Origin of the sequence: Variovorax sp. VNK109, from assembly GCF_049445855.1 — a bacterium.
Taxonomy (GTDB): Bacteria; Pseudomonadota; Gammaproteobacteria; order Burkholderiales; family Burkholderiaceae_C; genus JAGOCV01.
The window spans coordinates 112,157-167,223 of sequence record NZ_JBMSDV010000006.1 but is presented as its reverse complement, the minus strand read 5'-3'; the positions used below and the strand labels follow the sequence as shown (position 1 = coordinate 167,223).

Here is a 55,067-nt window from a genome sequence, read left to right as displayed (position 1 = left end):
TGCCGCCGCCCGACCAGCCCCTGGGCGTTGACATCGACCTCGTGTTGTCTGACAGCATGGTGGCGCCGCTGGAATCGCTGCCCAAGCCGAGGCCTCCTGCCGGGCAACCGCCGTCCAACAGCACCGATGCCAAGTCTGACGACAACAGCATCGACTTCGAACTGTTCGATCCGTCCGCGCCGTCCGCGCTGTCGCCTTCCACGGCCGACAAGGACAAGCCCAAGGGCTGATTGCGCAGGGCGATGGCGCTTGCGCGCCATCGCCGCCCGGGTCAACGGCGCACTTGCAGTGCGCCCGGGTTCACGATGTTGGTCGGCCGGCCTTCGATGAAGTTCACCACGTTGTCGAACGCCTGGCCGAAGTACATCTCGTAGCTGTCCTGTTCCACATAGCCGATGTGCGGCGTGCAGATGCAGTTCTCCAGTCTCAGCAGGGCATGACCCTGCAAGGTCGGTTCGCTCTCGAAGACGTCGATGGCCGCCATGCCCGGCCGGCCGCGGTTGAGCGCGGCGATCAATGCATCCTGCTCGATGAGTTCGGCACGCGATGTGTTGATCAGCAGGGAGGTCGGCTTCATGCGCGACAGGTCATCCAGCGTCACGATGCCGCGCGTTGCATCGTTCAGGCGCAGATGCAGGGAAATCACGTCGCATGCCATGAAGAACGATTCGCGGTCGGGCGCGACGAAGTGGCCGTCGGCCTGGGCCTTCTCCAGCGATGCGTCGCGACCCCACACGACCACCTGCATGCCGAAGGCGCGGCCATAGCCGGCGATCAGCTGGCCGATCTTTCCGTAGCCCCAGATTCCCAGTGTCTTGCCCTTGAGCACGGATCCGATGCCGAAGTTGGGTGGCATGGATGCGGACTTCAAACCGGATTGCTGCCAGGCACCATGCTTGAGGTTGCTGATGTACTGGGGCAAGCGGCGCATGGCCGCCATCAGGAGTGCCCAGGTCAGCTCGGCCGGCGCGACAGGTGAGCCGGAACCTTCAGCGACGGCGATGCCGCGTTCCGTGCAGGCGGCCACGTCGATGTGCGGGCCGGAGCGTCCGGTTTGCGAGATCAGTTTCAGGCGCGGCAGCTTTTCGATCAACTGGCGGCTGAGCTGCGTGCGCTCGCGGATCAGCACGATCACGTCGGCATCTTTCAGGCGTACCGACAGCTGGCCGATGCCCTTGACGGTGTTGGTGTAGACCTTGGCGGAGTAAGGCTCCAGTTTCGCCGCGCATGCGAGTTTGCGCACCGCGTCCTGATAGTCATCGAGGATCACAACGTTCATCCCGCCATTGTGCCTCGGGCGTCCGCTGGCCTTGAAGGCAGGCGCTTGCCAGACGATGGGAGCTTCCTGCAAAAGCCTCAGGCAATCGGTAGCATCACGGCTTTGCGACAACCGTCGCCCCTCAGGAGACTTACTTGACCATTTCGATGCACTCGGCCAGCGTGCCCATCTTCACCACCATGCTGGGCAACCTTTCGCACTTCATCGACAAGGCCACGGCCGACGCGCAGGCGCGCAAGTACGACACCAACGTCCTTGCGAACAGCCGCCTCGCACCGGACATGCTGCCCTTCACCCGGCAGGTGCTCATCGCCTGTGATGCGGCGAAGCTGTGCGTGGCGCGTATCGGAGGCATTGAGGCGCCGAAGTTCGAAGACACGGAAACCACGTTGCCGGAACTCAAGGCACGCATCCAGAAGACGCTGGATTTCCTGGCCACCGTGCAAGCGGCGCAACTGGATGGAACCGAAGCGCGGGACATCACGTTCGCCGTGGGCCGGGACCGCACCCGCACCATGACGGGCGAGGCGTACCTCAAGCATTGGGCCTTGCCCAACTTCTTCTTCCATGTCACGACGGCCTACGCCATCCTGCGTCACAACGGCGTGCCGCTGGGCAAGACGGATTATCTGGCGGGCAATACCGCCTCATAACGCGCCTGATTCACGCTGCCTGGCCCGATCTCAGTGCCGGGTGGATTGTGAGGCGGCTTCGATCGCTGCGAGGCGATCGAGTTCGGCGCAGACATCGGCCATGCGCCCGCTGATGACCATGCGGCCTGCGCAGGCACGCTGGGTTTGCGGCTCGACGACGCGCACCACACGCAACGGGCGGGACTTGATGACTGCCTGGCGTTGGCATGATGGCGCAGATACGGAAGCCTCTTGCGCAGCCGGCACACGCATGCGGGCGGACTGCGTGCGTGTCGATGGCAGGCGCGGCGCATGCGCGCGACCCGCAGCCCCTTGACCGGATACCGGCGCGAAGAAAGCCTGCAGCGGCGCAAAGAGACTGGAGAGGGTGAAAAGAGCGATTCCCATGTGAACTCCTGACGGCAGAGATTGAACACAGGCAGGATTGGAAACACAGGGCCGGGCAACAGGGTGATGGCTCCGCGCCATACGCCCGCCACCTGTTGCCGGGCCACGAATCTGGAGATGCCTACATCAGCATCGTGTTGCGGATGAGGCCCACGGCAAGGCCTTCGATCTCGAACGGTTCACCCGGCTCGACCACGATGGTCTGGTAGTCGGGATTCTCGGCATGCAGCTCGATCAGGTGCTTGTTGCGCTTGAAGCGCTTGACCGTGACTTCGTCACCCAGTCGTGCCACGACGATCTGCCCGTTCTTGGCTTCGCGTGTGGACTGCACGGCCAGCAGGTCACCGTCCATGATGCCGGCGTCGCGCATGGACATGCCGCGCACCTTGAGCAGGTAATCTGGCTTGCGCTGGAACAGGCTGCTTTCGACGTAATACGTCTGGTCCACATGTTCCTGCGCGAGAATGGGCGAGCCGGCGGCAACCCGCCCCACCAGAGGCAGGGCGAGTTGGGCCAGGCTTGGCAACGGCAGGGAGAACTGTTTGACCCGGGATTCGTTGATGGAGCGAAGCGTTTCGCTGCGCAGGCGGATGCCGCGCGAGGTGCCGCTGACGAGTTCGATCACGCCCTTGCGGGCGAGCGCCTGCAGGTGCTCTTCCGCTGCATTGGCCGACCGGAAGCCGAGTTCGGTCGCGATTTCGGCGCGGGTAGGTGGTGCACCGGTGCGCGCAATGGCACTCTGGATCAATTCCAGAATCTGTTGCTGACGGGCGGTGAGTTTGGGGCTCTCGATCATGGTGACTCCTTGCGGGCCTCTGCACCATGGCGCAGAAGGGTTTACTGTCGGAACATCCAGTAACTGTATTTTTAACCAGTTTTTGAAAGTTTGCAAGTCATGGGCAAGAAGATCGTCATCCTCGGCACAGGCGGCACCATCGCTGGCACGGCGAAATCGTCGGGCGATCACACGGGTTACACGGCGGCGCAGATCGGCGTCGATCAACTGGTGCAGGCGATCCCGTCCCTTGCCGGTATCGACCTTGTCACGGAACAGGTCGCGCAGCTGGACAGCAAGGACATGGGCTTCGAGGTGTGGCAGCGGCTGGCGCAGCGCACGGCGCACTGGCTTGCTGATGGCAACGTGCAGGGCATCGTCATCACCCATGGCACGGACACGGTGGAAGAGACCGCGTACTTCCTGCAGGCTGTGCTGCAGCCAGCCAAGCCGGTCGTGCTGACCTGTGCCATGCGGCCGGCGACCGCGCTCGCGCCCGACGGCCCGCAGAACGTGGTGGACTCGGTCACCGTGGCGCAGACGCCTGGCGCGCGTGGTGTCACGCTGGTTTGCGCCGGTGTGGTCCACGATGCAAGGGCAGTGCAGAAGGTGCACACCTACCGGCTCGATGCTTTCGTCTCGGGCGATGACGGCCCTGTCGGTTACGTCGAGCAGGGGGCGGTACGGTGCGTGCGCGACTGGCCGGCGGTCGAGTCGCCGAAAGCGGCGTTGCTCGACCAGCCTGCATCTTCATGGCCTCGCGTCGACGTGCTGCTCAACTACGCCGGTGCGGATGGCCGGCTGGTGCGTCTGCTGCGCCAGGACGGGGTGCAAGGCATCGTGGTGGCGGGTACCGGCAACGGCACGCTGCACCACGACCTGGAAGCTGCCTTGCATGATGCGGTGGAGGCGGGCATCCATGTCGTGCGTGCCACGCGTTGCGCCTTCGGGCGCGTGTTCGGCAGTGCCGGGCGGGAATTGCCGGATTCGCAAGGGCTTTCACCGGTGAAGGCGCGCGTGGCACTGATGCTGGCGCTGGGCGAGGCGGCGCGGCCTGCAGCGCGCTGACGGCAGGAGCCTCCGCCATGTTGTCGTCGGCCTGGGCTTATCCGGCACTCGAAGTCGTTCATCTGGTCGGCGTGGCCCTGGTACTGGGCAATCTGGTGCTTCTGGAGTTGCGCATCTTCGGCTTGGGCGCTGCCTTGCCGTTGCCAGCGTTGGGCAGGCTGAGTCTTTCGCTGGTCGGCACGGGCTTCGGCCTGGCGCTCCTGTCGGGCCTGGCCATGTTCGCCACGCAGCCTGCGGAACTTCTGGCCAATCGCGCATTCACGATCAAGATGTTGCTACTGGTACTCGCGGCGGGCAATGCAGCGTGGTTCCATGGGCGTGGATCGCTTGCCCGGCCCGACGGTCTGGCGCGCGTGCAGATGCTGTGTTCCAGCGTGATCTGGGTGGCTGTCATCACCTGCGGTCGCTGGATCGCCTATGTTTAGCCTGGAAAGGAGTCTTTTCAATGATGAACCGACGTCAACTCGTTCAAGGCATGGCCTCGCTGGGGACCGGCTCGATGCTGATGCCTGCGATGGCGCATCACGGCTGGAGCAGCTTCGACCAGGACCGGCCGATCTATCTCCAGGGCCGTGTGACCCGAGTGCAGTGGCGCAATCCGCATGCGGAGCTGGTCATCGAGGTGCCGGCCAATCTGGCGCTGCCCGCCGACCTGGCCCAGCGGGCGCTGCCTGCACAGAGCGCGCCCGTGGATGGCAAGGCATTGCTGGCAAAGACGGTGCTCCCGACGCGCAAGGACCGATCCTGGGAAGTGGAGTTGGCGCCGCTCACGCGGATGGAAGCGTGGAAGGTCGCCCCCATTGCCGTGGGCGCGCAGGTTTCGCTGGTGGGGTTCACCTTCGCGCAGGAAAAGGGTGACGCGATCGTGCGCGTCGAGTACCTGTTCGTCGGTGACAGGGCCTACGGCCTGAGGTCGAGCCCGGCTTGAGATATTCCGGCCTGGGATATCCGGCCGGCCGGGTCGTTCAGCGGGACAGGGCGGCGAGCGCGCGAGCGGTGATTTCGTCCACCGACCCCATGCCGCTGATGGCGCTGTACTTCGGTGCGCCGGCCGGGTCGGCCTTGGCCCAGCTCGAGTAGTAGTCCACCAGCGGGCGCGTCTGGGCGCTGTAAACGTCCAGTCGCTTGCGCACGGTTTCTTCCTTGTCGTCCTCGCGCTGGATCAGCGCTTCGCCGGTTTCGTCGTCCTTGCCTTCCACCTTCGGTGGGTTGAACTTGACGTGGTAGATGCGGCCGCTGGCCGGATGCGAGCGGCGGCCGCTCATGCGTTCGATGATGGCGTCGAACGGCACGTCGATCTCCAGCACGTGGTCGAGCTTCACGCCAGCGGCTTTCATCGCATCGGCTTGGGGAATCGTGCGGGGGAAACCGTCGAACAGGAAGCCGTTGGCGCAATCGGGCTGGGCAATGCGCTCCTTCACGAGGTTGATGATGAGGTCATCGCTCACCAGGCCGCCGGACTTCATCACCGCGTCTGCCTGCAGACCCAGCGGCGTGCCGGCCTTGACGGCGGCGCGCAGCATGTCGCCAGTGGAAATTTGCGGAATGCCGAACTTCTTGCAGATGAACGCCGCTTGCGTGCCCTTGCCCGCGCCGGGCGCGCCCAACAGGATGAGTCTCATGGTTGTCCTCGGATCGTAGAAATCAGTGGCAATGCTGGCGCGGGCTGCCCGTTCGTGACGGGGTATCTTCCGGCTTTGCGGTGACGGGTGCGCCGCATTGCTTCGTTGCGCCAAAGGATAGCATGCAAGGCCTTCGCGCCCGCTTACGCGGGGCCTGTTCTGCCCCGGAAAATGCCTAAAGCATGCTGAAAACGCGTCGCACGCGCTCCAGGTCCGCCGGGGTATCCACGCCCGGTCCTGGTGCTTCGGGACTCACATGAACTGCGATGCGATGCCCATGCCAGAGCACGCGCAGTTGTTCCAGCGCTTCGGTGACCTCCAGCGGCGACTGGGCCATCGCAGGAAATTGCCGGAGGAAGCCGGCCCGATAGCCGTAGATGCCGATATGCCGCAACGGCGCCGGCTCCGGAAGCCGGGTCCCGATGCCGCCGGAAAAGCCGTCACGCCACCAGGCGATGGGGGCGCGGCTGAAATACAGTGCAAGTTGCTGGGCATCCAGCACCACCTTCACGACGTTCGGGTTGGCGAACTCGGTGCTGGAGTCGAGCGCGTGCGCCGCCGTGCTCATGGCGGCCTGTGGCCGGTCGAGCAGCATCTGCGCAACGGCGTCGATGAGGCTCGGGGCAATGAGCGGCTCGTCGCCTTGCACGTTGACCACGCGGTCGTCCCCGTCCAGCCCGAGCTGGGCACAGGCCTCGGCAAGCCGGTCACTGCCGGAAGGGTGGTCGGCGCGGGTCAGGATGGCACGCACGCCGTGCGCTGAGCAGGCTTCCATGATCTGCGGGCTATCGGCCGCAACGATGACCTGCGAGGCGGACGACTCGAGCGCGCGTTGCGCAACACGCACGATCATCGGCAGTCCGGCGATGTCGGCCAGGGGTTTGTCCGGCAACCGGGTCGAGGCCAGGCGCGCAGGGATCAGCACGGTGAAGCTCACTGCTCCAGTTCCTCGTCGGTGAGCGTGCGGGCTTCGTTCTCCAGCAGGATGGGAATTCCGTCGCGCACCGGGTAGGCGAGCCGCGCGCTGCGCGAGACGAGTTCCTCGCGCTCGCGGTCGTACTTCAGCGGGCCCTTGGTGACCGGGCAGACCAGCAACTCAAGCAGTTTGGTGTCCATGCAGGGATGATAGCCGTGCATCCAGCGCGTGCCAGAACGCTTCGTCAACGGTGACCTCCAGCACAACGGCGAGTACCCGGGGATGGGCCGGCCAGATCTTGACGGCGTCTTTCTCCGTGCAGATCACGGTCCCTTCTGGCGGCTGCCAGCCGGAGAAGTCGTGGTGGTCATCCAGCGCCACCGTGTGCGATGCATGGATGCCGCGCGCAGCCAGCATGTCGAAGAAGGCCTGCGGTTGCGCGATGCCGGCGACGGCGGTCACGGGCTGGCCTGCGAGCGCGGAGAGGTCGGTCGTGTTGCCGTCAGCGTCGGCCGCGTGGCCGGCCAGTTGCCGCTTCAGTATGAAAGCATTGGGCGCGTCGACAGTGCCTGTGTGCAAGATGAAATCGACTGGTCTGGGCCACGGCTCGCGAAGCAGACCGGCCGGCAGCAGGAATCCGTTGCCGACGCCGCGCGCGTCGAACACGCAGATCTCGATGTCGCGTGACAGCGCCAGATGCTGGAGCCCGTCGTCGCTCACGATGACCGCCACTGCCGGGTGCCTTGCCAGCAGATGTTGCGCGGCTTCGGCCCGTCGCCGCCCCACCACCAGTGGAGCGCCAGTGGCGCGGTGGACGAGCAGGGGCTCATCGCCGACTTCGCTGGCCAGGCTGTCTGCGTGCACTTCGATCAAGTCCTGTCGCGTATCCCGCCGTCCGTAGCCCCGCGAGACGATGCCCACCGGTATGCCGCGTGCCTGCAGATGGCGCACCAGCGCAATTGTCACCGGCGTCTTTCCCGCGCCGCCCGCCACCACATTGCCGACGACGATGACGGGCACCGGCAGCGTGGTCGCGCGAAGGATGCCCGTGCGATACGCCGCGCGTCTCGTCGCAGCGAGAAGCCCGAAGAGCAGGGACAGGGGCCACAGCAGCCAGGCCAGCAGCCCCCGATGCAACCAGGCCCGCTGCAACGCTTGGCGCATGAATCCTTACTTGCCGCTGGTCGCGGACGACTGCGTGGCGAAGGTGATCTGGTTCAGACCCGCCCGGCGCGCCGCTTCCATCACAGTCACGACCGACTGGTGGGCAGCGGTAGCGTCGGCGCTGATGATGACCGTCGTGTCCTTGCCGGCCGTGGCGGCCAGGGCCAGTGCGGCGGCCACCGCATCGACATTGCGGCCGTTGACCACGGTCTTGTTGATCGAGTAGCGCCCGTCCGCGCCGACCGCGACGATGACTTCCTTGGGGTAGTCACGTTGCGCGTCAGCGTCGGCGACCGGCAGCTTGAGCTGCAGTTCCGTGAACTTGCTGTATGTGGTGGACAGCATCAGGAAAATCAGGATGACCAGCAGCACGTCGATGAACGGGATCAGGTTGATCTCCGGCTCTTCCTTGGCGCGGGGACGGAAGTTCATGGCAGGCGGCCTTACTTGCGCAACGAATTCAGGTGGCGGGCAAAGCGGTCGCCAGCCAGTTCGAGAGAGAGCAGGTACTCGTCCACCCGCGAACGGAAGTAGCGCCAGAAAATGAGTGCCGGTATGGCCACGATGAGGCCGAATGCGGTGTTGTACAGCGCGATGGAAATGCCGTGCGCCAGTTGCGCCGGGTTGCCACCGCCGCTGCTGCCGGTGGGGGCTTGCGAGCCGAAGATTTCGATCATCCCGATGACGGTGCCCAGCAGACCGAGCAGCGGCGCGGCGGATGCGATGGTGCCCAGCGCCGCAAGGTAGCGCTCGAGGCGGTGGGCCACGGCGCGGCCGGTGTTTTCCATGCTGGCGCGCAGTTCTTCCTCGCTGCAACGCGGGTTGGAGTTCAGCGTGCGGAAGCCGCTGGCGAGAACTTCACCCAGGGCCGAGTTCTGTTCGAGCTTCATCACCACATCGGCAGCAGGCACGCCCGCGCGTGAAACGCCGATGGCTTCATCGAGCAGCCGCGGTGGAGCGATCTTGGCGGTCTTGAGACTGACGAATCGTTCGATGATGAGGGCCAGGGCCACGATGGAGCAGGCAATCAAGGGCCAGATGGGCCAGCCTGCGGCTTGTATGATCGAAAACAAAGAACCCCCTTCGCCAAACGTACTGCTGCAGTTTCCGGTGTCGGAACCGGAGTTCCGGCGCGTTGCGCGCGGTGAGATTATGGCCTGAAGCCGTGACGCTTTTGAATGCTTCGCACACACGTGAGCCTGACCGGTCGCTGTCAGACTTGACCCACAAAAATTGTGGATAACTTTGTGAGCAACCTTGTGCCCAGCATGCTGCAAGCCGCATCAGCCAACACTTGTGACACATCGATGACATTTTGAGCAGAAAAAAATCCAATGAAATCAATGGCTTGCTTCGTAAATTCGTCATGTGGACGTGGTTTTGTCATGAATTGCCGCACCGCGCGGTCTTCTGTGGAGTAATCGCACCCCGGATGCCGCGCCAATGCTGACACCCCGTTCCGAAAACCCAGCAACGACGCCACGAATCTGGCAAGTTGGCGCGCTATGCCGCGCCGTTGCTGACGCGCTGGACGCCAGATTCAACCCGGTGAGCGTGCAGGGCGAGATCACCGGTTTCTCGCGTGCGGCCAGTGGCCATTGCTACTTTTCCCTCAAAGACGAATCGGGTCAGCTGCGTTGCGCGATGTTCCGCCGCGCGGCGAGCCTCATGGATGTTTCGCCGCGTGACGGCGAACTCGTCCAGGTGCGAGGGCGGCTGGCGGTGTACGAACCCCGCGGCGACCTGCAACTCATCGTGGAATCCATGAGCCGGGCCGGGCAGGGTGCGCTGTTCGAGCAGTTCCTGCGATTGAAGGCAAAACTCGATGAAGAAGGCCTGTTCGACGCGGCGCGCAAGCGACCCGTGCCGCTGGCACCCCGTTGCATCGGGATCGTCACCTCGCTGGGGGCGGCTGCGCTGCACGACGTCGTGACCGCCTTGCGTCGCCGGGCGCCGCATGTGCAGGTGGTCATCTCGCCCGCCCAAGTACAGGGGGCTGCAGCGCCTGCCGAATTGGTCCGCGCGCTGGGCAACCTGTATTCGCGCGTCGAGGCGGGCGGTCCGGGTGCCCCCGATGTCATCCTGCTCGTGCGCGGCGGCGGCTCCATCGAAGACCTCTGGGCGTTCAACGACGAACAGGTGGCGCGCGCGATCGTCCGCAGCCCGGTGCCGCTGATTTCAGGCGTGGGCCATGAAACGGACTTCACCATCGCCGACTTCTGCGCCGACCTCCGTGCGCCCACGCCGACTGCCGCGGCCGAACTCGCGGCGCAGCCGCGCGACGTGTGGCTGGGCGCGGTCGCCCTGATGGCGCAGCGCTTGTCGGACGCGACAGGGCGGGTGCTTGATGCGCAGGCCCAGCGGCTCGATCAGGCGACACGGCGGCTGGGCCGCCCCTCTTCGCTCATGGCCCGCGAACGCCTCCAGCTCACACACCGCGCCCAGCGCCTGCGCTACGGCGTTCTTGCGCAACTGGGCAACAAGCGCAACGCACTGCAACGCATGGAGCCTGCGTTGCCGGTTGCGCTGCACGATGCCGTGAGGCGCGCTGACGACAGGTTGTCACGGGCCCGTATCAAACTCGAACTGCTCGACCCGGCGCTGGTGTTGCGTCGTGGTTATGCGTGGCTGACCGACGAAACCGGCCACCCGCTGACCAGCGCAGGCCAGTTCCAGCCGGGCGGGCACGTGACCGCAACCCTCTCCGATGGCGAGGTTGCTTTGACCGTGCGCAAGCAGGACTGAACAAACTTCCTACAATCGATCCGTTTTACACACCACGAGGAAAAGACCATGGAACACACCCTTCCGCCGCTGCCGTACCCCATCGATTCGCTGGCACCTCACTACTCCAAGGAGACGCTCGAGTACCACCACGGCAAGCACCACAACGCTTACGTCGTGAACCTCAACAACCTGCAGAAGGGCACCGAGTTCGAGAGCATGACCCTCGAGGAAATCATCAAGAAGTCCTCCGGCGGCATCTACAACAACTCCGCACAGATCTGGAACCACACCTTCTTCTGGAACTGCATGAAGCCCGCCGGCGGCGGCGAGCCCACCGGCGCACTGGCCGAGGCCATCACCAAGAAATGGGGCAGCTATGCCGCCTTCAAGGAAGCATTCACCAAGTCGGCCGTGGGCAACTTCGGTTCCGGCTGGACCTGGCTCGTGAAGAAGCCGGACGGCAGCGTGGACATCGTCAATACCGGCGCAGCCGGCACGCCGCTGACCACCGACGACAAGGCGCTGCTGACGGTCGACGTGTGGGAACACGCTTACTACATCGACTACCGCAACCTCCGTCCGAAGTTCGTCGAGACCTTCCTGGACAAGCTGGTCAACTGGGAATTCGCCGCGAAGAATTTCGCCTGATTCTCCCGCCGCACGTCTGTGCAGCAACAAAAAAGCCGGCATGCGCCGGCTTTTTTGTTGGCAGCTGCGAGCGTCTTCAGCGGCGCGCAGCGAAGATGGGTCCGCCGAGTTTGAACCCGGCCTTCAGGCCTTTCCGTTCGAACCAGCCCTTGTTCATCTCGAGCACGTAGCGCACCGGCTTTTCCGAGCAGTGCGAGTCCAGGCTCTGGGGTTTCATGTCGACGAGATTGACGATGGTGCCGTCGTCGGCAATGAAGGCGGCAGTGAGGGGAATGAGCGTGTTCTTCATCCAGAAGCATTGCTGCGACGGTTGTTCGAACACGAAGAGCATGCCTTCGTTCGGGGGCATGTCCTTGCGATGCATCAGGCCGGTCATGCGCTGGTCGTTCGTTTGCGCGACCTGCGCGTCGATCAGGTGCATGCCGGCGGTGAGTCGGGTGCGCTGCAGGTTCATCTGCGGCGAGCCTTCGGTTGTTGCCTGGCTTTGCGCGAAGGAAATGCCTGCAGGCAGCGCTAGTGCCAAGCCTGCGGCAAGGATGAGACGTTGAAGAAGTTTCATGAGAAATGCCCGCGATGTGCGGGCATTCTGGCGAAATCCGGAGACTGACTGGAAAGTCAGGCCTTCAGGCGATCAAGCCTTGGGGGCTTCCTTCTTGTGGGCCTTTTTGGCGACCTTGGCTTTGGTCTTCTTTGCCTTCTTGTCGCCCTTCATGGCGGGCTTGTCTTCTTTCATGGCCGGGGCTGCGGCGACAGGCGTTGTGGCCGCAGGAGCAGCGGCAGGCGCCGCAGCAGCCGCGGGGGCTGCGGGCGCCACGGGCTTGGCGGCGGGGGCCGGTGCCTGTGCGAAAGCGGAGGCAGCGAACACGGTGGTGAGAATGGTGGCGAGCAGTCTGGTCATTTCCGATTTCCTTTGTAATGCCTGGGTTATGGAGATCGCTTTGTGCAGTTCATGCGAAAGCCCTTGCACAACGAGGCCGCAGACAGCGGCGTTGACAAGGTGAAACCCTGACATCCGAAATGCTGGCCTGAGGTGCTGCCGCTAGAATCAGCGCTGTTTTTGCTTGCTCACTGGAGACGTTCGTCCATGGCTTACCAGCACATCAAGGTGCCCGCCCAAGGTCAGAAGATCACTGTCAACGCGGACAATTCGCTGAACGTCCCTGACGAACCCATCATCCCCTACATCGAAGGCGACGGCGTTGGCATCGATGTCACACCGGTGATGATGAAGGTGGTCGATGCTGCGGTGGAGAAATCCTATGGCGGCAGGCGCCGCATCCAGTGGATGGAAGTTTTTGCCGGCGAGAAATCCACCCGCATTTACGGTGATGACGTCTGGCTGCCCGAAGAAACCGTGCAGGCGGCGAAGGACTACGTGGTCTCCATCAAGGGCCCGCTCACCACGCCGGTGGGTGGCGGCCGCCGGTCGCTCAACGTCACGTTGCGCCAGGAACTCGACCTGTATGTGTGCCTGCGTCCCGTGCAGTATTTCAAGGGCGTGCCGTCGCCCCTGATCGAGCCGGACAAGACCAACATGGTCATCTTCCGCGAGAACTCCGAAGACATCTACGCCGGCATCGAATACGAAGCCGGCAGCGAGAAGGCGAAGAAGCTCATCAAGTTCCTGATGGAAGAGCTGGGCTCCAACAAGATCCGCTTCCCCGCGACGTCGGCCATGGGCATCAAGCCGGTGTCCGTCGAAGGCACCGAGCGTCTCGTGCGCAAGGCCATCCAGTACGCCATCGACCACAACCGCCCGAGCGTGACCATCGTCCACAAGGGCAACATCATGAAGTTCACCGAGGGTGGATTCCGTGACTGGGCTTACGCCCTGGCGGCAAGGGAATTCGGTGCGGAGTCGATCGATGGGCTGACTTGGATGCGCGTCAAGAACCCGAACACGGGCAAGGACATCATCATCAAGGACAGCATCGCCGATGCCTTCCTGCAGCAGATCCTCATGCGTCCGGCCGAGTACAGCGTGGTCGCGACACTCAACCTGAACGGTGACTACATCTCCGACGCCGTCGCCGCGCAGGTGGGCGGCATGGGCATCGCGCCCGGCGCCAACATGTCGGACACCGTCGCCATGTTCGAGGCCACGCACGGCACGGCACCCAAGTACGCCGGGATGGACTACGTGAACCCGTGCTCGAGCATCCTGTCGGCCGAAATGATGCTGCGGCACATGGGCTGGAAGGAAGCGGCGGACCTGATCCTCCGCTCGCTCGAACTGGCCATCCAGTCGAAGAAGGTCACCTACGACTTCGCCCGCCTGATGGACGGTGCCACGCAAGTCAGTTGCTCCGGGTTCGGTCAGGTGATGGTCGACAACATGTGATCGACATACCATCATGTGATACGCCTCACCGCTATGCAACAATCGGGGGTTTCGCGCGCATGCGCACAGTTTCCGGTTTTCAAGAACGCGTCTTCAGGAGATTCCATGAGCACCCAGCAGCCCACCATCATCTACACACTGACAGACGAGGCGCCGTTGCTGGCCACGCGCTCGTTCCTGCCGATCATCCGCACCTTCATCGAGCCCGCTGGCGTGAAGGTCGAGACCAGCGACATCTCCGTTGCCGGCCGTATCCTGGGTAATTTCCCCGAAGCCCTCACCGAGCAGCAACGCGTGCCCGACACGTTGTCCGAACTCGGCAAGCTGACGCTCAAGCCCGAAGCCAACATCATCAAGCTGCCCAACATCAGCGCTTCGCAGAACCAGCTGGTGGGCGCCATCCGCGAGCTGCAGGGCAAGGGCTACAAGATCCCCGACTTTCCGGAGAATCCCCAGACGGATGAAGAGAAGGCGATCCGCGCGCGTTACAGCAAGACTTTGGGCTCGGCGGTGAACCCCGTGCTGCGCGAAGGCAACTCCGACCGCCGCGCTCCCAAGGCCGTGAAGGAATACGCACGCAAGAACCCGCACAGCATGGCTGAATGGAGCCCCGCGTCACGCACGCACGTCTCGCACATGTTCCATGGCGACTTCTATCATGGCGAGAAGTCGATGACGCTGGACAAGGCGCGCGACGTCCGCATGGAACTGGTCGGCAAGTCCGGCAAGACCACGGTGCTCAAGCCCAAGGTATCGCTGCTGGCCGGCGAGATCATCGACTCGATGTTCATGAGCAAGAAGGCGCTGCTGGCGTTCTACGAACAGCAGATTCAGGATGCCTATGACACCGGCGTGATGTTCTCGCTGCACGTGAAGGCCACGATGATGAAGGTGTCCCACCCCATCGTGTTCGGCCACTGCGTGCGCATGTTCTACAAGGAAGCCTTCGAGAAGCACGGCAAGCTGTTCGACGAACTGGGCGTGAACGTGAACAACGGCATGGCCAACCTCTACGACAAGATTTCCACGCTGCCGCAGAGCCAGCAGGACGAGATCAAGCGCGACCTGCATGCCTGCCACGAGAAGCGCCCCGCGCTGGCCATGGTCGATTCGGCCAAGGGCATCACCAACTTCCATTCGCCGAATGACGTGATCGTGGACGCATCCATGCCCGCGATGATCCGCAACGGCGGCAAGATGTACGGTGCCGACGGCCGGCTGAAGGAAGTGAAGGCCGTCATTCCCGAGTCCACCTTCGCCCGCATCTACCAGGAGATCATCAACTTCTGCAAGTGGCACGGCGCGTTCGACCCCAAGACCATGGGTACGGTGCCCAACGTCGGCCTGATGGCACAGCAGGCCGAGGAATACGGTTCGCACGACAAGACCTTCGAAGTCCCGGAAGACGGCGTCGCCAACATCGTGGACATCGCCACCGGCGAAGTGCTGCTGTCGCAGAACGTCGAGGCCGGAGACATCTGGCGCATGTGCCAGGTGAAGGACGCCGCCATCCGCGACTGGGTGAAGCTCGCCGTCACACGCGCCCGCAACTCCGGCATGCCCGCCGTGTTCTGGCTGGACCCGTACCGCCCGCACGAACTGGAAGTCATCAAGAAGGTCGAGACCTACCTGAAGGAACACGACACCAAGGGTCTGGACATCAAGATCATGAGCCAGGTGCGCGCGATGCGCTACACGCTCGAGCGTGTCATCCGTGGGCTGGACACCATCAGCGTCACCGGCAACATCCTGCGCGACTACCTGACCGACCTGTTCCCCATCATGGAACTGGGCACCTCGGCCAAGATGCTGTCCATTGTCCCGCTGATGGCGGGCGGCGGCATGTACGAAACCGGTGCCGGCGGTTCCGCGCCCAAGCACGTGCAGCAGCTGGTCGAAGAAAACCACCTGCGCTGGGATTCGCTGGGCGAGTTCCTCGCACTGGCTGTCAGCCTGGAAGAGCTGGGCATCAAGACCGGCAACGCCAAGGCCAAGATCCTGGCCAAAACGCTGGACGCTGCCACCGGCAAGCTGCTGGACAACAACAAGAGCCCGTCGCCCAAGACCGGCCAGTTGGACAACCGCGGCAGCCAGTTCTATCTGGCGATGTACTGGGCGCAGGAACTGGCCGCCCAGAAGGAAGACAAGGAACTGGCCGACCGCTATGCGCCGCTGGCCAAAACCCTGGCCGAGAAGGAGCAAGCCATCGTCGCGGAACTGACCGAAATCCAGGGCAAGCCGGTGGACATCGGCGGCTACTACCAGCCCGACCTCGCCAAGCTGGACGCCGTGATGCGTCCCAGCAAGACCTTCAACGACGCGCTTGCTGGCGTTCGCTGAATCCTGACCCGGTCACCGCGATAGCGGCTTGCCGGTTCAAGTAGAAGGGCCTCGTCCGGTATCCGGGCGAGGCCCTTTACATTTCTTTGCGCCGACTTTCCCACTATCGTGGATGCTGGAGCGACGGATTTCCGTGGCTGGTGCGTTGAAGAGGCATGCCGCAGGCCGACCTGGACCCCGACATCGAACTGTTGCCACGCGTGGCGCGAGGCGAGGGCGCGGCCGTGCGCGAGATGGTGGCGCGCAAGCTGCCTCGGCTGCTGGCGCTGGCGCAACGCATGCTCGGTGACCGGGGCGAAGCGGAGGACGTCGCGCAAGAGGCCTTTGTGCGGATCTGGCAACACGCAGCGAAGTGGGAGGCCGGGCAGGCGCGCTTTGATACGTGGCTGCATCGCGTGGCACTGAACCTTTGCTACGACAGGTTGCGCGGCAGGCGCGAGCACCCGTCCGACGAGCTGCCGGAAACCGAAGATCCGGCGCCGTTGCCGGACGGCCGTCTCGAAGCGCGGCAGGCAAAAGCCCGCATGGACGCGGCGCTGGCGGCATTGCCATCGCGCCAGCGCGAGGCGCTGGTGCTGCAGTACTACCAGGACCTGTCCAACAACGACACGGCGGCGCTGATGGGCATCAGCGTGGAGGCGCTGGAAAGCCTTCTGGTGCGCGCCCGCCGGAATCTGCGCGCCCAGCTCCAGCCCGGCGCGCAACAGGGAACAACCAAGGAGCATGCATGACGCACCTTCAGGACATGACCGATGAACGCTTCCGCACTCTGGCGGATGCCTATGGCGGTGATCTCAATCGCTGGCCGCTGGCGGAGCAGGCGGGCGCACGCTGGCTGCTCGCACAAAGTCCTGCCGCGCTTTCGCAGGTGCTGGCCGACGCCGCCGGACTCGACGCATTGCTTGCGCAGCACGAGGTCGACATGCCGGCACTGGCGCTGCGGGAACGCATCGTCGCGGGTGCTCCTGCGCCTGGCGCGGGACGCAGCGACGCGAGGCAGAACGCGGGACAAGACACCGGCGCCTGGGGACGTGCCGTGCTGTGGTGGTCCGGCTTCGGCGCTGCCGGTGTCGGACTGGCCGGCGCGGTGGCCGGTGCGTTCGCGGTGTCGTTTGCGTTGTCGTCCGCGGCGCCACAGGCACTGGACGGCTGGATGGACGGCGCGTCCGCTTTCAGCGCCGGGCAAACCTCTTCGGATTGGGGAGATGAATGATGTCGACACGAATCAAATGGCTGCTGGCCGTCTCGCTGGTGCTCAATGTGTTCCTGGTGGGCGGCATTGCCGGCGGCATGTACCGCTGGTGGTCGGCAGGCCCACAGACGGCTGCCGTGCAGCGCAGTCTCAGGCTTGCAGCCGAAGCCCTGCCGGCCGAGCGGCGCGACACCTTCCGCGACACGCTGCGGAACGCGCGTCGCGACATCCAGCCCACGGTGCGCGAAGCGCGCGAGAGCCGGCGCGAACTCGTCCGCCTCCTCGCCGCCCCGCAGTTCGACAGGCCTGCGGTGGAAGCGGCGCTCGGCCGGGCCCGGCAGGCCGATGCGGTCATCCGTGCCCGGGTGGAGCGCGAGGTGGTCGAATTCGCATCCACGCTGCCTGAGGATGAGCGCAACAAGTTCGTGCAGGGGCTGGTCCAGCGTGGTCCGCTGAGGCAACTGGCGCAACCCGGCAATCCGGCCCAGCAACCCGGGGAAGGTCCAGGCGCTGCCACGCCCGCAACACCTGCATCCCGTCCCTGAACCGGCTGCCCTGAACCTGAAGGAGGACATTCCATGGCCATGAACCCCCAAGCCCGTCCTGCCATAGCGCTCAACCGCTTCGGTCTCGGCGCGCGGCCGGACGATGCACCGCCCGCTGACGCGGCGCGCCACCTGCTCGGCCAGATGGAGCGCTACGAGCCGCGCCCCACCGCCTGGACTGACATGCCCGTCACCGCGTCGGTGTTTGCCGGCAACCTGGAAGCGCGGCAGAACATGCGCGACCAGGACGAGCAGGCCCGCCGTGACGCACAGCAGGCCATGCGCCGCGACGCACGCGACGATTACCAGAAAGCCGTGCAGGCGCGCGTGCAGAGTGCGCTCGTCACGCCCACACCGTTCGTCGAGCGCCTCGTGCATTTCTGGTCCAACCACTTCGCCGTGTCCGTGGAGAAGGCGCTGGTGACCAACCTGGCCGGCCCGCTCGAACTCGAAGCCATCCGGCCGAACGTGCTGGGGCGCTTCGAAGACATGTTGATGGCCGTGGAGCGCCATCCGGCCATGCTGATCTATCTGGACCAGGCGCGTTCCATCGGGCCCGGCAGCCCGGCTGGTGTTCGCGCCAATGCCAACCCGGACCGCCAGCGCGGCCTCAACGAAAACCTCGCACGCGAGATCATGGAACTGCACACGCTGGGCGTGCGCAGTGGCTACACGCAGGCGGACGTCACCGAGTTCGCACGTGCGCTCACCGGCTGGAGCGTCGGCGGCCTGAACCTGCCGCAGCGTGCGCAGGCGATGGCGCCGGGAACGCGTCGCCCGCCGGCCCGTCGCGAGACGATGCCGCCACCACCGCCCGCCGCCCCGGGTTCGTTCGCGTTCTATCCCGCGTTCCATGAGCCGGGCTCCCGCACGGTGATGGGCCGTCGCTACGACGGTGCGGGTGAAGCCCAGGGCGTCGCGATCCTGCGCGACCTCGCTGCATCGCCTGCCACGGCGAAGCACATCGCCACCAAGCTCGCACGGCATTTCGTCGCGGATGCACCGCCGCCCGCGCTGGTCGACCGTCTTGCGGATGTTTTCCTGCGCACGCGTGGCGATCTGCCGTCGCTGTACCGCGCGCTCATCGAATCACCCGAAGCGTGGGACGATGCCGCCGTCAAGTTCAAGACGCCGTGGGAATGGACGCTGTCCTCGCTGCGTGCCATGGGCCGGCAGTCGATGCAGGGCATCCAGGTGGCGCAGATCCTCACGCAACTCGGCCAGCCAGTGTGGCGGCCGGGTTCTCCTGCTGGCTACGACGACATCGCAGCCAGCTGGGCCGCGCCGGACGCACTGGTGCGCCGCGTGGAGTTGGCACAACGCCTGGCGGCGCGCGCGGGCGACAGCATCGACCCGCGCGCCATCGCACCGAAAGTCCTGCCCGGCACGCTCAGCGATGTCACGCGCCAGGCCATCGCCCGCTCCGAAAGCGGCGCCACCGGCCTCGCGCTGCTGCTCGTGTCCCCCGATTTCCTGAGGAGATAACCATGCAAGCCACCACTGCTTTCAACCGCCGTCATTTCCTCGGCACCACGCTCGCCGGCAGTGCCTGGCTGGCGGCGCCGCACGTCGTCTTCGCGCAGGCGCAGACCGAGCAACGCTTCGTTTTCATCATCCAGCGCGGCGCAGCGGATGGCCTGAACACGGTGGTGCCCTATGCCGACCCCGCGTATGCACGCCTTCGCGGTGCGCTCGCCATCGACCCGGCGACGGCGCAGAAGCTGGACGGCAGCTTCGCATTGCATCCGTCGCTGGTGGAGGTCGGTAAGCTCTATACCTCGGGGCAGGCGCTGTTCGTTCACGCCGTCGCCTCGCCCTACCGCGACCGCTCCCATTTCGATGGCCAGAACGTGCTCGAAACCGGTGGCACTGCGCCGTACCAGCTCAAGGACGGCTGGATGAACCGGCTGCTGCCCCTGCTGCCTCGCCAGCGGCGCGAGGCCATTGCCTTTGCGCCGACGGTTCCCATGGCCTTGCGTGGCAATGTGGAGGTGTCTTCCTACGCGCCGTCTTCGCTGCCGCAGGCACCCGACGACCTGCTGCTGCGCGTGGAGCAGCTGTATGCGGGCGACACCCAATTGCACGGCCTGTGGACGGCTGCGATGGACGCACGCAACATGGCGGGCGATCCGGCGGGCAAGGCGCGGCAGGACCCTGCCGCCCTGGGCAAGATGGCTGCCAGCTTCCTGGCGCGCGCCGACGGTCCCCGCATCGCCATGGTGGAGACCGGCGGCTGGGACACGCACACCGCGCAGAACGCCAGGCTTGCCACGCAGCTCAAGGGGCTGGACGCGCTCATTGCATCCCTGCGCGACGGCATGGGCCCGGCATGGAACAGCACGACCGTGCTCGTTGCCACCGAATTCGGGCGCACGGCGGCGGCCAATGGCACCGGCGGCACGGACCATGGCACGGCATCGGCGGCCATGCTGATCGGCGGCAACGTGAAGGGCGGGCGTGTGCTGGCCGACTGGCCGGGACTCGCCTCGCTCCATGAAGGACGCGACCTGCGGCCCACGCTGGGGCTGGACTCGCTGATCGCCGGCAGTCTGGCCGAAAGCTTCCGGCTCGATGCCCGGCGTGTTTCGGCAAGCCTGTTCCCCGGCCTGCCGCAAGGGCGACCGCTGTCGGGGTTGTCGAGAAGCTGAAAAGGGCGGCGGCGTCAGCCGGCCGGAAGCGGCTCGGGTGGCGGTGTGGCCTGAGGCGGCTGCGCAACGCCACCCGAAGGCATGTTGTCAGCGTGGATATTCTGCGCGAGCTGACCCTTGGGCCCATCGACGACGTCGAACGTCACACGTGCTCCCTGCTTCAGCGTCTTGAAGCCATCCATTGCTATGGCCGAAAAATGCGCAAAGATATCGGGCCCACCCCCGTCGGGCTCGATGAACCCGAATCCTTTGGCATCGTTGAACCACTTCACCGTTCCATTTGCCATGTGGACCTCCGAACTCTTTTTGTTTCCACGGCGCAGCCAGTTTGCTGAGCGGCTGTGCCTTTGTCAACAAACTGTCATCTCGGGGTTTGCGCCAATGGCGGGACGGAAAATGTCACACCTTGAATGTCGCGCAGACGCCACCAATTCACCATCATGCTGCGGTGCGAAAGGCGGCTCGATAGAATGAATTCCATGGCAACAAAACCCCCCTCCGCGCCGACCCGGCCTGCCACGCAGCAGCCCGGCGGCAGCGACGGCGACTCCGTCGTCCTGGAGAGACGGACGCAGAAGGTTCAGCCACCCCAGATGTACCAGGTGGTGATGCTCAACGACGATTACACCCCGATGGAGTTCGTGGTCGTCGTGATTCAGGAATATTTCAGCAAGGACCGGGAAGCGGCCACACAGATCATGCTCAAGATCCATCTGGACGGCAAAGGCGTCTGCGGCGTCTATTCGAGGGACGTTGCGGCCACCAAGGTCGACCAGGTGATGGAGGCGGCGCAGAGGGCCGGGCATCCCCTGCAGTGTGTGAGTGAACCGGTTGAATAAAACACGGTCCAACCTCACGTAACGTTTTTACAGCAAGGCAAAGGAAATCTCATGATTGCCCAGGAATTGGAAGTCAGTTTGCACATGGCCTTCGTGGAGGCCAGGCAACAACGCCACGAGTTCATCACCGTGGAACACCTGCTGCTCGCCCTGCTGGACAACCCGAGCGCCGCTGAAGTACTGCGCGCCTGCTCGGCCAACATCGACGATCTGCGCAAGTCGCTGACCAACTTCATCAAGGACAACACCCCGCAGGTGGCGGGCACGGACGACGTGGACACCCAGCCGACGCTGGGCTTCCAGCGCGTCATCCAGCGCGCCATCATGCATGTGCAGTCCACCGGCAATGGCAAGAAGGAAGTCACCGGCGCGAACGTGCTCGTGGCCATCTTCGGCGAGAAGGACTCGCACGCCGTGTACTACCTGCACCAGCAGGGCGTGACGCGCCTGGACGTGGTGAACTTCATCGCGCACGGCATCAAGAAGAGCGATCCGCCCGAGCCCACCAAGAGCGGTGAGGCGTCGTCCAGCGAGGGCGAAGAGGGCGCGAGCGAGAAGAACGAAAAGGCTTCCCCGCTCGAGCAGTTCACGCAGAACCTCAACCAGATGGCCAAGGACGGCAAGATCGACCCGCTCATCGGCCGCGAGTACGAGGTCGAGCGCGTCATCCAGATCCTGTGCCGTCGCCGCAAGAACAACCCGCTGCTGGTGGGTGAGGCCGGCGTGGGCAAGACCGCCATCGCCGAGGGCCTCGCCTGGCGCATCGTCCAGAAGGACGTGCCCGAGATCCTGGGCGAGTCCATCGTCTACTCGCTCGACATGGGCGCGCTGCTGGCGGGCACCAAGTACCGTGGCGATTTCGAGCAGCGCCTCAAGGGTGTTCTCAAGTCGCTGAAGGAAAAGCCCAACGCGGTGCTGTTCATCGACGAAATCCACACGCTGATCGGCGCGGGTGCCGCGTCGGGCGGCACGCTGGATGCGTCCAACCTGCTCAAGCCGGCGCTCTCCAGCGGCCAGCTCAAGTGCATCGGCGCGACGACGTTCACCGAATACCGTGGCATCTTCGAGAAGGACGCCGCGTTGTCCCGCCGCTTCCAGAAGGTCGACGTGGTCGAGCCGACGGTGCAGGAAACCATCGACATCCTGAAGGGCCTGAAGTCGCGCTTCGAGGAACACCACAGCGTGAAGTACGCTGCCGCTGCGCTGCAGGCTGCTGCGGAGCTGTCGGCCAAGTACATCAACGACCGTCACCTGCCCGACAAGGCGATCGATGTGATCGACGAAGCGGGCGCGGCCCAGCGCATCCTCGCGCCGTCCAAGCGCAAGAAGACCATCGGCAAGAGCGAGGTCGAGGAAATCGTCGCGAAGATCGCACGCATTCCGCCGGCCAACGTGTCCAACGACGACCGCAGCAAGCTGCAGACGATCGAGCGTGACCTCAAGAGCGTGGTGTTCGGCCAGGACAAGGCGCTCGAAGTGCTCGCGTCCGCCGTGAAGATGGCTCGCTCGGGCCTGGGCAAGGGCGACAAGCCGATCGGCTCGTTCCTGTTCAGCGGACCCACCGGCGTCGGCAAGACCGAAGCGGCCAAGCAGCTTGCCTACATCATGGGCATCGAGCTGATCCGCTTCGACATGTCGGAGTACATGGAGCGTCACGCGGTGTCGCGCCTCATCGGTGCGCCTCCCGGCTACGTGGGCTTCGACCAGGGTGGCCTGCTGACCGAGGCGATCACGAAGAAGCCGCACGCGGTGCTGCTGCTCGACGAGATCGAGAAGGCGCATCCGGACATCTTCAACGTGCTTCTGCAGGTCATGGACCATGGCACGCTGACGGACAACAACGGACGCAAGGCCGACTTCCGCAACGTCATCATCATCATGACGACGAACGCGGGTGCCGAGACCATGAACAAGGCGACCATCGGCTTCACCAACCCGCGCGCGGCGGGCGACGAAATGGGCGACATCAAGCGCCTGTTCACGCCCGAGTTCCGCAACCGGCTGGATGCCATCGTCAACTTCAAGGCGCTCGACGAGCAGATCATCCTGCGCGTGGTGGACAAGTTCCTCCTGCAACTGGAAACCCAGCTCGCCGAGAAGAAGGTCGACGTCACGTTCTCGGACGGGCTGCGCAAGCACCTGGCGAAGAAGGGCTTCGATCCCCTGATGGGCGCACGCCCGATGCAGCGGCTGATCCAGGACACGATCCGCCGTGCACTGGCCGACGAACTGTTGTTCGGTCGCCTGACCGACGGTGGCCGCCTGTCGGTGGACCTGGACGACAAGGACGAAGTGCTGCTCGACATCCAGCCTCTACCCAAGAAAGAGGGCAAGCCCAAGCCGGAGGCCGAGGAAACCGAAGCCTGATCGGCCCCGGGTTCTGCTCGACAAAGCCGGTGGTTCGCCACCGGCTTTTTTATTTTCAGACTATGCTGATCCGCCATGAACGACGCCTCGTCCCTTGCTGAATTCGTCCGCCGTCACCCCCGCCTGTTCGTGCTGACCGGCGCGGGGTGCAGCACCGAATCCGGCATTCCGGACTATCGCGACGCGGCGGGCGAGTGGAAACGCGCTCAGCCGGTGACCTACCAGGCTTTCATGGGCGACGAGTACACGCGCAAGCGCTACTGGGCGCGCAGCATGATCGGCTGGCGCATCATGGGCGGCGCACAGGCAGGCCGTGCACATCATGCGCTCGCATCACTCGAATCGGCGGGGCACGTCGAACTGCTGGTCACGCAGAACGTCGACGGTCTTCACCACGCTGCCGGCAGTCGCTCGGTGGTCGACCTGCACGGTCGCATCGACACCGTGCGTTGCATGGCGTGCGAGGCGCGAACTGCGCGGTCCGCCTTGCAATCCTTGCTGCTACAGCGCAATCCGGCATGGGCCGCGCTTGACGCGACCGTGGCACCCGATGGCGATGCCGATCTCGAAGGCCGTGACTTCGCCAGTTTCGATGTACCCGCGTGCCCTGACTGCGGCGGCATACTCAAGCCCGATGTGGTGTTCTTCGGCGAGAGCGTGCCGCGCGAGCGCGTGAATGCGGCGTTCGATGCGCTGTCGCGGGCCGACGCGATGCTCGTGGTCGGCTCTTCGCTCATGGTGTATTCCGGCTTTCGCTTCGCGCAAGCCGCGGCGGATGCAGGCAAGCCCATCGCGGCGCTGAACATGGGGCGTACACGCGCCGATGCACTCTACACATTGAAGGTGGAGCAGCCCATCGGCGCGACGATGGATGCCCTGGTCCGCGAGCTCGATGTGGGGGTGCTCAATCCAGCTTGAGTGTTCCGATCCGCTGGATGATCAGGTCGTGCAGCGCCTGCGCGGCCATTGACAGGCTGCCTTCGCTGCGCTGTACCAGATAAACAGTCCTGCGCAGGTCCTTCAGCGGCAACGGCCTTGTGTGGATGGTTTCGCGCCGGAAGTGGAACAGCGTCAACGCGGGCACCGCGCTGATGCCCAGACCTGCTTCGACGAGCCCGGTGACGGTGGCCAGATGTTCAACTTCGAACGCGGTGTTCAGTCGAAGCGGACTGAGGGCCGCATCCAGCGTCTGGCGCACGCTGCTGTTGCGCGCCAGCTGGATGAACGGCCACGGCGCAAGCTTGCGGATGGTGAGCCGTGCCTCCTGCGCGAGTGGATGGTCGGCTCGGCAGACGAGGTGGAAGCGGTCCGCGCACAGCTTGCGGGCCCGCAGTTCGCCGCCGGGGCCCGAGGCCGACAACGCGAAGTCCGCCGCGCCGCTGCGCACTTGCGCAATGCAGGCATCCGACAGGCCATCCGCCAGGTCGATGGTGATCCCCGGCCATTGCTGCATGAACTCGGCGAACACACCGGGCAGCCAGCCGGCGGCCAGCGAGGGCAGGGCAGCGACGCGCACGCGACCCTTGCGCAGTTGCGTGTGACTCGTCAGTTCCTGCACGGCATCGCCCATGTCCTGCAGGAGTCGCCGGGCTAGCACGTCGAACACGCGCCCTTCAACCGTCAATTGCACGCTGCGCGTGTCGCGGTCGAACAGCCGGCTGCCCAGCGTTTCCTCCAGCGCCCGGATCAGCGCGCTGAAAGCGGGCTGCGACAGGTGGCAGGTCTGCGCAGCGCGCGTGAAATTGCGCAGGTCCGCGAGCGCGATGAACGCGCGCAACTGGCGCGACGACAAATCGGGTGGACGCGTGGCCATTGTTATCCGAAATTCAGATCAATCGATCGGGAATTTCTATTTTACGGATCACTCATGTGAATCTACAGTCCGCCCATAAACCAAAGAACGATTCGGAGACATATGCGTCAGGTCGACAGACCACCACTGCTCGTCGGCTGTGCAGCCGGCTTTTCGGGCGACCGTACCGATGCGGCCGGGCCCGTGGTGGACACGCTCATCGCACGACTGGCCGATACCGATGCAGGCACGCAGGCCGTGCTGATCTTCGAGACACTGGCAGAACGCACGCTGGCCCTCGCGCAACTGCGGCGGCGGCGTGACCCCGACTCCGGCTACGAGCCCCTGCTCGACGACATGCTGCGGCCCGTGCTGGCGCGCTGCCTCGCGAACGGCATCCGCATCGTGAGCAACTTCGGCGCAGCGCATCCCCGTGCTGCGGCGCGGCACATCCTGCGAATGGCGCGCGAACTGGGCATGCGTGAGCCACGCGTTGCAGTCGTCGAAGGCGATGATCTTTCCAGCCCCGAGCATGCGGACCTGCTGCGCCAGCAACTCGGTCCGCAATTCGACCGCTTGCGCATCGTGAGCGCCAATGCCTATCTGGGGGCCGAACCCATCGCGGCGGCGCTGGCCGCCGGGGCGGACATCGTGGTCTGCGGGCGCGTGGCCGATCCGTCGTTGACCGTCGGCCCAGCGCTCTGGCACTTCGGCTGGCGCGCGGATGCGTGGGAGCAGATCGGCCGCGCCACGATGGCCGGTCATCTGCTGGAATGCGGTGCGCAGGTCTGCGGCGGCTACTTTGCCGACCCGGGTTTCAAGGATGTCGAGGCACTCGAATCGGTCGGCTTTCCCGTCGTCGAGCTTCATGCGGATGGTGCGTGCACCGTCGGCAAGTCACAAGGGACCGGTGGTCTCGTGACCGAGGCCACGGTGAAGGAACAGTTGCTCTATGAAGTGCACGACCCTGCGGCCTATCTGACGCCCGACGTTGCTGCAGATATTTCTGAAGCCGAAGTCAACGCCGTCGGCCGCGATCGGGTGTCGCTCTCGGGTGTCAGCGGGCGCGCGCGGCCTTCGCATCTCAAGGTGAACGTCTGCCATGAAGGCGGCTGGCTTGGCGAAGCGGAAATCTCCTACGCAGGCCCGCGTGCCGAGTCGCGTGCGCGGCTGGCGGCTGATGTGCTGCGCAAGCGCCTCTACAGCCTCGACGTGCGCGTGGACCTGATCGGTGTGACCAGCGTGTTCGGCGACGACGCCGGCCGGCTGCTCGCCACAACGCCTGATGGCGGCGCACGTGACGTGCGTGTGCGCGTCGCTGCTGCACACGAAGACCGCGCGCAGGCCGAGCGCGTCGGCCGCGAAGTCACGGCGCTCTACACCTGCGGTCCGGCGGGCGGTGGTGGCGTGCGCAGCAGCGTCACGCAGCGTCTCAACACCATCTCGTGCCTCGTGCCGCGCGAAGCGGTGCCCGCACGTTTCGACATGGTGACCGCATGAAGACCGTTCCGCTTTACCGCCTGGCCCACGGCCGCACCGGTGACAAGGGCGACCGGTCCAACATCAGCGTGATCGCATGGCGACCCGAGTTCTGGCCCTTGCTGGTGGAGCAGGTCACGCCCGACGCAGTGAAGGCGCAGTTCGCACATCGCCAGCCGTCGGCCGCCAACCGCTACCTGCTGCCGAAGCTTCATGCGATGAACTTCGTGCTCGACGCCGTGCTCGACGGTGGCGTGAACGACGCGCTCAACCTCGATACGCACGGCAAGGCGCTGTCCTTCCTGCTGCTCGACATGCCGGTGGACGTTCCGCACGAACTGCTTCCCCTGCTGGCCGGACCCGATTTGCCGGCCTGACGACCTTTTCGCTTCATCAACAACTTCGAAGGAGACACCATGACACGCATTCACAAATTCAAGACGCTGACCGCTGCATTGGCGCTGACCGTGCTCGCGCCGCTGGCTGCGCAGGCTCAGGCCTTCCCGGACAAGCCGATCACCTTCGTCGTGCCCTTCGCGGCCGGCACCGCCACCGACCAGATCGCACGCGCGCTGGGCAACCAGGTGGCGGCTGAGTCGAAGCAGTCCGTCGTCATCGACAACAAGGCGGGTGCCAGCGGCTTCATCGCCTCGCAATACGTGGCCAAGGCCAACCCGGATGGCTACACGGTGCTCATCACCACCAACACCACGCATGCCGCCAACGAACATCTGTACAAGAAGCTGCCGTACGACCCGGTGAAGGACTTCGCACCTGTCACCGGCCTGGGCAAGGGCGGCCAGATCATGGTGGTGAATCCGTCATTCCCCGCGAAGAGCGTGATGGAGTTCATCGCTGCCGCCAAGAAGGAGCCCGGCAAGTACAGTTTCGGCAGCGGCAGCTCGTCCAGTCGCATGGCGGGTGAACTGCTGCAGCAGATGGCCGACATCAAGCTGCTGCATGTGCCCTACAAGAGCAACACGCTCGCCGTGACCGACCTGCTGGGTGGCCAGATCCACATGATGATCACCGACACGGCAACCGGCCTGCCCCAGGTCAAGGGCGGCAAGTTGCGTGCGCTCGGCATGTCCAGCGCGGCGCGCTCGCCGCTGGCGCCCGATGTGCCGACCATCGCCGAAGCCGGCGTGAAGGGCTACGAGATGGGTTACTGGTTTGCTGCCTACGCACCGGCGAAGACGCCGCCTGCCGTGATCAAGCGCCTGAACGAATTGCTGGTGAAGGCCGCTCGCAGCGAAGAAGCCCGCAACGCGTTCTACGCACCCACAGGCACTGAAGTCTTCACGACAACGCCTGAAGAGATGGCGAGCTTCCAGGCTGCAGAAACACAGAAGTGGGGCCGCATCGTGAAGGGCGCCGGCATCGAGGCCGAATAAGCGCCCGGGCAAGAGCGGGCTTCAGACCCGCTCGAACACCGCCGCAATGCCCTGGCCGCCGCCGATGCACATGGTAACCAGCGCATAGCGGCCCTTCACGCGGTGGAGTTCGGCAATCGCCTTCACCGTGATGATGGCTCCCGTAGCGCCCACCGGGTGACCCAGCGAAATGCCCGAGCCGTTCGGGTTCACCTTGGCCGGGTCGAAGCCCAGTTCCTGGATGACGGCGCAGGCCTGTGCGGCGAAGGCTTCGTTGGATTCGATTACGTCGAAGTCCGACACCTTGAGGCCGGTGCGCTCCAGCACCTTGCGCGTGGCCGGCACCGGGCCGATGCCCATGTAGGCCGGCTCCACGCCTGCGTGTGCATAGCCGACGAGGCGCGCCAGGGGCTTGAGGCCGAGCGCCTGCACGCGCGCCGCATTCGCCAGCACCACCGCGCCCGCACCATCGTTGATGCCCGACGCGTTGCCTGCCGTCACCATGCCGTCCTTCTTGAATGCGGGCTTCATCGTCGCGAGCGTTTCCACCGTCGTCGTGCCGCGCACATGTTCGTCGGTGTCGAACACCACCATGCCCTTGCGCGTCCTGATCTCGATGGGAACGATCTGTTCCTTGAACTTGCCTTCGGCAATGGCGGCCGCAGCGCGCTGCTGGCTCTGTGCGGCCAGCTGGTCCTGCTGCTCGCGGCTGATGTTGTAGCGTGCTGCGACGTTCTCCGCCGTGATGCCCATGTGGATCTTCTCCCACGGGTCGTGCAGGATGCCGAGCATGTAATCGATGAGCTGCGCGTCGCCCATGCGCATGCCATAGCGCGCGGCGGTGTCGAAGTAGGGGCCGCGGCTCATCGACTCGGAGCCACCGCCGATGGCGATCTCGCAGTCGCCGAGCGAAATGGCCTGCGCAGCCGACACGATGGCCTGCAGGCCCGAGCCGCAGAGCCGGTTGACGTTGAAGGCAGGTGTTTCGATGGGGCAGCCTGCGTCGATGGCGGCCACGCGTGCCAGGTAGGCGTCTTTCGTGTCGGTGGGGATCACGTTGCCCATGACCACGTGACCGATGGCGTCGGGTGCAACGCCGCTGCGCTCGATGGCGGCCTTCACGGCCGTGGTGGCCAGTTGCGTGTTGGGTACGTCCTTGAGCGAACCGCCGAAAGTGCCGATGGCCGTGCGGGCGGTGCCGACGACGAAGATGTCCTGGAGAGCCATGGTGTTGTTCCTGAATCTGGATGGAGTGGATCGGTCGATGAAGAGGCTGGCAAGAGATCAGCGGCCCCGGAATTCCGGGGCACGCTTTTCGAAGAAGGCCGCAGTGCCTTCGCGGAAATCGTCGGTCTGCGCACAACGCGCGAAGGCCTGCGCCTCGGCGTCGAGCTGGCCGCGCAGGTCGCGGTCGAGGCTGGTGCGGATGAGCCGCCGCAGTTCGCCGAGCGCACGCGTCGGGCCGTTGGCGAAGCGCCCGGCGATGGCTTTCGTTGCTGCGGCAAGCTCCGCGCCGGGCACGACGCGGTTGACCATCGACAGCCGCAGCGCTTCTGCCGCGTCGCAGGTCTCGCCGAGCATTGCGATCTCCAGCGCCTTGCGCTGGCCCACGATGCGAGGCAGCGCCCACGACGCGCCGACGTCGCAGCTCGTGCCGACGTTCACATAGGCCAGATTGAATTTCGTGCCTTCGGCGGCGACCACGTAGTCGGCCTGCAGCATCAGGCTGAGGCCTGCACCGGCGACCGCGCCATGCACGCTGGCGATCACCGGGGCGTCGCCGCTTGCGAGTATCTGCAAGCCTTCGTGCAGCGGGCCGATGAGGTCGGCCGCGCCGTTGACCGGATCGTCCCGCAGCACGGAAAGATCGCCGCCCGACACGAAGGCCTTGCCGTTGCCGGCCATCACGATGGCGCGCACCGACGCATCGGCCGCGAGCGCTTTCACATGGCCCAGGAATGCGCTGGCCATCGCACGGTCGATGGCGTTGTAGGCAGCAGGGCGGTTGAAGCGCAGCGTGGCGATGCCGTCGTCGCGCTCCAGGAGGATGGGGGAATCGTTACTCATGGGGTGTATGAAGTTCAGGCCACCTTGCGGCGCGTCGTCTTCGTTGCGGGGCGTACTTTGGCTGCTGCCACATCCGTGCGCTGAAGGATGCCGTTGAACAAGATGGCGTTGCACTGCTCGGCGATCTGCTCGGGCGTGAACTCGCCGTCGGGTCGATACCAGCGGCCGATCCAGCTCAGCGCACCGGCGGTGACGAACGCCGCCATCTTCGGGTCGCACGGCGCGATCACGCCTTCGTCGATGCCCTTGGCGATGAGCCGACGGAACTCCATGTCGATGGCCGCCTTGAGCTTGCGCAGTTCCTTGCGGCGCGGCGCGGAGAGCGGGTCCTCGCCGATGCGGATGAGGCACATGCCGAAGTCCATCGTCACGATGCGCGCATAGGTGCTGAGGCAGGCGGTGAGCTGGTCGAGCGTCTGGCCCCCGGCCTTGCGCGTGTCCTCGATGCCTTTCTGCATCATCGCAAGGCCCTGGCGAACGCACTCGAACAGGATTTCTTCCTTGTTCTTCACGTAGTAGTAGAGCGTCGGCTTGCTGACGTTGAGCTTCTCGGCCACGTCGTCGAGCGAGGTGGCGTGAAAGCCCCGTTCGTTGAAGAGCTGGGCCGCGGCCTGCAGCACGGCGTTGCGCTTGGCTTCGCGCTGTTCCTCACGCGAGGAGGTGCGCGTCCACGGCGAAATGTCTGTCACCGGAGTAGGGCGTTTTCTGGTTGTTGTCATGCTTGCTTGGGGTAAGTCCTGATGCTTGGCTTCCTGTGGCATCCCTAACATTACTCGCGAGTAGAAATTCTACGTGCAAGTAGAAACCCGGAGAAAGAACCGGAAAGGCAAGGAAGAGACAAGCAATGGCGGCAGTACAACCCGTGCTCGAAGTCGATGCGCTGACGCTCGCGTTCGGTGGCGTGAAAGCGCTCACCGACGTGCGCTTTTCCGTGCAGCCCGGCTCCATCACGGCGGTCATCGGCCCGAACGGCGCTGGCAAGACTTCACTGTTCAACACCATCTCGGGCTTCTACAAACCCACGGCCGGCCGCGTGAAGTTCAAGGGCGAAGACATCACGCGCCTGCCCGCACCGCAACGCGCCAGGCTGGGGCTTGCGCGCAGCTTCCAGAACATCGCGCTGTTCCGCGGCATGACGGTGCTGGACAACATCAAGCTCGGCCGCCACGCGCACCTGAAGACCGGTGTGCTGGGCGGCCTGTTCTATGCGGGCAAGGCGCGCAAGGAAGAGGCCGAGCTTCGCGCCGACATCGAGCACCGCATCATCGACTTCCTGGAGATCGATCACATCCGTCATGCACCCGTGGCTGCCTTGCCCTACGGCCTGCAGAAGCGCGTGGAAATGGCGCGAGCGCTCGCCATGCAGCCGCAGGTGCTGATGCTGGACGAACCGGTCGCCGGCATGAACCGCGAAGAGACGGAAGACATGGCGCGCTTCATCCTCGACGTGCGCCGCGAGTGGGGCATCACCGTGCTGATGGTGGAGCACGACATGGGCATGGTGATGGACCTGTCGGACCACGTGGTGGTGCTCAACTTCGGCCAGGTCATCGCGCAGGGTGTGCCTGCGCATGTGCAGGCCGACCCCGAGGTCGTGCGTGCCTACCTGGGCGCGGGCGACGTCGGTGAACTGCGTCGCAAGCTTCGCGGTGCACCGCAAACGACGGCGGAGGTGGCCTGATGGATTGGGCGTACCTCTTCGAGATTTCTCTCACGGGCATCGCCAGCGGCGGCCTGTACGGCCTTGCCGCGCTGGCCTTTGTGCTGGTCTACAAGGCCACGCGCGTGGTCAACATCGCCATCGGCGAGGTGCTGATGATCGGCGCCTACCTCTTCTTCGCGTTCGCTGCGAGCTTCTCGCTGCCGCTGTGGCTCGCCATCCCCGGGGCGGTGCTGGGCACCGGCCTGCTGGGCGCGGTGATCGAGCGCACCATGATCCGCCCGCTGCTCGGTGAACCGCCGATCTCCGCCTTCATGGTCACGGTGGGCCTCGCGTCCATCCTCGTCGGCGCGGTGGAGATCATCTGGACGGCCGACCAGCGCCGCCTGCCGGAATTCCTGCCGAACAAGCCCGTGATGATCGGCGACGCCTTCCTCGCACCCAAGGTCGCTTACGGCTCGCTGGCGGCGCTGGTGCTCATCGTCCTCGTGCTGCTGCTGTTCCGCTTCTGGCGGGGCGGTGTGGCGCTGCGTGCCACGGCGTCGGACCAGGGGGCGGCCTACATGATGGGCATCAACGTGCCGCGCGTGTTCTCGCTCGCATGGGTGGCGTCGGCCATGATCGCGGCGGTCGCAGGCATCGTCGTCGGGTCGATTGGCGGCATCTCCTCGTCGATGGGTGTGTTCGGCCTGTCGGTGCTGGTGGTCGTCATCGTGGGTGGGCTCGACAGCGTGCTGGGCGCGTTGGTCGGCGGCCTGTTCATCGGTCTGGTCGAGGCGCTGGCCGGTGCCTACCTCGGCGGCGAATACAAACTGCTGGCCACCTTCGTGGTGCTGGTGATCGTGCTGATGATCCGGCCTTACGGCCTCTTCGGCACGCACGAGATCGAGCGACTATGAGAATCGGAACCCTCAAGGAAAGCTACATCGCCGACGCGGCGCTGTTCGATTCGCGCACGCAAAAGGTGTGGCTCGCCATCGGCGCGGCGATGCTTGTCGTGCTGCCGTTCGTGGCCAGCGACTACTGGCTCTACCTCGCGTGCCTCGTCGCCATCAACATCGCGAGCGCGACGGGTCTGAACATCCTCACTGGCTACACCGGCCTCGTGAGCCTGGGGCAGGCGGCCTTCATGGGGCTGGGCGCGTACACGGTCGCCATCCTGCAGATCCGCTTTGGCACGCCGTTCCTGTTCAACCTGTTCGCGGGCGGCATCGTCGCCATGCTGGGCGGGCTGATCGTCGGCATTCCGTCGCTGCGGGTGAAGGGGCTGTACCTGGCCATCGCCACCATCGCGGCCTCTTTCATCACGCACTTCCTGTTCGCCAACCTCAAGCTCACGGGCGGCACCACAGGCCTGTCGCTGCCGCCGGCACAGTTCTTCGGCATGACGCTCGACACTTCGTTCCGGCTCTACTGGCTGATCGTGCCGGTCACCATCCTCATGCTGCTGGGCGCGGCGAACCTGTTCCGCACGCGCGTGGGCCGTGCCTTCATCGCCATCCGTGACCGCGACATCTCTGCCGAGGTGCTGGGCATTCCGTTGCTGCGCTACAAGCTGCTGTCGTTCGGGCTGTCGTCGTTCTATGCGGGTGTGGCGGGCGGGCTCTTCGCGTATTTCTTCCGCGTGATCACGCCGGAGAGCTTTCCGCTGCTCATGTCGATCTTCTTCCTGGCTGCCATCATCGTCGGCGGCATGGGCTCCATCCTCGGCGGCATCCTGGGCGCGGCCTTCATGACCATGGTGCCCGAGCTGCTGAAACTCGTCGTGGACCTGCTGCCCGGCGGCCACGAGCTCACCGTCTTCCTGTCGCCGGTCCGCACGGTCATCTTCGGCCTGCTGATCGTCGGCTTCCTCGTGTTCGAGCCCCACGGGCTCGCCGAAGTGTGGCGGCGGATCCGCCGCTTTTTCCATCTGTGGCCGTTCCGTAACTGAAGTCAAAACCCAGGAGACAAGCATGAAAGACAAGCAAACCCCTTCGCTGCGTCGTCGCAGCCTCGTGCTGGCCGCAGGCGCGGCCATGGCCGCACCGCTGACCGTGCGCGCGCAGGCCGAAGACATCGTCATCGGCGGCTCCATCCCGATGACGGGTGTGTTCGCGTTCGCGGGCATCGGCATCAACGCCGGCATCGCCGACTACGTGAAGATCGTCAACGACGCCGGCGGCATCAAGGGCCGCAAGGTGCGCTACGTGCCGGAAGACACGGGCTACAAGGTCGACGTATCCGTCGCCGCCTACAAGAAGATCACCAGCCAGAACAAGGTCAACCTCTACTACGGCGACTCGACCGGCTTCTCCAAGACCATCAATCCCGAGCTCGAGCGCAACGGCCAGATCCTGATGGCGGGTGCCTCGTTCGCCACCGAACTGAACGACCCGGCCAAGTACCCGATGCAGTTCCTGGTCGGCCCCGACTACACCGAAATGTTCGGCATCCTGCTCAAGCACATCGCCAAGGAAAAGCCAGGCGCGAAGGTGGCCTTCGTGTATTCGGACTCCGAGTTCGGCCGCGACCCGATCGAGAAGAGCGAAGCGGAAGCGAAGAAGCTCGGCCTGTCGGTGCCGCTCAAGCTCATGACGCCGCCCGGCAGCGTGGACGTGTCCACCGAAGTCATCAAGCTGCGCCGCGCCGCGCCCGACTACACCATCTTCCACGGCTACGTGCTCGCACCGATCCCCGAGTTCGTGCAGCAGGGCAAGCAGATGGGCATGACCAGCAAGTGGATGGGCACCTTCTGGACGATGGACAGCTCCACCGTCATGAAGATGGGCGACGCCGGCGACGGCTTCATGGGCGTCATGCCGTACCGCTACTACTACGACACCTCGGCCAAGTCGCCGATGCTCGACAAGATCCGCGCCATGCGCCCGGAATACCAGAGCACGGCGTACACGCAGGGCTTCCTGACGGCCATGCTGTTCGTCGAAGCGGCCAAACGCACGCTGGACGCCGGCAAGCCGCTGGACGGCAAGAACCTCAAGGCCGCGCTCAACTCCATCAAGGACTTCGACACGGGCGGCCTGATCGGCGTGCCGATCACCATCAAGGGCAATTCCATTCCCGTGGGCCGTGTGTACCGCGCGGACATGAAGGCGCAGAAGATGGTGCCGGCATCGGACTGGATCGCACTCTGACCTGAAGGCGCGAAGACACCGTGACCCAGCCCGCCGCCGACTACGTCCTCGAAGTCAACAACATCGAGGTGGTCTACAACAAGGTCGTGCAGGCCCTGCGCGGCCTGTCGCTGGCCGTGCCGCGCGGGCAGATCGTCGCGCTGCTGGGCAGCAACGGCGCGGGCAAGTCCACCACGCTCAAGGCGGTGTGCGGCCTGCTGCCGCTGGAAGACGGCGCGTTGCAGGCCGGCCGCATCAGTTTCGACGGACAGCCGGCGATGAAGCTGGCACCGCAGGAACTCGTGCGCCGCGGCCTTTCGCATGTGATGGAAGGGCGGCGCGTCTTCGAAGACCTCACGGTGGAAGAGAACCTTGTCGCCGCGACTTACGCGCTCACCGGTCGCAAGCCGGTGCCGCGCGACTTCGACGCGGTCTACGCGTACTTTCCCCGCCTGCACGAGCGCCGCAAGGGGCTCGCAGGCTACCTTTCGGGTGGCGAGCAGCAGATGCTGGCCATCGGTCGTGCGCTGGTTGCAGACCCCACGCTCATCCTGCTTGACGAGCCGTCGCTCGGTCTCTCGCCCAAACTGGTGGAAGAGATCTTCACCATCATTGCGCGCATCAATGCCGAGCGCGGCGTGTCGATGCTGCTGGTGGAGCAGAACGCGAGCGTGGCGCTGGCCGTGGCCGACACCGGCTACATCATGGAGAACGGCAAGATCGTGATCGACGGCACGGCCGAGAAGCTCGCTTCGGACCAGGACGTGCGCGAGTTCTACCTCGGCGTCGGTGGCACGGGCGAGGCGCGCAGTTTCCGCGAGCTCAAGCATTACAAGCGCCGCAAGCGCTGGCTGTCGTGACGATGAACACACTCCCCGAGAAAACGCTGCCGCAGATGCTGAGCGCGCTGGCCGCCAGCCAGGGCAGCCGCGTCGCCATCCGCCAGAAGGACTTCGGCATCTGGCATCCGCTCACCTGGGCGCAGTACCGCGAGCGCGCGGGCAACTTCGGCCTGGGCCTCGCCACGCTGGGCATGGGTGAGGGCAGCCATCTGGGCATCATTTCAGAGAACCGTGTCGAATGGGTTCTCTCGCAAATGGGCGCGGGCCTGATCGGCGCCGTTACCGTCGGTGTGTACCCGACCAGCCCCACGAACGAAGTGGCCTACGTCGTCGGCCACGCCGACATCGAGGTCGTGGTCTGCGAAGACCAGGAGCAGACCGACAAGGTGCTGCAGGCGCTGGACCAGTTGCCGCGTCTGAAGCGCATCGTCATCGTCGAGACCAAGGGCCTCGCGAGCTATCCACCCGAGGCGCGCGAACGCATCGTGACTTTCGACGAAGTGGAGGCCGCAGGTGCTGCGTTGCGCGCAAGAGAAGGCGACAAGCGCATCGACGCCGCGCTGGCCTCGCAGAAGCTCGACGACATCGGCCTGATGATCTACACCTCCGGCTCCACCGGCGCGCCCAAGGGCGCGATGATCTCGTGGCGCAACATCCGTGGCGTCGTGCCCGGCATCGTCGACCGGCTTGGGCTGGACGGCGACACGACGCACCTGTCGTACCTGCCGCTGTGCCACGTGGCCGAGCAGATGCTCACGACCTTCGTTCCGCTGTACCTCGGCTCGCAGGTGAACTTCGGCGAATCCATCCGCACCGTGCAGGAAGACCTGCGTGAAGTCGCGCCGACCATGTTCCTCGGCGTGCCGCGCATCTGGGAAAAGCTGCACGCGTCCATCAGCATCAAGATGCAGGAAACCGGTGCGTTGCGCCGCGCGATGTACCAGCGCGCTGTGGCCGCCTGCGCGCCGATGGCCGAAAAGCCGCGCGCGCAATGGAGCCTGGGCGAGAAGGCCAGCTACTTCATCTGGTACTGGCTGGTGCTGCGTGCGCTCCAGAACTTCATCGGCCTGCGCCGGGCGAAAGTGGCGCTGACGGGCGCTGCGCCGATTCCGCAAGACGTGGTGCGCTACTTCCGCACGCTTGGCGTGCCGCTGGTCGAGGTGTATGGCATGACCGAATCCACCGGCATGGTCACCGGCCACAAGCGCGACGAGGTGAAGATCGGCACCGTCGGTCCGGCCACGTTGGGCGCGGAGCACCGCGTGGGCGAGCAGGGCGAGCTGCTGTTGCGCGGCGACATGGTGTTCGCCGGCTACTACAAGAACCCCGAAGCCACGGCCAGCAGCATCCGCGACGGCTGGCTGCACACCGGCGACGTGGTGGCCGAGGTGGACGGGCACATCCGCATCGTCGACCGGCTGAAGGACATCATGATCACCGCAGGCGGCAAGAACCTCACGCCGTCGGAGATCGAGAACACCATGAAGGCGAGCCCCTACGTGAAGGAGTGCATCGTCATCGCCGAGGGCCGCAAGTTCGTCGGCGCGCTGGTGCAGATCGACTACGAAACCGTGGGCAAGTGGGCCGAGGCCAACCGCCTCGCGTTCACGCACTTCCGCTCGCTGGTCGAAATGCCGCGCGTGCGCGAACTCATCCAGGGCGAGATCGACCGCGGCAACGGCCGCCTGGCGCAGGTGGCGCAGATCCGCAAGTTCCACCTGCTGACCAAGGAACTCGACCACGACGACGGCGAAGTCACCGCCACCATGAAGGTGCGGCGCTCGAGCATCTACAAGACCTACGCGCAGGAGATCGAAGCGCTGTACGGTTGAAGCCGCATCAAAGTTTCAGCGCTTGCCTCATCGCTTGCCCGCCAGCGCGGCCTTGCCCCAGAAGCCCGCAGGCGCACCCGGTCGCGTCTCCAGCCGGATGCCTTCGTTCCACTTCGCCATACGCTCCGAACGCGCAAACGAACCCACCTTGAGTTGACCCGCATTCCAGCCCGTGGACAGGTGCACGATGGCCACGTCCTCGGTTTCGCCCGAACGCGCAGACACGATGGTCGAATAGCCGAGCGACTGCGCGGTCCTCAGCGCGAGCAGCGTTTCGGTGACGGTGCCGGCCTGGTTCGGCTTGATCAGCACGCAGTTGCAAGCGCCTTTGGCGGCGGCGTCTTTCACACGCTGTGCGTTGGTGACGAGGTAGTCGTCGCCGACCACCTGCACCTTGTGGCCCACGGCGCGGGTGAACGCGACGAGCCCGGCTTCGTCGTCCTCGGCCAGCGGGTCTTCGATGGAGACGATGGGGTAGCGCTCCGTCCAGCCGACCAGCATGTCGAACAGGCCTTCGGAGTCGAGCTCCTGGTTTTCGAGGGCGAGGCGGTAGCGGCCGTCCTTCCCGAATTCCGATGACGCGATGTCCAGCGCAATCGAGACTTCGTGGCCCGGCGTGTAGCCCGCGCGCTCGATGGCAGCGACCAGCGTGTCCAGCGCATCTTCGTTGCGCGTGAAGCTCGGCCACCAGCCGCCTTCGTCGGCGATGCCGGCCAGCGCCCCGCGCGCGGCCATCAGTTCACCGGCGGCGCGATAGACCTCGGCCGTCATCTCCATCGCTTCGGCGAAAGACGTTGCGCCGGTGGCGATGACCATGAAGTCCTGCACGTCCACACGGCGGCCCGCGTGTGCGCCACCACCGAAGATCTGGATCTGCGGCAGCGGCAGCTTCGGCGACTGGCCTTGCGGCAAATCCTGCGCGAGATAGCGCCACAGCGGCAGCCGCGCATGCGCCGCTGCGGCATGCAGCACCGCGAGCGACGTGGCGATGAGCGCGTTGCCGCCCAGGCGCGACTTGAGCTGTGTGCCGTCCAGCACCGCGAGCGCGGTGTCGATGCCGGCCTGATCCGTCACGTCGTGCCCGATCAGCAGCGGCGCAATTTCGCCGTCGATGCCGCGCAGCGCAGCCTGCACGTCCAGGCCCTTGAAGCGCTCGCCGCCGTCGCGCAGCTCCACGGCCTCACGCGTGCCGCGCGACGCGCCGGCCGGTGCGATGCCGATGCCCGAGGTGCCGTCCTCGTTGGTGATTTCCACTTCCACGGTGGGCCGGCCGCGCGAATCCCAGATGCGGCGGGCTGCAATGCTCTTGATCTTCATGCGTTGAATTCCTGCGCCCAGCGGCGGGCGATGTCTGCGATTGTCGACGGCGGCTGCGCTACCAATGCCATGGCGACGTTGCGCACCTTCGCGCGCTGCGGCTCGCCCAGATATTCCACCGGCGATTTCCCGTCGACACGCGCCAGCGTCAGGCCGGGCAACAGCGTGGCGACACGCGCCTCCAGTGCGTCGACCGGCTCCCACGTGACATGGGCTAAGTAGGCCCGCGTGAACGCGTCGAGCGCATCCATCAGCGCCTTCGCATGCAATGGCAGATGCGCCGCCTTCAGCAGGAAGTGGTTGAGGCAGAACGCCACATCGAACGCCGGGTCGCCGAACCAGGCGCATTCGGCGTCCAGCAGCACGGGCCCGTCCTCCCGACCTGCCGGCCCGATGAGGATGTTCTTCGGGCTCACGTCGCCATGCACCAGCACGCGGCGCGTGGCCGCTGTGCGCTCCACCGTGGCCATGAGCTGGTGTGCGAGGGCAGGGTGCACGCGCGCTGTCTCGACCAGATAGGGCTCGAGGCGGATGGCGTAGAAGTTCTCGTCCGTGGCAAAGCGCGCGGCAATCGCCGGGTTGTCCGCCGTCGCGGCGTGGATGCGGCCGAGCACATCGCCCACCTGTCTTGCAACCTGCACGTCCACACGGCCGGCCAGCATGTCCGCCTTCCAGTTGCGGTACTCGGGGCCGAGGAACTCCATCACGAAGGCTTTGCTGGCATCGTCCTCGCCCAGCACGCGCGGCACGTGGCCGGGCGCAATGCCGTCCACAGCGCGCAGCCAGGCGATCTCGTGGAACACGCGCTCCACCGGCACCAGCCATTCCTTGGCGACCTTGAGTTTCGGCAAGGCCTGCTTGACGCAGTAGCTGCCCGAAGCAAGATCCACGCGGTAAATGCCTGACGACACGCCGCCGGTCAGCGCGGTGATGCGGGGTGTTTCGCCGGTCCGGGCGAGGCCCAGACGGGTGAGGACGCCGTTCAGCGCGGCCGGATCCTGCGCGATGTCCCGGTACTGCGATTCATTGTTTTCCATGCCGGGCGCATTGTCAGCCGCGCCGCCCGCGCCGTCACTCGGGGATCGCCCTCGGTCGGCGCCTTTTATTTCATCGACTTCAGCGCCGTCTCGCTCACTGCGCGGCCCACCTCGCGGAAGATGCCGCCGGCTTCCTTCTGGTCGTCCATGTCGGCTGCGCACGTGGTGACCACGATGCCTTTGGCGCCGCCGTCCTGCGGGTTGATCACCGCCATGTGGCAGGCGCGGCGGTACTGCGTGCCGGTCTTGTGGATGATCATCTCGCTCTTGGGAATGCCGCCTTCGAGCCGGTAGTCGCCACGGCGGCCGAACTTCATGTACTTGAACAGCTGCTGCGTGCTTTGTGCGGACAGCGCCTGGCCGCGCACCAGCTTCTCCAGCATGCGGCCGTAGCCGTCCAGCGTGGCGGTGTTGAGCTGCTTGCCGTAGTAGCGGTCGTAGGCCTCTTCCATCGTCTTCACCTTGAGCTGGTCTACTGGTAAATCCAGCGCGCGGCGCACCGCATTGAAGCGCTGCGGCCCCTGCGGCACACCGGCAATCTCCACCAACTGCAGCCGCGTGAGCTTGCGCGCGTCAGGGTGGATTTCGGAATAGACCTCGTAGCGCACCTGCGCGAGGTCGGTGATCTTCTTCACGCCGTCGCCCATCATGTCGCTCGCGGCCTTGTCCAGGTTGTCCTGGCCCACGGTGCGCACCAGCAGGTTGGCGGCCGTGTTGTCGCTCACGCCGATCATGCGGGTGAGCAGCGAGTCGATGGTGTAGCGCGTGCCGGCCTTGGCCCACACCAGCTCGCCCGGGCCGTCGATCTTGTCGCCTTCCTGCAGTTGGGCCGTGGACTGCAGCTTCAGCTTGCCTGCGTCCACCTGCCGCAGCGCGGCAATGGCGATCGCCACCTTCACGGTGGAGCCGAGGTACCAGCCTTCGTCGGCGTGGTGGCTGTAGACCTCGTTGGTGTCCAGCCGCTTGACGTACACGCCCAGCCGGCCGGGCGAGCTTTCGTCGATGCGCTCGACGCGCTGGCGCAGGGCCTCGCGCCAGTCGGGCTTATTCGCCGCGCCCGGGTCAGCGTGGGACGGGACTGCTGCGAACGCCAGTGACAGCGCCACCAGCAGCGACATGACAGGACGGTGCATCGACGACTCCCTGGGTCAACAAACCTGAACGGCACACGGCATGGCCCACCTCGCGCAACGCGCGCTCGGACCGTGCCAGCGAAGCGTCGCCGCGTGTGCAGGCGACGATGACAATGCGGCGCACGCTGCCGCTCGGCGGGTCGGCCACCTGCAGCAGGCCCGAATCGCAGAAGCGCGCGCGCTGCGTGCCCGTCTTGTGCGCAAAGCCCACGTGCGGCGGCAGTGCGGCCTTGATGCGCTGCGTGCCCGTGGCCGTGCGCGACATCACGCCGGTGAGGTAGCGCGTGTACTGCGGCGACAGCGCCCGGCCGTCGAACAGCGCCTGCAGCATCTCGCCATATACATCGAGCCGACCGCTGTTGAGCCCGCTGGCGTAGTACGACGCGTAAGCCGCATCCAGCGAGCGCAGCTTGAACTTCTGCGGCGGCACGCGCGTGAGCTGCGACAGCAGTTCGAGCCGCGCCTTGTCGGTGGGCTGCTGCTTCAGGTGCAGCCAGTCCTTACCCGACAAACGCTCAGCGGCCGGCGTAACCCGGCCATACACCTCGCGCCGCACATCGGCCAGCGTGGTGATGGGCTGGATGCCCGGCGGGTCGAGCTGGCGCGTGAGCGACTGCACCACCTCATTGACCGCGCGCAGGCCCACCAGGTCGATCAGCATGTCGCTCGCGGTGTTGTCGCTCTGGATGATCATCTGGTCGATGAGGAAGCGGATGGTCACCGGCGCGGCGACAGGGCGGCTGTTGGTCTCGCCCGCGCCGTCCACATAGTCCGACGCGCGCAGGCGCAAGGTGGTGTCCAGCGTGAAATCGCCACGCTCGACGGCGCGCAGCACCGCGATGGCAATCGGCGTCTTGACCATCGACGCGAGGTACCAGGTTTCTTCGGCGTGGTGGTTGACCTCGGTGCCGGTGTCCAGGTCGCGCACATGCACGCCGAGTTGCAGCGGCGGCTTGGGGTCGATGGCCTGGAGATAGCCCTCCAGCCGCACATTCCACGGCTGTGCACAGGCGGCGGAAGCCGCAAGCACGGATGCGATGGAGGCAAGGGAAGTGGCAACGGCGGCCATGCGTGGGCGAAGCGAACGCAGGAGCATGGCCCATGATGGAGAGCGCGTGCCGCGCCACGTGTAGGACAACAGCGGAAACACGGGCAGGCCCCTAGAATGAAATCCATGACCGCCACCCAACCTTCCACCCAGACTCCCACCCCCTCAAACCCCGTAAATGCCGCCCGCCTTCGCGTTGCCGTGATGGGCGCAGGCGCTGTCGGCTGCTTCTTCGGCGGCATGCTCGCCCGCGCAGGCCACGACGTCGTGCTCATCGGCCGCCAGCAGCACGTCGACGCCGTGAAGCAGGGCGGCCTGCACATGGACACGAAGATGTTCGACGAGCAAGTGCCCATGGGCGCCAGCACCGAACCCGATGCCGTGGCCGGCGCCGACGTGGTGCTGTTCTGCGTGAAATCCACCGACACCGAAAGCGCAGGTCAGCAGATCCTGCCGTTCCTCGCGCCCGACGCGCTGGTGCTCTGCCTGCAGAACGGCGTGGACAACGCCGATCGGCTGCGCACCGTCATCCGCAACCACGACGTGGCCGCCGCCGTCGTCTACGTAGCCACCGAAATGGCCGGCCCCGGTCACCTCAAACACCACGGCCGCGGCGAACTCGTCATCGAACCCGCCACCCGCAGCGAAGCCGTGGCGCAAGCGCTCATCGCCGCAGGCGTGCCCACCGAAATCTCGGACAACGTGCGCGGCTCACTCTGGGCCAAGCTCATCCTCAACTGCGCGTACAACGCCATGTCCGCCATCGGCCGCATGCCTTACGGCGAACTGGTCAAAGGGCAGGGCGTCACGGACGTCATGCGCAACGTGGTGGACGAATGCCTGGCCGTCGCCAAAGCCGACGGCGTGACCATTCCGGGCGATGTGGATGCGGCGGTGCGCAGGATTGCAGAGACGATGCCCGGCCAGTTTTCATCCACCGCGCAGGACGTGATGCGGGGGAAGAAGAGCGAGATCGACTATCTCAACGGGATTGTGGTGCGGCGTGGGGAGGCGCTGGGGGTGGCGACGCCGGCGAATCGGGTTTTGTGGGTGTTGGTGAAGTTGTTGGAGGAAGTGTCTAAAGACCATCGTCCTCCGCGTTGAGCCAGGTCGGGATAGCTAATCTTTCTGCAGAAACGCCAATATTAATAAGATCCTCACGTAACTTTCTCAACTGCGCCCGCATGCGAAAAGGAACCGCAGAAAAGACAGCGGCCGACCAAGCTGATGGAAAGATATCCGGATGGATGTTGTTTATTCTGCCGGCTTGTTCGACTCCCCCCCAAGATGCCTGTCTAGTCTGAAACAGCATTTGCCGTATATAGAGAATCGCATTCGCTGACAACGCTGCAGCTTCTTCGTCGCCAACCTCAGAAATAGATAGAAATGTTTCTGTCAGTCGTGAAGCTAGGTTCTTGTCCGCATAAATGGGTGATTTCTCAGATTCAACTAGCCAAGGCCCCAATTTTTCGTCACCCGTTGAAATTGCAATCATTCCACCGTTCTTCAACAGCCGCGCTAGCAGAGCGGACACGACTTTCGGCGCCAGCACACTCCGAATCTCTTCGCGCCATTCCATTCTGAGACTCGCCTCATTAGGACTCTGCGCGTGATTTTCATTCCAAAATGGATCGGTTTCAGCAAAAACAGCATCAGGATCCACGCATTTTGTTACTGCTTGTCTGCCAATAGATCGCTCGCGAGCGCGCAGTTCAGTCTCACCGTCATTCCTTGTCCAGCCCAACCAGTTCCGCACGATTTGATAGAGTGAGCATACTGATTTGGGTGAAGTTGCAGCAAAAGAAATTTCTTTGGATGACGAGTCTGAAAACAAAATCTCTACGATAGACAAAGATCTTTGTGATTTTTTTAAAGCGTTTTTCCATTCAGATTCAGATGAGCTGTCTGCCATTTCTGACAAGCAATTTTGATAGTCTTGAAGGGCTACCTCCAAGAAATCAGAAGCTGCGGAACGACGAGATGTTGAACTTTGATCAGCAAGACTGCTAACAAAATCTTCTAAATTCTTTTGACTGAAAGTCGAAAGATCCTGGTCTCTGAATCTCTTGAATTCCGAAAATGTAATGATCGGCTCTTCAAAAGAGAGTTTCACCCAATATTCAATCTGATCCGGTCCTAAGTATTGCCAATGTTGAAGAAGCCTCAGTGCTGCTTCGATGATGCGATCGGTGTCTTCTGGATGTGGAGTGGGCAGAATGGCTAGAAGATTCTCACGAGTCGCCGCTTCTTTTTCCTTTCTTTCTCTGTCGTCGCTTGCCCAAAGCAACCAGCTACCGTCAGGGTTCTTAGATTCAGCGAGAATCCAATCGGCCAGTTTTTTGCTCGCCTCGCGGACGATTGAATGAAGGAGAATGCCTACCCAATCAACCTCACTTGCTGCGTGACGTGAGAGCGTTGAACTAAATGAACCAAGTGTTCGAGCAAGAATTTTTATCCTTCGCGGTTCTGCCGGCATTACCGACGCAATACTTAAAAGGGCCTCGGTTGGTAGAGATGGACAGCAGATAGAGAAAGTCGCTTCAGCTAACCGCTTCTTTCCAGATTCTTCGGCGTTCGGCATCTCGAACGGCACATCGATAACCTTCTCGAGAAAACCATCTGCATTCTCACCGAATGCTTTTGAATATTCATATAGGGCCCCTGCAATGGCTTTTTTGTCGTACGCAAGAACGTACGAGAAGCCTGGCCAATCAAGGAGTTCTCGCATTGCCAAAAAGGATTTTGGAATGATCTTCGGATCTGCCCGATCTAGGTCATCTATAAAAACGACAACGCGACGTCCTGACAATGCTCTGACTAGTGCTTCTAGGTCTTGATTTCCAATCTTCGTCCAAGCTGACGAGCGCGACGCCAATTTTTCGATGATATTGAGGGCAACTTTGGTTGCGATTGGCGGTGCCGGTGAAAGCTCCTCGGCTCCTTTTCTTAGAGCCTGGAACCAGTCACTAAAACGGAGGATTCGGCTGGCTTGCTTTTTTAGTCGTTGTCTTGATGGAACTTGAATATCTAGTTCACGAAATCTCAAGGAAAGGGCCTCATAGAAATGCGCAATGACGCTTCCTTCCCCAGCATCTGCCCATACTGAGAATGCGACAACGATTGCACCATCGCTTTCTTCCAGACCTCTCAGAAGATTCAAAACGCTAGTCTTTCCGCTCCCCCAAGGGCCTGTAAGACCAATTCGTGTAGACCAATTGGGGGGTGTTGCTTTGATGACGCGGTGCAAAGCTCTTGCTACGCCCAAGCTGTTTAGTAAGTCTTCTTCAGGCGATTTAATTGGTGCATCGTGTCCCGGGCTGCCGTTTTTTTTCTGCATTTTTTCCCTCCATTTTTTTGCTTTCCAATGGAGAATGTGGCGTTTAGTAGCTTGGTGAATATGAGACTCAAATTTCTATTTGAGAGTGAATTTCGTCAGCGCGACTCCATTGCGTCGCTTTGAATCAACCGTGTTCTCCGGCGTTGTAGCAATAATTTCGCCCCCATGCCGCCCCACAATCTGCCGCGCCACAAACAACCCCAACCCGAACCCGCCCCCAAACGCTTCCCCATGCAGCTTCTGCAGCGGTTTGAACAGCCGGTCCATCCCCTTGGCGGGCCAGCCGATGCCGTTGTCCGTCACCGCAAACACAAGCTCGCGCGCATCGCCTTCGCCGGACTCTGCAAACGACACGCTGATTTCCGGCCTTTCGACGCCCGCCGTCGCCTGTCGTGCATTCGCCAGCAGCTCGCGCCATAGCCGCTGCAGCAACCGCGCGTCGCCTTTGACGACGGGCAGCGAATCGATGCCCGACACCTCGAAAATAAACGGCGGCTCGCCCGGTTTCGGCAGCACCTTGGCCTCGATTTCCGCGATGGCGGCCCGCGCTGCTGCCCGCATGTCCACGTCGGTGATGACGAGGGGCGTGCGCAGCAGCTTGGCGGTTTCGCGCCAGGCGCTGACGAGGCTGGTGGTTTCGATGGCGGTTTCGCGCATGGCTTCCACGTGGTCGTGGACCTGGCCGGACACTTTGTCGGGGAACTTGCGTTGCAGCAGGCCGGCGTAGCCGGAGATGACGCCGAGCGACGCACGCACGTCGTGTGATGACGCAGCGTCCAGCGCTTCCATGGCGTCGATGGATTCGCGGGTCCAGGCGTCGGGGCCTTCTGATGTTGGCGCGGGGGTGGGGGCCGCAGCAGGTGCCGTCGTGGTGTCCGCCGTGCGTTCAGGCGGCGGTGCATGGCCAACCGCACCTGCCTCGGCACGCCGGCCCACCGTCCACTTAGCGAGCGTCGAGAACAGCACGGCTTCGTCAATCGGCTTGGGCACGTGGTCGTTCATGCCGGCGGCCAGGCAGCGCTCGCGGTCGCCTTCGAAGGCGTTGGCGGTCATGGCGACGATGGGCAGCGAGCGGTGCCGTTCGAGTTTGCGGATTTCCTGTGTGGCGGTGAGGCCGTCCATCACGGGCATCTGCATGTCCATGAAGACGATGTCCCAATGCTGCGCGGGCGCTTCGCGCAGGCGGTCGAGCGCTTTCTGGCCGTTGTTGGCGATCTCGACCACCACACCGCGCAGCTCCAGCAGGCCGGCGGCCACTTCCTGGTTGGCGGCGTTGTCTTCCACCAGCAGCACGCGTGTGCCCTTGAAGGCATCGCCTTCCGGTGCCGGGCCCGACACGGCGCGGGGCGCGTCTTCACCGTGCGGGTGGCCGAAGATTTCCGACAACGCGTCGAACATCAGCGACGCGCTGAAGGGCTTGATGAGCACATCGTGGATGCCCGCCGCCCGCGCGCTCTGGATGACTTCTTCGCGGTTGAAGGCGGTGACGAGCAGCGCCTCGGGTTGCGACGACAGCGGCAAGGCATGCATGCGGCGCACGACTTCGATGCCGTTGATCTCGGGCATCTGCCAGTCCACCACCAGCGCGTCGAAGCCGCGCGACTGGCGGTCGGCGTCCACGATCATCTTCAGCGCCTGCGCGCCCGAATGCGTGAGCGATACGTCGAACTTCATGCCTTCCAGCATGGCGGCGGTGACGGTGCAGGCGTGTTCGCTGTCGTCCACCACCAGCACGCGGCGGCCGGCCGTGTTGCCGCCGTGCACAAACGCCAGTTCGCGCGCTTGCTGCGTGGACTTTTTGAGCCTGACAGTGAACCAGAACGTGGAGCCCTTGCCGGGTTCGCTGTCGACGCCGACGTCGCCGCCCATCAGCTGCGCCAGTTGCCTGGAGATGGCCAGCCCCAGCCCGGTGCCGCCGAACTTGCGCGTGGTCGATTCGTCCGCCTGCTGGAACGACTGGAAGAGCAGGGCGCATTGTTCGGGCGAGATGCCGATGCCGGTGTCGCGGATGGCGCTGTGCAGCACGACTTCGTCTTCGCGGTCTTCGGCCACGCGCACGATGATGGCGATCTCGCCCTGCTCGGTGAACTTGACCGCGTTGCTGGCGAAGTTGGCGTAGATCTGGCCCAGCCGCACCGGGTCGCCCTGCAGCATGCGCGGCACGCGCGGGTCCACGTCGATGACGACTTCCAGGTGCTTGGCGCTGGCTTTCTCGCTGATCAGGTCGCCGATGCCGGCCAGCACCTGTTCGAGCTCGAAGTCCACGTTCTCGATGCCGAGCTTGCCGGCCTCGATCTTCGAGAAGTCGAGGATGTCGTTGATGACGCCCAGCAGATGCCGCCCGGCATTGAGGCTCTTTTCCAGGTAGTTGCGCTGCCGCTCTTCCAGCGGGCTTTTGAGCACGAGCTGCGTCATGCCCAGCACGGCATTGAGCGGTGTGCGGATCTCGTGGCTCATGTTGGCCAGGAACTGCGACTTTGCCCGGGTGCCGGACTCGGCATCTTCCAGCGCGACGCGCAGCCGGCCCGACAGGCGCAGCAGGCCCAGGGCGAGCAGCAGCACCGTCAACACGCCGACACCGACCGCAGCCAGCAGCACATGCCGCCAGGCGAGCGTCATCGGCGCAAAAGCTTCGGACGCAGGCAGCTCGGTGATGACGCCCAGGCCGAGCTTGCCGCTCCAGGCCCAGGCACCCACCACTTCCTGCCCGCGCAGGTTGCGGTATGGCTCCAGGCTGCGGCCCAGGCCTTTCTGCAACCCCTGCACCGACTGGATGAGCGGCAGGCTCGCGCGGTCCTGGGGCGCGGGTTTCTTCAGCACGTCGTGGCCCGGGTCGCGCGCGAAGAAAAACGAGCGGCCGCGGAACGGTTCGCTGTGCAGGCCGTGGCGCTCCAGATCGAGGTTGAGCCAGGACTGGTCGGCGTGCAGGCGGCCGACACGGTCCACCAGATAGCTGCTGCCGTGCGTGCCGAAATGCGCGCGGCCCTGCTCGATGAGCAGGCTCACCGGGAACAGCCGCATGATGAAGTAGCCCGCCGGCTCCGGCGTGTCCAGGTAGATGGGCACCCCGGCGAACAGCGTGACCGGCCGGCCGTCGAGCGTCACGCCGCTCTGGATGGTCAGGTCGGACTGCAGCAGCGGGCTGAGCGCCGCACCGCGCGTCTTGATCTGCTCGACGAATTCGAGCTCCTTCCACAGCAGGCTGATGTGGCCCACCTGTTCCTCACCCAGCGAAGAGCCGAGCACGATGCCGTTCGCGTTGAGCAGGAAGTACGAGGAAGACGACGAGTCGCGCAACTCTTCGCGCGCGAACATCTCGCGGAACTTCAGGTGCAGCGGGTGGTGGGTGAGCTGCGCGGCGGTGGGCGTTTCGATGGCGCGCAGCGTGCGCAGCAGCTCGCGCGTTTCCTGCTGCACGGCCCACTGGTGGGCGCGGTCGGTGCGCACGTCCAGCCAGTTCTCGAAGCGCAGTTGCGCGCTGGCCTGGGCGGCGTCGAGCTGTTCGTTCAGCTGGGCGTGGGTGCGGTGGTTGACCCACAGCAGGTAGGCGGCCGCGCACACCACCAGCACCGCGCCGGTGATGGCCACGAAGGTCTGCCAGCGGCTCGGCAAGGGGTCAGGCGCGTGCATCGAGCGCCTGCAGGTCCCGGATCAGCTCGGCGGCGGTGGTGTAGCGGCTGTCGGGCTTCTTGGCCATGAGACGGTCCAGCAAGGGCTGGAGGCTGGCGTATTCGACCGGCAGCGGCGGCACGTCGGCCTTGTGGTGCATGGACAGCAGATCCACCAGCGACGTGCTGCGGAACGGCCGCACACCGGTGGCCATTTCGTAGAGCATCACGCCCAGGCTGTACAGGTCGGACTGCGGCGTGACGGTCTTGCCGGCAATCTGCTCGGGGCTCATGTACGAGGGCGAGCCCAGCACCTCGCCGGTGACGGTGAGCGTGGCCTGCGCGCCGCCCGCAACGGCGGTGACCTTGGCGATGCCGAAGTCGGCCAGCACCACGTCGCCATTGGCGCGGACCATCAGGTTCTCGGGTTTGAGGTCGCGGTGGACGATGCCCAGTGCGTGGATGGCGTCCAGCGCGCTGGCCACCTGCGCCAGCACGCGCGCCACCAGCCGCGGCGGCAGCGGGCCCCGCAGGCGGCTGCGCAGGTCGCCGTTCTCGAAGTACTCCATGGCGATGTAGGCCATGTCGTCGGTGAAGCCCTGGTTGAAGATGCGCACGATGTGCGGATGCTCGATGGAGGACAGCAGCGAGAACTCGCGCACGAAGCGGGCGGTGAGGTCTTTGGCTTGCGGGTCGAGCTGCATGACCTTCAGCACCACGAGCGCGCCATCGCGGTCGCGCCGCGCGAGGTAGATGCTCGACATGCCGCCGGCACCCAGACGCCGCACGATGGTGAAGCCCTCCAGTTGCACGGTCTGGCCCGTGTCCGCCGGGTCGCCGCTGCGCAGCAGGGCGAGCTTTTCGCCGAGCGCGTCCTTCAGCGAGCGGGCGGCCTGGCTCGCATGCGCCTGCACGCTCTGGCGCAGCCGGGTGACCACGTCGGCCTGCAGCCGGACGCTGGGGGTGCGCTCATCCGCCGTGGGAATGGCGATGGGCACCGTCTTCTCGAACACCGTGATCTCTTCGGGCGGCCTGGCTTCCAGCACTTCCGAGACGCCCAGTGGCTTGCCCAGGCCTTCGACCACCAGTTGCGCGGACTTGCCCAGGTCCAGCGACTGGTTGGTGAGGCTGGCCACGCCGTGGCTGGCGACGATGGTCCATTGCAGGTCCGTCGCTGCGGACTTCAGCCGTTCGGCCACGTTCACGGCCGGGCCGCTGGGGGTGCCGGTTTCGGCGTCCACGTCCACCGGGCCCGCATGCAGGCCGATGCCGATGGTGAGTGCGGGCAGGCGCGCGTCGGCAAAGGTCTTCTGCATCCAGCCGGAAAGCTCCGGCGCAAGCTGCGCGATTTCGGTGGCGGCCAGCAGCGCGCGATGCGGGTGCGACACGGTGCGCTGCGGCTCGGGCAGGAAGAGGGCGACGAGATGGTCGCCCATGAGCCGCAGGTTCTGCCCGCCGTGCGCGAGCACCGGTTCGCCGACGCGCTGGAAGTACTCGGTGAGCAGTTGTTCGAGCTCGGGCGCGGAGAGCCGGGCGGCGATGTTGTTGAACTCGTCGATGCCGGCGTAGAGCACGGCGGCCTCGGGCACATTGCCGGCCTGGGCGGCCATGAGCGGCGAGACCATGGTCGATTCGCGCGGCGGCTTGCTGTTGGCGAAGCGGCCGTGCAGCGAGTCTTCCTGGTTGGTGACGGAGTCGACGAACACCTCGAGCCGGCCCCGCCGTTTGATGAGGCCTTCGACGGCTTCCACCAGCTCCTGGTCGTCGAAGGGCTTGGTGAGGTAGTCGTCCGCGCCGAGCGACATGCCCAGCCGCATGGCGTTGCGTGACGATTGGGCGGTGAGCATCATCACCTGCAGTTGCGCATGGGCCGGGTCGGCCTTCAGGGCGGCGAGGACATCGAAGCCGTTGACCTCGGGCAGGTCCACATCGCAGATCATGATGTCGGGCTTGAGCAAGGCGGCCTGTTCGAGCGCAATGCGGCCATTGGCGGCGGAAGCGAGCCGGAAATGCGGACCTGCCAGCGCGCGCATCGCCTTTTCGCGGACCTCGTCATCGTCGTCAACGACCAGCAAAGTGAGCATGGGAGCCCTGTTGTACAACCAGTGGCTCGTTTGTAACCAAATACCTCAGTCCCTTCAATAGCGGCGGGGTTCACTGTCTTTATTCAGACACCGGCAATGCGAAGCAGACGCGGGCTCCGCCGTCCAGGCGGTCGGGCAGCGTCGTGTCCGCCCAGATGCGCCCCCGGTGCCGGAGCACGATTTCCCGCGAGATGAACAGGCCGAGGCCGAAGCCGCCTGCGAACGGGTCGGAACCGCCGGCGTGGAGCCCGCCGGTGTGAAGCTTCTGCAGGGGTTTGAAGAGCCGGTCCATGCCCCTGGCCGGCCAGCCGATGCCGTGGTCGGCCACGCTGAAGACGATCTCATCGCCTGAAACGCCGGCGCTCACGTGGGCGATGGAGGTGGCGCCCGATACGGAAAGCCGGGCGTTGTCCAGCAGTTCGAGCCAGAGGCGTTCCAGCAGCCGGGCGTCGCCGGTGACGGTGGGCCACGTGCCTTCGATGACGACGTCCAGCGTACCGGGCTTTTCCGTGCGAATGCCCTCCATCGCCGCCCGGAGGACGGCGCGCATGTCCACCTCGGCCAGCACGGCCGGCTGCCGCACGACGCGCGCCGCGTCGCGCCAGGCGGACGCGAGGCGCGTGGCTTCGAGCGCCATCTCACGCATGGACTCCACGTGTTCGAGCACGGTGCCTGAAACCTGGTCCGGGAACTTGCGCTGCAGCAGGCTCGCGTAGCCGGAGATGACGCCGAGCGAGGCGCGCACGTCGTGCGAGGCTGCAGCGTCGAGCGCCTCGAGGGCCGTGAGTGCATCGGGCGGGAGGCTGGATGGCAGACCGGGAGTCGGGTGCGGGGTTGGGTTGGGCATCGGGTCCACATCGCGCGGCCCTTCATGGCTGCGCCAGCGCGCCAGCGCCGCGAACATCACGTCCTCGTCGATCGGTTTCGGGATGTGGTCGTTCATGCCGGCGGCGATGCAGCGTTCCCGGTCGCCCATGAGCGCGTTGGCCGTCATGGCCACGATGGGCAGGGCACGATGGCGTTCGAGCTTGCGGATTTCCTGTGTGGCGGTGAGGCCGTCCATCACGGGCATCTGCATGTCCATGAAGACGACGTCCCAGTGACCGGCCGGGGCTGCCTGCAGGCGCTCCAGCGCTTCCTGGCCGTTGTTGGCGATCTCGACGACCACGCCGCGCAGCTCCAGCAGGCCGGCGGCCACTTCCTGGTTGGCGGCGTTGTCTTCCACCAGCAGCACGCGCGTGCCGCGCAGGCTGTCGTCGTCCGCGGGCGGCGCGGCTGCGTCGACACGGCGCGACCGGGACGATTCGTCGCGTGGGCGGCCGTCGAAGATGTCGGCCATCGCGTCGAACATGAGCGACGCGCTGAAGGGCTTGCTGAGCACGTCTCGGATGCCCGCGTCGCGTGCGCTCTGGATGACCTCGTCGCGGTTGAAGGCGGTGACCATCAGCACCTGCGGCTGCACCGACAGCGGCATGGCCTGCATGCGGCGCACGACGTCGATGCCGTCGAGTTCCGGCATCTGCCAGTCCACCACCAGCGCGTCGAACGCGCGGGCGTTGCCGTCGGCCTCGGCGAGCATCTGCAGCGCCTGCTGGCCGGAGAGCGTCTGAGTCACGTCGAACTTCATGCTTTCGAGCATGCTGGCGGTGACGGTGCAGGCATGCTCGTTGTCGTCCACCACGAGGATGCGCTTGCCGACGGTGGTGACGCCCTGCGTGAATTCGAAGGCACGGGGTTGCTCGGCCGAGCGCCGGAGCCGCACGGTGAACCAGAAGGTGGAGCCCTTGCCGGGTTCGCTCTCGACACCGACGTCGCCGCCCATCAGCTGTGCCAGCTGCCTGGAGATGGCCAGCCCTAGCCCCGTGCCGCCGAACTTGCGCGTGGTCGACTCGTCCGCCTGCTGGAACGACTGGAAGAGCAGGGCGCACTGCGCGGGCGTGAGGCCGATGCCGGTGTCGCTGATGGCGCTGTGCAGCACGACTTCGTCGCCCCGGTCTTCGGCCATCCGCACCGTGATGGCCACCTCGCCGCGCTCGGTGAACTTCACCGCGTTGCTGGCGAAGTTGGCGTAGATCTGGCCCAGCCGGACCGGGTCGCCGTGCAGGCGGCGCGGCACACGCTCGTCCAGGTCGATGACCACCTCCAGCTGCTTGGCGGCCGCCTTTTCGCCGATCAGGTCGCCGATGCCGGCCAGCACCTGTTCGAGCTCGAAGTCCACGTTCTCGATGCCGAGCTTGCCAGCCTCGATCTTCGAGAAGTCGAGGATGTCGTTGATGACGCCCAGCAGGTGCCGCCCGGCGTTGAGGCTTTTTTCCAGGTAGCTGCGCTGGCGCGGGTCGAGCTGTGTCTTGAGCACGAGCTGCGTCATGCCCAGCACGGCGTTGAGCGGCGTGCGGATCTCGTGGCTCATGTTGGCCAGGAACTGCGACTTCGCCTGCGTGCCCGCCTCGGCCCCCTGCAGCGCCGCGCGCAGCCGCCGCGACAGGCGCAACGTGCGCAGTGCCAGCGCAAATACGAGACAGGTGCCTGCGAGCACGGTGGCGATGAGCACATGACGCCACGCGTCCGCGATGGGGGCGAAGGCCTCCGATTCCGGGATCTCGGAAATCACGCCCAGGCCGAGCTTCTCGCTCCAGCGCCAGGCACCGACGACGGCCTGCCCACGCAGGTTGCGGTAGGCCTGCAGGCTGCGGCCCGCACCCTTCTGCAGGCGCTGCACCGATTTGACGAGCGGCAGACGGCTGCGGTTGCTGGTTGCCGGTTTTTTCAGGATGTCGTAGCCCGGGTCGCGCGCGAAGAAGTATTCGCGGCCGCGGAAGAGCTCGCTGCGCAGCCCGTGTTTGTCGAGTTCGAGGTTGAGCCAGGCCTGGTCGGCATGCAGGCGGCCGTGGCGGTCGGCGAGGTAGCTGTTTCCGCTGCTGCCGAAATGTGCGCGGCCCTGTTCGATGAGCAGGCTCACCGGGAACAGCCGCATCACGAAGTAGCCGGCAGGTTCGGGCTTGCCGTCCAGGTAGATGGGCACACCGGCGAACAGCGTGATGGGCCGGCCTTCGTGGATGACGCCGCTCTGGATCGACAGGCCGGACGGCATGAGCGGACTGAGCGCCGCACCGCGCCGGCGGATCTGCTCGAAGAACTCCGGCTCGCGCCAGAGGATGCTCTGTTCCCGGACCTGCTCCATGCCCAGTGAAGAGCCGAGCACGAGGCCGTCGGCCCCGAGCAGGAAATACGAGGACGACGCGGAGTCGTGCGAGGCTTCACGCGCGAACAGTTCACGGAACTGCTGGTGCTGCGGAAAGTTTGTGAGCCAGTAGGCCCCGCTGCCCAGCGCCACCTCGCGCAGGAGGGTTTGCAGCAGATCGCGCGTTTCCTGGCGGGCAGCCCACTGGTGCGCGACATCGGTGCGCTCGTCGAACCAGCGCTCGAAGCGATGGGTCGCGCCGGCCTGCGCCGCATCCAGCTGCGCGTTGATGTTGGCGTATGTCCGCGCGTCGATGTACAGAAGGTAGATCGCCGCGACGAGTGCGGTGGAGACGATCGCCGTACTGGCCAGCCGCAACCAGTTCCAGCGCTGCGTGAGCCGTTGCCAGTTGTCGGAGCGGTTCATCGCTCAGGCCTGCGCGTCCTGCGGCTGGATCGACAGCAGGTCTTGCAGCAGCATGTGCGTGGTGGCGTAGCGCTGGGCCGGTTTCTTGGCCATGAGCCGGGCCAGCACCGGCTGCAGGTGGGCGTGGGTAGGTGGCAGGGTGGGCACTTCGGCGCGGTTGTGCATGGACAGCAGTTCCACCAGCGAACTGCTGCGGAAGGGGCGGCTGCCCGTACACATTTCGAAGA

Annotated in this window: 53 protein-coding genes (2 of these 53 running past the window's edge); 27 read left to right on the top strand and 26 right to left on the bottom strand. The window is 64.9% G+C overall.

All coding sequences use genetic code 11. From position 1 onward, the window contains the following. Window positions 1–230: the 3' end of a hypothetical protein gene (locus ACO2Q9_RS18665; RefSeq protein WP_423313531.1), read on the top strand. Its footprint begins 1,981 nt before the window's first position; only the last 230 of its 2,211 coding nucleotides appear in the window; the start codon falls outside the window, past its left edge; the stop codon is at window positions 228–230. Window positions 231–271: 41 nt separating this feature from the next. Here the strand turns inward: ACO2Q9_RS18665 and ACO2Q9_RS18660 are convergent, their stop codons facing one another. Next, window positions 272–1,279: a D-2-hydroxyacid dehydrogenase family protein gene (locus ACO2Q9_RS18660; RefSeq protein ID WP_423313529.1), complete on the bottom strand. Its 1,008-nt coding sequence runs from the start codon at window positions 1,277–1,279 to the stop codon at window positions 272–274. Between the two features lie 134 nt (window positions 1,280–1,413). Between ACO2Q9_RS18660 and ACO2Q9_RS18655 the strand changes: the two genes are divergently transcribed. Then, window positions 1,414–1,932 (top strand): DUF1993 domain-containing protein, encoded by a 519-nt coding sequence (locus ACO2Q9_RS18655; protein ID WP_423313527.1) that lies wholly within the window; start codon window positions 1,414–1,416, stop codon window positions 1,930–1,932. Between the two features lie 30 nt (window positions 1,933–1,962). Here ACO2Q9_RS18655 and ACO2Q9_RS18650 read toward each other — a convergent pair whose 3' ends face one another. Continuing rightward, window positions 1,963–2,319 carry a hypothetical protein gene (locus ACO2Q9_RS18650; protein ID WP_423313525.1) on the bottom strand — a complete coding sequence of 119 codons (357 nt, stop codon included), beginning with the start codon at window positions 2,317–2,319 and terminating at the stop codon, window positions 1,963–1,965. A gap of 121 nt (window positions 2,320–2,440) precedes the next feature. Further along, window positions 2,441–3,115 (bottom strand): transcriptional repressor LexA, encoded by a 675-nt coding sequence (gene lexA / locus ACO2Q9_RS18645; RefSeq protein ID WP_423313523.1) that lies wholly within the window; start codon window positions 3,113–3,115, stop codon window positions 2,441–2,443. Between the two features lie 99 nt (window positions 3,116–3,214). On the opposite strand from lexA, the gene ACO2Q9_RS18640 reads away from it, so the two are divergent. Genes ACO2Q9_RS18640 through ACO2Q9_RS18630 form a run of 3 tightly spaced genes read left to right on the top strand, consistent with a single transcriptional unit; the run spans window position 3,215 to window position 5,090 of the window. Beyond that, a complete protein-coding gene (locus ACO2Q9_RS18640) occupies window positions 3,215–4,162 on the top strand; it encodes an asparaginase (RefSeq protein WP_423313522.1) in 948 nt (315 codons plus the stop codon). A gap of 17 nt (window positions 4,163–4,179) precedes the next feature. Next, the gene (locus ACO2Q9_RS18635; RefSeq protein ID WP_423313520.1) at window positions 4,180–4,587 is read left to right on the top strand and encodes a hypothetical protein; all 408 of its coding nucleotides are present in this window, start codon (window positions 4,180–4,182) and stop codon (window positions 4,585–4,587) included. A gap of 23 nt (window positions 4,588–4,610) precedes the next feature. Beyond that, on the top strand, window positions 4,611–5,090 hold the full coding sequence (locus ACO2Q9_RS18630) for a DUF6152 family protein (RefSeq protein ID WP_423313782.1): 480 nt from the start codon (window positions 4,611–4,613) through the stop codon (window positions 5,088–5,090). Window positions 5,091–5,127: 37 nt separating this feature from the next. Here ACO2Q9_RS18630 and adk read toward each other — a convergent pair whose 3' ends face one another. The 7 genes from adk to ACO2Q9_RS18595 form a co-directional block, all read right to left on the bottom strand. Further along, on the bottom strand, window positions 5,128–5,784 hold the full coding sequence (gene adk, locus ACO2Q9_RS18625; protein WP_423313518.1) for an adenylate kinase: 657 nt from the start codon (window positions 5,782–5,784) through the stop codon (window positions 5,128–5,130). Between the two features lie 175 nt (window positions 5,785–5,959). Continuing rightward, window positions 5,960–6,721, bottom strand: coding sequence for a 3-deoxy-manno-octulosonate cytidylyltransferase (gene kdsB / locus ACO2Q9_RS18620; protein ID WP_423313516.1), 762 nt, complete (start codon window positions 6,719–6,721; stop codon window positions 5,960–5,962). After that, window positions 6,718–6,900 carry a Trm112 family protein gene (locus ACO2Q9_RS18615; protein WP_423313514.1) on the bottom strand — a complete coding sequence of 61 codons (183 nt, stop codon included), beginning with the start codon at window positions 6,898–6,900 and terminating at the stop codon, window positions 6,718–6,720. Before ACO2Q9_RS18615 ends, kdsB begins: the two co-directional genes overlap by 4 nt. After that, window positions 6,881–7,864, bottom strand: a complete 984-nt coding sequence (gene lpxK / locus ACO2Q9_RS18610; RefSeq protein ID WP_423313513.1) for a tetraacyldisaccharide 4'-kinase — start codon at window positions 7,862–7,864, stop codon at window positions 6,881–6,883. Before lpxK ends, ACO2Q9_RS18615 begins: the two co-directional genes overlap by 20 nt. Window positions 7,865–7,870: 6 nt before the next feature. Then, window positions 7,871–8,296, bottom strand: coding sequence for an ExbD/TolR family protein (locus tag ACO2Q9_RS18605; RefSeq protein ID WP_423313511.1), 426 nt, complete (start codon window positions 8,294–8,296; stop codon window positions 7,871–7,873). Between the two features lie 11 nt (window positions 8,297–8,307). Continuing rightward, entirely contained in the window at window positions 8,308–8,937 is a 630-nt protein-coding gene (locus ACO2Q9_RS18600; RefSeq protein ID WP_423313510.1) for a MotA/TolQ/ExbB proton channel family protein, read from the bottom strand. Window positions 8,938–9,077: 140 nt separating this feature from the next. Continuing rightward, entirely contained in the window at window positions 9,078–9,251 is a 174-nt protein-coding gene (locus tag ACO2Q9_RS18595) for a hypothetical protein (RefSeq protein WP_423313507.1), read from the bottom strand. A gap of 56 nt (window positions 9,252–9,307) precedes the next feature. Between ACO2Q9_RS18595 and xseA the strand changes: the two genes are divergently transcribed. Beyond that, complete coding sequence (xseA, locus tag ACO2Q9_RS18590; protein ID WP_423313505.1) at window positions 9,308–10,609, top strand: exodeoxyribonuclease VII large subunit; 1,302 nt, start codon at window positions 9,308–9,310, stop codon at window positions 10,607–10,609. Window positions 10,610–10,657: 48 nt separating this feature from the next. Next, a complete protein-coding gene (locus ACO2Q9_RS18585) occupies window positions 10,658–11,239 on the top strand; it encodes a superoxide dismutase (protein WP_423313504.1) in 582 nt (193 codons plus the stop codon). Window positions 11,240–11,315: 76 nt separating this feature from the next. Here ACO2Q9_RS18585 and ACO2Q9_RS18580 read toward each other — a convergent pair whose 3' ends face one another. Further along, complete coding sequence (locus ACO2Q9_RS18580) at window positions 11,316–11,798, bottom strand: DUF192 domain-containing protein (protein WP_423313502.1); 483 nt, start codon at window positions 11,796–11,798, stop codon at window positions 11,316–11,318. Between the two features lie 72 nt (window positions 11,799–11,870). Continuing rightward, a complete protein-coding gene (locus ACO2Q9_RS18575) occupies window positions 11,871–12,137 on the bottom strand; it encodes a hypothetical protein (protein WP_423313500.1) in 267 nt (88 codons plus the stop codon). Window positions 12,138–12,323: 186 nt separating this feature from the next. On the opposite strand from ACO2Q9_RS18575, the gene icd reads away from it, so the two are divergent. The 7 genes from icd (at window position 12,324) to ACO2Q9_RS18540 (ending at window position 20,305) form a co-directional block, all read left to right on the top strand. Continuing rightward, window positions 12,324–13,580, top strand: coding sequence for an NADP-dependent isocitrate dehydrogenase (gene icd / locus ACO2Q9_RS18570; protein ID WP_423313498.1), 1,257 nt, complete (start codon window positions 12,324–12,326; stop codon window positions 13,578–13,580). 105 nt (window positions 13,581–13,685) lie between these two features. Then, window positions 13,686–15,920, top strand: a complete 2,235-nt coding sequence (locus ACO2Q9_RS18565; RefSeq protein WP_423313496.1) for an NADP-dependent isocitrate dehydrogenase — start codon at window positions 13,686–13,688, stop codon at window positions 15,918–15,920. A gap of 155 nt (window positions 15,921–16,075) precedes the next feature. Next, entirely contained in the window at window positions 16,076–16,651 is a 576-nt protein-coding gene (locus ACO2Q9_RS18560) for an RNA polymerase sigma factor (RefSeq protein WP_423313495.1), read from the top strand. Then, on the top strand, window positions 16,648–17,133 hold the full coding sequence (locus ACO2Q9_RS18555; RefSeq protein ID WP_423313493.1) for a hypothetical protein: 486 nt from the start codon (window positions 16,648–16,650) through the stop codon (window positions 17,131–17,133). The genes ACO2Q9_RS18560 and ACO2Q9_RS18555 overlap by 4 nt, the downstream gene beginning before the upstream one ends. Then, entirely contained in the window at window positions 17,133–17,657 is a 525-nt protein-coding gene (locus tag ACO2Q9_RS18550; protein ID WP_423313492.1) for a periplasmic heavy metal sensor, read from the top strand. Before ACO2Q9_RS18555 ends, ACO2Q9_RS18550 begins: the two co-directional genes overlap by 1 nt. 33 nt (window positions 17,658–17,690) lie before the next feature. After that, a complete protein-coding gene (locus ACO2Q9_RS18545; protein WP_423313490.1) occupies window positions 17,691–19,142 on the top strand; it encodes a DUF1800 domain-containing protein in 1,452 nt (483 codons plus the stop codon). A 2-nt stretch (window positions 19,143–19,144) separates the two neighbouring features. After that, window positions 19,145–20,305: a DUF1501 domain-containing protein gene (locus tag ACO2Q9_RS18540; RefSeq protein ID WP_423313488.1), complete on the top strand. Its 1,161-nt coding sequence runs from the start codon at window positions 19,145–19,147 to the stop codon at window positions 20,303–20,305. Between the two features lie 14 nt (window positions 20,306–20,319). Here ACO2Q9_RS18540 and ACO2Q9_RS18535 read toward each other — a convergent pair whose 3' ends face one another. Further along, a complete protein-coding gene (locus ACO2Q9_RS18535) occupies window positions 20,320–20,592 on the bottom strand; it encodes a cold-shock protein (RefSeq protein ID WP_423313486.1) in 273 nt (90 codons plus the stop codon). A gap of 183 nt (window positions 20,593–20,775) precedes the next feature. On the opposite strand from ACO2Q9_RS18535, the gene clpS reads away from it, so the two are divergent. The 3 genes from clpS (at window position 20,776) to ACO2Q9_RS18520 (ending at window position 24,429) form a co-directional block, all read left to right on the top strand. Beyond that, window positions 20,776–21,144 (top strand): ATP-dependent Clp protease adapter ClpS, encoded by a 369-nt coding sequence (gene clpS, locus ACO2Q9_RS18530; RefSeq protein ID WP_423313484.1) that lies wholly within the window; start codon window positions 20,776–20,778, stop codon window positions 21,142–21,144. A gap of 51 nt (window positions 21,145–21,195) precedes the next feature. Then, a complete protein-coding gene (gene clpA / locus ACO2Q9_RS18525; protein WP_423313482.1) occupies window positions 21,196–23,511 on the top strand; it encodes an ATP-dependent Clp protease ATP-binding subunit ClpA in 2,316 nt (771 codons plus the stop codon). Window positions 23,512–23,586: 75 nt separating this feature from the next. Next, on the top strand, window positions 23,587–24,429 hold the full coding sequence (locus ACO2Q9_RS18520) for an NAD-dependent protein deacetylase (protein ID WP_423313480.1): 843 nt from the start codon (window positions 23,587–23,589) through the stop codon (window positions 24,427–24,429). On the opposite strand, the gene ACO2Q9_RS18515 is transcribed toward ACO2Q9_RS18520, so the two are convergent. After that, window positions 24,416–25,324, bottom strand: coding sequence for a LysR family transcriptional regulator (locus ACO2Q9_RS18515; RefSeq protein WP_423313478.1), 909 nt, complete (start codon window positions 25,322–25,324; stop codon window positions 24,416–24,418). The genes ACO2Q9_RS18520 and ACO2Q9_RS18515 overlap by 14 nt on opposite strands. A gap of 102 nt (window positions 25,325–25,426) precedes the next feature. Here ACO2Q9_RS18515 and ACO2Q9_RS18510 point away from each other — a divergent pair, with 102 nt between their 5' ends. Genes ACO2Q9_RS18510 through ACO2Q9_RS18500 form a run of 3 tightly spaced genes read left to right on the top strand, consistent with a single transcriptional unit; the run spans window position 25,427 to window position 28,176 of the window. Continuing rightward, on the top strand, window positions 25,427–26,803 hold the full coding sequence (locus tag ACO2Q9_RS18510) for an acyclic terpene utilization AtuA family protein (RefSeq protein WP_423313476.1): 1,377 nt from the start codon (window positions 25,427–25,429) through the stop codon (window positions 26,801–26,803). After that, window positions 26,800–27,159 carry an AtuA-related protein gene (locus ACO2Q9_RS18505; protein ID WP_423313474.1) on the top strand — a complete coding sequence of 120 codons (360 nt, stop codon included), beginning with the start codon at window positions 26,800–26,802 and terminating at the stop codon, window positions 27,157–27,159. Before ACO2Q9_RS18510 ends, ACO2Q9_RS18505 begins: the two co-directional genes overlap by 4 nt. Window positions 27,160–27,198: 39 nt before the next feature. After that, window positions 27,199–28,176, top strand: a complete 978-nt coding sequence (locus ACO2Q9_RS18500; RefSeq protein ID WP_423313472.1) for a Bug family tripartite tricarboxylate transporter substrate binding protein — start codon at window positions 27,199–27,201, stop codon at window positions 28,174–28,176. A 21-nt stretch (window positions 28,177–28,197) separates the two neighbouring features. Here ACO2Q9_RS18500 and ACO2Q9_RS18495 read toward each other — a convergent pair whose 3' ends face one another. Genes ACO2Q9_RS18495 through ACO2Q9_RS18485 form a run of 3 tightly spaced genes read right to left on the bottom strand, consistent with a single transcriptional unit; the run spans window position 28,198 to window position 30,941 of the window. After that, window positions 28,198–29,382, bottom strand: a complete 1,185-nt coding sequence (locus tag ACO2Q9_RS18495; protein ID WP_423313470.1) for an acetyl-CoA C-acyltransferase family protein — start codon at window positions 29,380–29,382, stop codon at window positions 28,198–28,200. Window positions 29,383–29,439: 57 nt separating this feature from the next. Next, on the bottom strand, window positions 29,440–30,222 hold the full coding sequence (locus ACO2Q9_RS18490) for an enoyl-CoA hydratase/isomerase family protein (protein WP_423313468.1): 783 nt from the start codon (window positions 30,220–30,222) through the stop codon (window positions 29,440–29,442). A gap of 14 nt (window positions 30,223–30,236) precedes the next feature. Further along, window positions 30,237–30,941: a TetR/AcrR family transcriptional regulator gene (locus ACO2Q9_RS18485; RefSeq protein ID WP_423313467.1), complete on the bottom strand. Its 705-nt coding sequence runs from the start codon at window positions 30,939–30,941 to the stop codon at window positions 30,237–30,239. Window positions 30,942–31,066: 125 nt separating this feature from the next. On the opposite strand from ACO2Q9_RS18485, the gene ACO2Q9_RS18480 reads away from it, so the two are divergent. The 6 genes from ACO2Q9_RS18480 to ACO2Q9_RS18455 are packed head-to-tail and all read left to right on the top strand — an operon-like array spanning window position 31,067 to window position 37,669. Next, window positions 31,067–31,903, top strand: a complete 837-nt coding sequence (locus ACO2Q9_RS18480; protein WP_423313465.1) for an ABC transporter ATP-binding protein — start codon at window positions 31,067–31,069, stop codon at window positions 31,901–31,903. Then, complete coding sequence (locus ACO2Q9_RS18475) at window positions 31,903–32,781, top strand: branched-chain amino acid ABC transporter permease (RefSeq protein WP_423313463.1); 879 nt, start codon at window positions 31,903–31,905, stop codon at window positions 32,779–32,781. The genes ACO2Q9_RS18480 and ACO2Q9_RS18475 overlap by 1 nt, the downstream gene beginning before the upstream one ends. Further along, window positions 32,778–33,815 carry a branched-chain amino acid ABC transporter permease gene (locus ACO2Q9_RS18470; RefSeq protein WP_423313461.1) on the top strand — a complete coding sequence of 346 codons (1,038 nt, stop codon included), beginning with the start codon at window positions 32,778–32,780 and terminating at the stop codon, window positions 33,813–33,815. The genes ACO2Q9_RS18475 and ACO2Q9_RS18470 overlap by 4 nt, the downstream gene beginning before the upstream one ends. A 22-nt stretch (window positions 33,816–33,837) precedes the next feature. Continuing rightward, on the top strand, window positions 33,838–35,016 hold the full coding sequence (locus tag ACO2Q9_RS18465; protein WP_423313459.1) for an ABC transporter substrate-binding protein: 1,179 nt from the start codon (window positions 33,838–33,840) through the stop codon (window positions 35,014–35,016). Between the two features lie 20 nt (window positions 35,017–35,036). Further along, window positions 35,037–35,855, top strand: coding sequence for an ABC transporter ATP-binding protein (locus ACO2Q9_RS18460; protein WP_423313458.1), 819 nt, complete (start codon window positions 35,037–35,039; stop codon window positions 35,853–35,855). A gap of 2 nt (window positions 35,856–35,857) precedes the next feature. Continuing rightward, window positions 35,858–37,669 (top strand): AMP-dependent synthetase/ligase, encoded by a 1,812-nt coding sequence (locus ACO2Q9_RS18455; protein ID WP_423313456.1) that lies wholly within the window; start codon window positions 35,858–35,860, stop codon window positions 37,667–37,669. 27 nt (window positions 37,670–37,696) lie between these two features. Here ACO2Q9_RS18455 and eno read toward each other — a convergent pair whose 3' ends face one another. The 4 genes from eno to ACO2Q9_RS18435 form a co-directional block, all read right to left on the bottom strand. Continuing rightward, window positions 37,697–38,986, bottom strand: a complete 1,290-nt coding sequence (eno, locus tag ACO2Q9_RS18450; protein ID WP_423313454.1) for a phosphopyruvate hydratase — start codon at window positions 38,984–38,986, stop codon at window positions 37,697–37,699. Next, complete coding sequence (locus ACO2Q9_RS18445; protein ID WP_423313452.1) at window positions 38,983–40,023, bottom strand: phosphotransferase family protein; 1,041 nt, start codon at window positions 40,021–40,023, stop codon at window positions 38,983–38,985. The genes eno and ACO2Q9_RS18445 overlap by 4 nt, the downstream gene beginning before the upstream one ends. Window positions 40,024–40,088: 65 nt before the next feature. Then, window positions 40,089–41,156 (bottom strand): serine hydrolase, encoded by a 1,068-nt coding sequence (locus ACO2Q9_RS18440; RefSeq protein WP_423313450.1) that lies wholly within the window; start codon window positions 41,154–41,156, stop codon window positions 40,089–40,091. Next, on the bottom strand, window positions 41,086–42,252 hold the full coding sequence (locus ACO2Q9_RS18435; RefSeq protein ID WP_423313449.1) for a serine hydrolase: 1,167 nt from the start codon (window positions 42,250–42,252) through the stop codon (window positions 41,086–41,088). Before ACO2Q9_RS18435 ends, ACO2Q9_RS18440 begins: the two co-directional genes overlap by 71 nt. 156 nt (window positions 42,253–42,408) lie before the next feature. Between ACO2Q9_RS18435 and ACO2Q9_RS18430 the strand changes: the two genes are divergently transcribed. Next, window positions 42,409–43,308, top strand: a complete 900-nt coding sequence (locus tag ACO2Q9_RS18430) for a ketopantoate reductase family protein (RefSeq protein ID WP_423313780.1) — start codon at window positions 42,409–42,411, stop codon at window positions 43,306–43,308. On the opposite strand, the gene ACO2Q9_RS18425 is transcribed toward ACO2Q9_RS18430, so the two are convergent. The 5 genes from ACO2Q9_RS18425 to ACO2Q9_RS18405 all read right to left on the bottom strand — a co-directional run. Further along, on the bottom strand, window positions 43,283–45,541 hold the full coding sequence (locus ACO2Q9_RS18425; protein WP_423313447.1) for a KAP family P-loop NTPase fold protein: 2,259 nt from the start codon (window positions 45,539–45,541) through the stop codon (window positions 43,283–43,285). The two genes, ACO2Q9_RS18430 and ACO2Q9_RS18425, sit on opposite strands and share 26 nt — an antisense overlap. A gap of 75 nt (window positions 45,542–45,616) precedes the next feature. After that, window positions 45,617–49,171: an ATP-binding protein gene (locus ACO2Q9_RS18420; RefSeq protein ID WP_423313446.1), complete on the bottom strand. Its 3,555-nt coding sequence runs from the start codon at window positions 49,169–49,171 to the stop codon at window positions 45,617–45,619. Then, window positions 49,158–51,233: a protein kinase domain-containing protein gene (locus ACO2Q9_RS18415; protein WP_423313444.1), complete on the bottom strand. Its 2,076-nt coding sequence runs from the start codon at window positions 51,231–51,233 to the stop codon at window positions 49,158–49,160. Before ACO2Q9_RS18415 ends, ACO2Q9_RS18420 begins: the two co-directional genes overlap by 14 nt. Before the next feature lie 79 nt (window positions 51,234–51,312). After that, window positions 51,313–54,840 (bottom strand): response regulator, encoded by a 3,528-nt coding sequence (locus ACO2Q9_RS18410; RefSeq protein WP_423313442.1) that lies wholly within the window; start codon window positions 54,838–54,840, stop codon window positions 51,313–51,315. Between the two features lie 3 nt (window positions 54,841–54,843). Further along, window positions 54,844–55,067 carry the 3' portion of a protein kinase domain-containing protein gene (locus tag ACO2Q9_RS18405; RefSeq protein WP_423313440.1) on the bottom strand. 1,867 nt of this gene lie beyond the right edge of the window, so only the last 224 of its 2,091 coding nucleotides appear in the window; the start codon falls outside the window, past its right edge — the gene reads right to left on this strand; the stop codon is at window positions 54,844–54,846.

What these genes read in the sequence shown, in the direction of transcription:
- ACO2Q9_RS18660 (WP_423313529.1), bottom strand. Translation starts at nt 1,279, where the DNA reads ATGAACGTTGTGATCCTCGATGACTATCAGGACGCGGTGCGCAAACTC.
- ACO2Q9_RS18650 (WP_423313525.1), bottom strand. Translation starts at nt 2,319, where the DNA reads ATGGGAATCGCTCTTTTCACCCTCTCCAGTCTCTTTGCGCCGCTGCAG.
- lexA (WP_423313523.1), bottom strand. Translation starts at nt 3,115, where the DNA reads ATGATCGAGAGCCCCAAACTCACCGCCCGTCAGCAACAGATTCTGGAA.
- ACO2Q9_RS18640 (WP_423313522.1), top strand. Translation starts at nt 3,215, where the DNA reads ATGGGCAAGAAGATCGTCATCCTCGGCACAGGCGGCACCATCGCTGGC.
- ACO2Q9_RS18635 (WP_423313520.1), top strand. Translation starts at nt 4,180, where the DNA reads ATGTTGTCGTCGGCCTGGGCTTATCCGGCACTCGAAGTCGTTCATCTG.
- ACO2Q9_RS18630 (WP_423313782.1), top strand. Translation starts at nt 4,611, where the DNA reads ATGAACCGACGTCAACTCGTTCAAGGCATGGCCTCGCTGGGGACCGGC.
- adk (WP_423313518.1), bottom strand. Translation starts at nt 5,784, where the DNA reads ATGAGACTCATCCTGTTGGGCGCGCCCGGCGCGGGCAAGGGCACGCAA.
- ACO2Q9_RS18615 (WP_423313514.1), bottom strand. Translation starts at nt 6,900, where the DNA reads ATGGACACCAAACTGCTTGAGTTGCTGGTCTGCCCGGTCACCAAGGGC.
- lpxK (WP_423313513.1), bottom strand. Translation starts at nt 7,864, where the DNA reads ATGCGCCAAGCGTTGCAGCGGGCCTGGTTGCATCGGGGGCTGCTGGCC.
- ACO2Q9_RS18605 (WP_423313511.1), bottom strand. Translation starts at nt 8,296, where the DNA reads ATGAACTTCCGTCCCCGCGCCAAGGAAGAGCCGGAGATCAACCTGATC.
- ACO2Q9_RS18595 (WP_423313507.1), bottom strand. Translation starts at nt 9,251, where the DNA reads ATGACAAAACCACGTCCACATGACGAATTTACGAAGCAAGCCATTGAT.
- xseA (WP_423313505.1), top strand. Translation starts at nt 9,308, where the DNA reads ATGCTGACACCCCGTTCCGAAAACCCAGCAACGACGCCACGAATCTGG.
- ACO2Q9_RS18585 (WP_423313504.1), top strand. Translation starts at nt 10,658, where the DNA reads ATGGAACACACCCTTCCGCCGCTGCCGTACCCCATCGATTCGCTGGCA.
- ACO2Q9_RS18580 (WP_423313502.1), bottom strand. Translation starts at nt 11,798, where the DNA reads ATGAAACTTCTTCAACGTCTCATCCTTGCCGCAGGCTTGGCACTAGCG.
- ACO2Q9_RS18575 (WP_423313500.1), bottom strand. Translation starts at nt 12,137, where the DNA reads ATGACCAGACTGCTCGCCACCATTCTCACCACCGTGTTCGCTGCCTCC.
- icd (WP_423313498.1), top strand. Translation starts at nt 12,324, where the DNA reads ATGGCTTACCAGCACATCAAGGTGCCCGCCCAAGGTCAGAAGATCACT.
- ACO2Q9_RS18565 (WP_423313496.1), top strand. Translation starts at nt 13,686, where the DNA reads ATGAGCACCCAGCAGCCCACCATCATCTACACACTGACAGACGAGGCG.
- ACO2Q9_RS18560 (WP_423313495.1), top strand. Translation starts at nt 16,076, where the DNA reads ATGCCGCAGGCCGACCTGGACCCCGACATCGAACTGTTGCCACGCGTG.
- ACO2Q9_RS18555 (WP_423313493.1), top strand. Translation starts at nt 16,648, where the DNA reads ATGACGCACCTTCAGGACATGACCGATGAACGCTTCCGCACTCTGGCG.
- ACO2Q9_RS18550 (WP_423313492.1), top strand. Translation starts at nt 17,133, where the DNA reads ATGTCGACACGAATCAAATGGCTGCTGGCCGTCTCGCTGGTGCTCAAT.
- ACO2Q9_RS18545 (WP_423313490.1), top strand. Translation starts at nt 17,691, where the DNA reads ATGGCCATGAACCCCCAAGCCCGTCCTGCCATAGCGCTCAACCGCTTC.
- ACO2Q9_RS18540 (WP_423313488.1), top strand. Translation starts at nt 19,145, where the DNA reads ATGCAAGCCACCACTGCTTTCAACCGCCGTCATTTCCTCGGCACCACG.
- ACO2Q9_RS18535 (WP_423313486.1), bottom strand. Translation starts at nt 20,592, where the DNA reads ATGGCAAATGGAACGGTGAAGTGGTTCAACGATGCCAAAGGATTCGGG.
- clpS (WP_423313484.1), top strand. Translation starts at nt 20,776, where the DNA reads ATGAATTCCATGGCAACAAAACCCCCCTCCGCGCCGACCCGGCCTGCC.
- clpA (WP_423313482.1), top strand. Translation starts at nt 21,196, where the DNA reads ATGATTGCCCAGGAATTGGAAGTCAGTTTGCACATGGCCTTCGTGGAG.
- ACO2Q9_RS18520 (WP_423313480.1), top strand. Translation starts at nt 23,587, where the DNA reads ATGAACGACGCCTCGTCCCTTGCTGAATTCGTCCGCCGTCACCCCCGC.
- ACO2Q9_RS18515 (WP_423313478.1), bottom strand. Translation starts at nt 25,324, where the DNA reads ATGGCCACGCGTCCACCCGATTTGTCGTCGCGCCAGTTGCGCGCGTTC.
- ACO2Q9_RS18510 (WP_423313476.1), top strand. Translation starts at nt 25,427, where the DNA reads ATGCGTCAGGTCGACAGACCACCACTGCTCGTCGGCTGTGCAGCCGGC.
- ACO2Q9_RS18505 (WP_423313474.1), top strand. Translation starts at nt 26,800, where the DNA reads ATGAAGACCGTTCCGCTTTACCGCCTGGCCCACGGCCGCACCGGTGAC.
- ACO2Q9_RS18500 (WP_423313472.1), top strand. Translation starts at nt 27,199, where the DNA reads ATGACACGCATTCACAAATTCAAGACGCTGACCGCTGCATTGGCGCTG.
- ACO2Q9_RS18495 (WP_423313470.1), bottom strand. Translation starts at nt 29,382, where the DNA reads ATGGCTCTCCAGGACATCTTCGTCGTCGGCACCGCCCGCACGGCCATC.
- ACO2Q9_RS18490 (WP_423313468.1), bottom strand. Translation starts at nt 30,222, where the DNA reads ATGAGTAACGATTCCCCCATCCTCCTGGAGCGCGACGACGGCATCGCC.
- ACO2Q9_RS18485 (WP_423313467.1), bottom strand. Translation starts at nt 30,941, where the DNA reads ATGACAACAACCAGAAAACGCCCTACTCCGGTGACAGACATTTCGCCG.
- ACO2Q9_RS18480 (WP_423313465.1), top strand. Translation starts at nt 31,067, where the DNA reads ATGGCGGCAGTACAACCCGTGCTCGAAGTCGATGCGCTGACGCTCGCG.
- ACO2Q9_RS18475 (WP_423313463.1), top strand. Translation starts at nt 31,903, where the DNA reads ATGGATTGGGCGTACCTCTTCGAGATTTCTCTCACGGGCATCGCCAGC.
- ACO2Q9_RS18470 (WP_423313461.1), top strand. Translation starts at nt 32,778, where the DNA reads ATGAGAATCGGAACCCTCAAGGAAAGCTACATCGCCGACGCGGCGCTG.
- ACO2Q9_RS18465 (WP_423313459.1), top strand. Translation starts at nt 33,838, where the DNA reads ATGAAAGACAAGCAAACCCCTTCGCTGCGTCGTCGCAGCCTCGTGCTG.
- ACO2Q9_RS18455 (WP_423313456.1), top strand. Translation starts at nt 35,858, where the DNA reads ATGAACACACTCCCCGAGAAAACGCTGCCGCAGATGCTGAGCGCGCTG.
- eno (WP_423313454.1), bottom strand. Translation starts at nt 38,986, where the DNA reads ATGAAGATCAAGAGCATTGCAGCCCGCCGCATCTGGGATTCGCGCGGC.
- ACO2Q9_RS18445 (WP_423313452.1), bottom strand. Translation starts at nt 40,023, where the DNA reads ATGGAAAACAATGAATCGCAGTACCGGGACATCGCGCAGGATCCGGCC.
- ACO2Q9_RS18440 (WP_423313450.1), bottom strand. Translation starts at nt 41,156, where the DNA reads ATGCACCGTCCTGTCATGTCGCTGCTGGTGGCGCTGTCACTGGCGTTC.
- ACO2Q9_RS18435 (WP_423313449.1), bottom strand. Translation starts at nt 42,252, where the DNA reads ATGCTCCTGCGTTCGCTTCGCCCACGCATGGCCGCCGTTGCCACTTCC.
- ACO2Q9_RS18430 (WP_423313780.1), top strand. Translation starts at nt 42,409, where the DNA reads ATGGGCGCAGGCGCTGTCGGCTGCTTCTTCGGCGGCATGCTCGCCCGC.
- ACO2Q9_RS18425 (WP_423313447.1), bottom strand. Translation starts at nt 45,541, where the DNA reads ATGCAGAAAAAAAACGGCAGCCCGGGACACGATGCACCAATTAAATCG.
- ACO2Q9_RS18420 (WP_423313446.1), bottom strand. Translation starts at nt 49,171, where the DNA reads ATGCACGCGCCTGACCCCTTGCCGAGCCGCTGGCAGACCTTCGTGGCC.
- ACO2Q9_RS18415 (WP_423313444.1), bottom strand. Translation starts at nt 51,233, where the DNA reads ATGCTCACTTTGCTGGTCGTTGACGACGATGACGAGGTCCGCGAAAAG.
- ACO2Q9_RS18410 (WP_423313442.1), bottom strand. Translation starts at nt 54,840, where the DNA reads ATGAACCGCTCCGACAACTGGCAACGGCTCACGCAGCGCTGGAACTGG.